The organism is Cyclobacteriaceae bacterium (genome assembly GCA_030584025.1).
Taxonomy (GTDB): Bacteria; Bacteroidota; Bacteroidia; order Cytophagales; family Cyclobacteriaceae; genus UBA2336.
This window is the reverse complement of record CP129487.1, coordinates 2,995,001-3,052,671: the sequence shown is the minus strand read 5'-3', so window position 1 is coordinate 3,052,671 and position 57,671 is coordinate 2,995,001. Positions and strand designations below refer to the sequence as shown.

At 42.2% G+C, this 57,671-nt stretch carries 46 protein-coding genes and 2 tRNA genes (2 of these 48 running past the window's edge); 31 read left to right on the top strand and 17 right to left on the bottom strand.

Going from position 1 to position 57,671, the window contains the following annotated elements; genetic code table 11:
• The 6 genes in view from QY309_13780 to QY309_13755 are tightly spaced (at most 12 nt apart) and all read right to left on the bottom strand, a layout consistent with a single transcriptional unit that may run on beyond the window.
• Positions 1 to 536: the 5' portion of an NAD-dependent epimerase/dehydratase family protein gene (locus tag QY309_13780; protein ID WKZ58931.1), read on the bottom strand. Its footprint begins 448 nt before the window's first position; the window shows 536 of its 984 coding nt (coding positions 1-536); its start codon is at positions 534 to 536; its stop codon lies beyond the left edge, outside the window.
• Entirely contained in the window at positions 537 to 1,265 is a 729-nt protein-coding gene (locus QY309_13775; protein WKZ58930.1) for a capsular biosynthesis protein, read from the bottom strand. It abuts the gene before it with no gap.
• Entirely contained in the window at positions 1,258 to 3,588 is a 2,331-nt protein-coding gene (locus tag QY309_13770; GenBank protein ID WKZ58929.1) for a polysaccharide biosynthesis tyrosine autokinase, read from the bottom strand. Before QY309_13770 ends, QY309_13775 begins: the two co-directional genes overlap by 8 nt.
• Before the next feature lie 9 nt (positions 3,589 to 3,597).
• On the bottom strand, positions 3,598 to 4,356 hold the full coding sequence (locus tag QY309_13765; protein ID WKZ58928.1) for a polysaccharide biosynthesis/export family protein: 759 nt from the start codon (positions 4,354 to 4,356) through the stop codon (positions 3,598 to 3,600).
• A gap of 12 nt (positions 4,357 to 4,368) precedes the next feature.
• Positions 4,369 to 4,923: a dTDP-4-dehydrorhamnose 3,5-epimerase gene (rfbC, locus tag QY309_13760; protein ID WKZ58927.1), complete on the bottom strand. Its 555-nt coding sequence runs from the start codon at positions 4,921 to 4,923 to the stop codon at positions 4,369 to 4,371.
• Between the two features lie 6 nt (positions 4,924 to 4,929).
• On the bottom strand, positions 4,930 to 6,033 hold the full coding sequence (locus QY309_13755) for a glycosyltransferase family 4 protein (GenBank protein WKZ58926.1): 1,104 nt from the start codon (positions 6,031 to 6,033) through the stop codon (positions 4,930 to 4,932).
• Between the two features lie 135 nt (positions 6,034 to 6,168).
• Here QY309_13755 and hflX point away from each other — a divergent pair, with 135 nt between their 5' ends.
• Together hflX and QY309_13745 are read left to right on the top strand one after the other, a co-directional pair.
• Positions 6,169 to 7,368, top strand: coding sequence for a GTPase HflX (hflX, locus tag QY309_13750; GenBank protein WKZ58925.1), 1,200 nt, complete (start codon positions 6,169 to 6,171; stop codon positions 7,366 to 7,368).
• Between the two features lie 83 nt (positions 7,369 to 7,451).
• Entirely contained in the window at positions 7,452 to 7,808 is a 357-nt protein-coding gene (locus tag QY309_13745; protein ID WKZ58924.1) for a hypothetical protein, read from the top strand.
• A gap of 19 nt (positions 7,809 to 7,827) precedes the next feature.
• On the opposite strand, the gene QY309_13740 is transcribed toward QY309_13745, so the two are convergent.
• Positions 7,828 to 7,899: transfer RNA gene (locus tag QY309_13740), tRNA-Arg, on the bottom strand.
• Between the two features lie 51 nt (positions 7,900 to 7,950).
• Positions 7,951 to 8,712 carry a S1/P1 nuclease gene (locus QY309_13735; protein ID WKZ58923.1) on the bottom strand — a complete coding sequence of 254 codons (762 nt, stop codon included), beginning with the start codon at positions 8,710 to 8,712 and terminating at the stop codon, positions 7,951 to 7,953.
• A gap of 93 nt (positions 8,713 to 8,805) precedes the next feature.
• Between QY309_13735 and QY309_13730 the strand changes: the two genes are divergently transcribed.
• The 4 genes from QY309_13730 to QY309_13715 are packed head-to-tail and all read left to right on the top strand — an operon-like array spanning position 8,806 to position 12,916.
• The gene (locus tag QY309_13730; protein WKZ58922.1) at positions 8,806 to 9,531 is read left to right on the top strand and encodes a C39 family peptidase; all 726 of its coding nucleotides are present in this window, start codon (positions 8,806 to 8,808) and stop codon (positions 9,529 to 9,531) included.
• A 5-nt stretch (positions 9,532 to 9,536) separates the two neighbouring features.
• Positions 9,537 to 10,982, top strand: a complete 1,446-nt coding sequence (locus QY309_13725; protein WKZ58921.1) for a RimK family protein — start codon at positions 9,537 to 9,539, stop codon at positions 10,980 to 10,982.
• Positions 10,983 to 12,224, top strand: coding sequence for a glutamate-cysteine ligase family protein (locus tag QY309_13720; protein WKZ58920.1), 1,242 nt, complete (start codon positions 10,983 to 10,985; stop codon positions 12,222 to 12,224). It begins immediately after the preceding gene.
• A 2-nt stretch (positions 12,225 to 12,226) separates the two neighbouring features.
• A complete protein-coding gene (locus QY309_13715) occupies positions 12,227 to 12,916 on the top strand; it encodes an N-formylglutamate amidohydrolase (GenBank protein WKZ58919.1) in 690 nt (229 codons plus the stop codon).
• On the opposite strand, the gene QY309_13710 is transcribed toward QY309_13715, so the two are convergent.
• The 4 genes from QY309_13710 to QY309_13695 form a co-directional block, all read right to left on the bottom strand.
• Complete coding sequence (locus tag QY309_13710; GenBank protein ID WKZ58918.1) at positions 12,903 to 13,319, bottom strand: hypothetical protein; 417 nt, start codon at positions 13,317 to 13,319, stop codon at positions 12,903 to 12,905. The genes QY309_13715 and QY309_13710 overlap by 14 nt on opposite strands.
• 156 nt (positions 13,320 to 13,475) lie before the next feature.
• Positions 13,476 to 14,369, bottom strand: coding sequence for a LytTR family DNA-binding domain-containing protein (locus tag QY309_13705; protein ID WKZ58917.1), 894 nt, complete (start codon positions 14,367 to 14,369; stop codon positions 13,476 to 13,478).
• Between the two features lie 150 nt (positions 14,370 to 14,519).
• Positions 14,520 to 15,131, bottom strand: coding sequence for a hypothetical protein (locus tag QY309_13700; protein ID WKZ58916.1), 612 nt, complete (start codon positions 15,129 to 15,131; stop codon positions 14,520 to 14,522).
• A gap of 2 nt (positions 15,132 to 15,133) precedes the next feature.
• The gene (locus QY309_13695; GenBank protein WKZ58915.1) at positions 15,134 to 15,625 is read right to left on the bottom strand and encodes a sigma-70 family RNA polymerase sigma factor; all 492 of its coding nucleotides are present in this window, start codon (positions 15,623 to 15,625) and stop codon (positions 15,134 to 15,136) included.
• Positions 15,626 to 15,735: 110 nt separating this feature from the next.
• On the opposite strand from QY309_13695, the gene QY309_13690 reads away from it, so the two are divergent.
• Both QY309_13690 and QY309_13685 read left to right on the top strand, forming a co-directional pair.
• A complete protein-coding gene (locus QY309_13690) occupies positions 15,736 to 16,638 on the top strand; it encodes a helix-hairpin-helix domain-containing protein (GenBank protein ID WKZ58914.1) in 903 nt (300 codons plus the stop codon).
• A 28-nt stretch (positions 16,639 to 16,666) separates the two neighbouring features.
• Positions 16,667 to 20,662 carry an AAA domain-containing protein gene (locus QY309_13685; protein ID WKZ58913.1) on the top strand — a complete coding sequence of 1,332 codons (3,996 nt, stop codon included), beginning with the start codon at positions 16,667 to 16,669 and terminating at the stop codon, positions 20,660 to 20,662.
• Between the two features lie 9 nt (positions 20,663 to 20,671).
• On the opposite strand, the gene QY309_13680 is transcribed toward QY309_13685, so the two are convergent.
• Positions 20,672 to 21,988 carry an ammonium transporter gene (locus QY309_13680; protein ID WKZ58912.1) on the bottom strand — a complete coding sequence of 439 codons (1,317 nt, stop codon included), beginning with the start codon at positions 21,986 to 21,988 and terminating at the stop codon, positions 20,672 to 20,674.
• Between the two features lie 231 nt (positions 21,989 to 22,219).
• Between QY309_13680 and QY309_13675 the strand changes: the two genes are divergently transcribed.
• From QY309_13675 to lpxB, 20 genes are all read left to right on the top strand, one after another.
• Positions 22,220 to 23,797 (top strand): amidohydrolase family protein, encoded by a 1,578-nt coding sequence (locus QY309_13675; protein WKZ58911.1) that lies wholly within the window; start codon positions 22,220 to 22,222, stop codon positions 23,795 to 23,797.
• Between the two features lie 123 nt (positions 23,798 to 23,920).
• Positions 23,921 to 24,403 carry a DUF2384 domain-containing protein gene (locus QY309_13670; protein ID WKZ58910.1) on the top strand — a complete coding sequence of 161 codons (483 nt, stop codon included), beginning with the start codon at positions 23,921 to 23,923 and terminating at the stop codon, positions 24,401 to 24,403.
• Positions 24,400 to 24,855 carry an RES family NAD+ phosphorylase gene (locus tag QY309_13665; GenBank protein WKZ58909.1) on the top strand — a complete coding sequence of 152 codons (456 nt, stop codon included), beginning with the start codon at positions 24,400 to 24,402 and terminating at the stop codon, positions 24,853 to 24,855. Before QY309_13670 ends, QY309_13665 begins: the two co-directional genes overlap by 4 nt.
• Positions 24,856 to 24,931: 76 nt before the next feature.
• Positions 24,932 to 26,716 (top strand): translation elongation factor 4, encoded by a 1,785-nt coding sequence (lepA, locus tag QY309_13660; protein ID WKZ58908.1) that lies wholly within the window; start codon positions 24,932 to 24,934, stop codon positions 26,714 to 26,716.
• An 18-nt stretch (positions 26,717 to 26,734) separates the two neighbouring features.
• Positions 26,735 to 27,622 carry a bifunctional 5,10-methylenetetrahydrofolate dehydrogenase/5,10-methenyltetrahydrofolate cyclohydrolase gene (locus QY309_13655; protein ID WKZ58907.1) on the top strand — a complete coding sequence of 296 codons (888 nt, stop codon included), beginning with the start codon at positions 26,735 to 26,737 and terminating at the stop codon, positions 27,620 to 27,622.
• Between the two features lie 61 nt (positions 27,623 to 27,683).
• Positions 27,684 to 28,265 carry a 7-carboxy-7-deazaguanine synthase QueE gene (locus tag QY309_13650; GenBank protein ID WKZ61705.1) on the top strand — a complete coding sequence of 194 codons (582 nt, stop codon included), beginning with the start codon at positions 27,684 to 27,686 and terminating at the stop codon, positions 28,263 to 28,265.
• An 8-nt stretch (positions 28,266 to 28,273) separates the two neighbouring features.
• Entirely contained in the window at positions 28,274 to 29,242 is a 969-nt protein-coding gene (locus QY309_13645; GenBank protein ID WKZ58906.1) for an aminodeoxychorismate synthase component I, read from the top strand.
• Positions 29,226 to 29,825, top strand: coding sequence for an aminotransferase class IV (locus tag QY309_13640; GenBank protein ID WKZ58905.1), 600 nt, complete (start codon positions 29,226 to 29,228; stop codon positions 29,823 to 29,825). Before QY309_13645 ends, QY309_13640 begins: the two co-directional genes overlap by 17 nt.
• Before the next feature lie 9 nt (positions 29,826 to 29,834).
• Positions 29,835 to 31,772, top strand: coding sequence for an OmpA family protein (locus QY309_13635; protein WKZ58904.1), 1,938 nt, complete (start codon positions 29,835 to 29,837; stop codon positions 31,770 to 31,772).
• A 152-nt stretch (positions 31,773 to 31,924) separates the two neighbouring features.
• On the top strand, positions 31,925 to 35,110 hold the full coding sequence (locus tag QY309_13630) for a SusC/RagA family TonB-linked outer membrane protein (protein ID WKZ58903.1): 3,186 nt from the start codon (positions 31,925 to 31,927) through the stop codon (positions 35,108 to 35,110).
• 13 nt (positions 35,111 to 35,123) lie between these two features.
• Positions 35,124 to 36,623: a RagB/SusD family nutrient uptake outer membrane protein gene (locus tag QY309_13625; protein WKZ58902.1), complete on the top strand. Its 1,500-nt coding sequence runs from the start codon at positions 35,124 to 35,126 to the stop codon at positions 36,621 to 36,623.
• Between the two features lie 35 nt (positions 36,624 to 36,658).
• Positions 36,659 to 37,258 carry an InlB B-repeat-containing protein gene (locus QY309_13620; GenBank protein ID WKZ58901.1) on the top strand — a complete coding sequence of 200 codons (600 nt, stop codon included), beginning with the start codon at positions 36,659 to 36,661 and terminating at the stop codon, positions 37,256 to 37,258.
• A gap of 371 nt (positions 37,259 to 37,629) precedes the next feature.
• On the top strand, positions 37,630 to 40,701 hold the full coding sequence (locus QY309_13615; GenBank protein WKZ58900.1) for a SusC/RagA family TonB-linked outer membrane protein: 3,072 nt from the start codon (positions 37,630 to 37,632) through the stop codon (positions 40,699 to 40,701).
• A 19-nt stretch (positions 40,702 to 40,720) separates the two neighbouring features.
• Positions 40,721 to 42,211: a hypothetical protein gene (locus tag QY309_13610; protein WKZ58899.1), complete on the top strand. Its 1,491-nt coding sequence runs from the start codon at positions 40,721 to 40,723 to the stop codon at positions 42,209 to 42,211.
• 191 nt (positions 42,212 to 42,402) lie between these two features.
• On the top strand, positions 42,403 to 43,101 hold the full coding sequence (locus tag QY309_13605) for a hypothetical protein (protein ID WKZ58898.1): 699 nt from the start codon (positions 42,403 to 42,405) through the stop codon (positions 43,099 to 43,101).
• A gap of 61 nt (positions 43,102 to 43,162) precedes the next feature.
• A complete protein-coding gene (locus tag QY309_13600; GenBank protein ID WKZ58897.1) occupies positions 43,163 to 45,874 on the top strand; it encodes a TonB-dependent receptor in 2,712 nt (903 codons plus the stop codon).
• A 3-nt stretch (positions 45,875 to 45,877) separates the two neighbouring features.
• Positions 45,878 to 47,032 carry a DUF4249 domain-containing protein gene (locus tag QY309_13595; protein WKZ58896.1) on the top strand — a complete coding sequence of 385 codons (1,155 nt, stop codon included), beginning with the start codon at positions 45,878 to 45,880 and terminating at the stop codon, positions 47,030 to 47,032.
• A gap of 11 nt (positions 47,033 to 47,043) precedes the next feature.
• A complete protein-coding gene (locus tag QY309_13590; protein WKZ58895.1) occupies positions 47,044 to 49,419 on the top strand; it encodes a hypothetical protein in 2,376 nt (791 codons plus the stop codon).
• 128 nt (positions 49,420 to 49,547) lie between these two features.
• Positions 49,548 to 49,967, top strand: coding sequence for a 6-carboxytetrahydropterin synthase (locus QY309_13585; protein ID WKZ58894.1), 420 nt, complete (start codon positions 49,548 to 49,550; stop codon positions 49,965 to 49,967).
• A 30-nt stretch (positions 49,968 to 49,997) separates the two neighbouring features.
• A complete protein-coding gene (lpxB, locus tag QY309_13580) occupies positions 49,998 to 51,128 on the top strand; it encodes a lipid-A-disaccharide synthase (GenBank protein WKZ58893.1) in 1,131 nt (376 codons plus the stop codon).
• Here the strand turns inward: lpxB and clpX are convergent.
• From clpX to QY309_13560, 4 genes are all read right to left on the bottom strand, one after another.
• Entirely contained in the window at positions 51,125 to 52,357 is a 1,233-nt protein-coding gene (gene clpX, locus QY309_13575; protein WKZ58892.1) for an ATP-dependent Clp protease ATP-binding subunit ClpX, read from the bottom strand. The two genes, lpxB and clpX, sit on opposite strands and share 4 nt — an antisense overlap.
• A 106-nt stretch (positions 52,358 to 52,463) precedes the next feature.
• A complete protein-coding gene (locus QY309_13570) occupies positions 52,464 to 53,135 on the bottom strand; it encodes an ATP-dependent Clp protease proteolytic subunit (protein WKZ58891.1) in 672 nt (223 codons plus the stop codon).
• Positions 53,136 to 53,291: 156 nt separating this feature from the next.
• Complete coding sequence (locus tag QY309_13565; GenBank protein WKZ58890.1) at positions 53,292 to 54,638, bottom strand: trigger factor; 1,347 nt, start codon at positions 54,636 to 54,638, stop codon at positions 53,292 to 53,294.
• A 74-nt stretch (positions 54,639 to 54,712) separates the two neighbouring features.
• A tRNA-Leu gene (locus QY309_13560) sits at positions 54,713 to 54,794 on the bottom strand.
• 116 nt (positions 54,795 to 54,910) lie between these two features.
• Between QY309_13560 and QY309_13555 the strand changes: the two genes are divergently transcribed.
• The 3 genes in view from QY309_13555 to QY309_13545 are tightly spaced (at most 47 nt apart) and all read left to right on the top strand, a layout consistent with a single transcriptional unit that may run on beyond the window.
• Entirely contained in the window at positions 54,911 to 57,133 is a 2,223-nt protein-coding gene (locus tag QY309_13555) for a bifunctional (p)ppGpp synthetase/guanosine-3',5'-bis(diphosphate) 3'-pyrophosphohydrolase (GenBank protein ID WKZ58889.1), read from the top strand.
• Positions 57,134 to 57,180: 47 nt separating this feature from the next.
• Positions 57,181 to 57,666, top strand: coding sequence for a transcriptional repressor (locus QY309_13550; protein WKZ58888.1), 486 nt, complete (start codon positions 57,181 to 57,183; stop codon positions 57,664 to 57,666).
• A 1-nt stretch (position 57,667) separates the two neighbouring features.
• Positions 57,668 to 57,671, top strand: the start of a protein-coding gene (locus QY309_13545) for an STAS domain-containing protein (GenBank protein ID WKZ58887.1). The gene runs 326 nt beyond the window's last position; 4 of the gene's 330 nt are visible here — the first part of the coding sequence; its start codon is at positions 57,668 to 57,670; the stop codon falls past the right edge of the window.

The following is a 57,671-nucleotide window of genomic DNA, read 5'->3' as shown; positions in this document are numbered from 1 at the left end:
CTACGATCCCAATTTCCATGTGCAAGAATTACAGAAGGATTAATGATAATGGTTTTGAGCCCTTCTTCCTGTCCGCGAAATACTTCCAACTCAGCTTTATATTTTGATAATCCGTACGTGGTGTTGTAGGGAGAATCAATCCATGTATTCGTTTCTGAAATCACGGTTTGATTTTTCTGTCGCCCTAATGCAGCAACTGAACTTACGTGCAGCAAGCGATCAATTCCGGAAACAAGACACGCATCAACTACATTTTTTGTTCCTTCAACGTTTACCTGCATGAGTTTCTTTTCATCGCGCGGATTGAATGAAACCATAGCTGCACAATGGATAACACCGGTGGCGCCTTGAAAGGCTTCTTGTAACGCTATCGGATCCAGAATATCAGCCGTGCGCCAGTTGAGCGAATTCAGATCTGCGAGCATGGACGTGTCACTGTTCGATCGCTTAATGGCAATAACCTGAATGTTGGCTTCGTGAAGTTTTCTTATCACAAAGCTGCCCAATAAACCATTTGCGCCAGTAACTGCAATCATCTAAAGGCTGTTATTCAACAAAGGCAAAGTTAATGCTTTTTGGTAGTACCGGCTTGTCTGGGCTTCTTCTAACAGTTGAATATGTTGAAGTGAATGGCAATCGCTACCTACAAAGTGTACCCATCCCTTGTCGATTAATTTATAGGCAGTTCGTTGAGCCTCCCGTGAATAATACCCGGTTAATGACGATGTGTTAATCTGAAAATAAACGCCACGGTTAATGAGGTCTTCGGCTTTTGCCAGATCGTTCTGCAGGAATATATAACGCTCAGGGTGTGCCAACACCAGTTGATATCCTTTTGTGGTGGCCATAAAAATGAACTCCTTCAATTGAAGCGGCTCGGTCATGAAATTTGTTTCAAACAGCAGCAAGCGTTTACCAAATGTGAGCAGCTCCTGATCGGTTTCAACATGTTTAATAAACACCTCGTCTAAATAGTATTCGGCAGCAGCTTCAATTTCTATCCCAATATTTTTTGATTTTAAGTATTCTTTAAGTTCAGCAAGTCGGGCACGAATTCCTTCCGGAGTATTTCGGTAGGCATCACTCATGATGTGCGGAGTGGTGATCAATTTTTTGTAACCGGCCTTTATAAAGCGCAAAATAATTTCCTCGGCATCTTCGAACGACTGAACCCCATCATCTAAACCCGGAAGTAAATGCGAGTGAATGTCTGTCCGGATGGGGTTTTCACTTACAACGTTCTTTTTCCTGAACCAGTTAAGCACTTCGGTTTATAATTGAGCCTATTAAACTTTTTTTCTTGTCTTCGTAATATCCGTAACCGTATGCAGTTTCGGAAGTTGAAGGAAGTGCATTCAGAATGGTGGTGATGTTATCAAACTTATTGATGCGAATAATGCGATTCAGGGTGTCAATGAAACTACGTTTAGAGTAATTCGCTCTGAAAATATACAATGAAATATCCGCATGTTTCATGGCCATTATGCCATCGGTAACAATACCTACAGGTGGTGTATCCAGTATGATGTAGTCGTAATGCTTTTTCAGATCATTGAGCAGTTCTGAAAACTCGCCATTCAGTAGCAATTCTGACGGGTTAGGCGGGTGCGGGCCAGACGGCAGAAAGTCAAATCCTTCGAGTGATGAATTAACGATGCATTCTTCCCAGGTATTTTTTCTAATCAATACAGTGCTCACGCCTTTCCCGGAGTTTCCACTATTGAAGTATGGAATACTTTTGGGTTTACGCATATCCAGATCAACAAGCAATACTTTCTTTTTCGACAATACCATTACACCGCCCAAATTCAGGGCTACAAATGATTTGCCTTCCCCCGATACGGTTGAAGAGATGGCAATGATTTTCTTTGTTGAATTAATATTGAAGAAATCCAGGTTAGTGCGGAGGGTGCGCATGGCTTCACTTACCATCGATTTGGGTTGATCCAATACGTAGAGTCCGTTTTCGGTAATGTTGCGCAGTGAGGGAATGGCGCCCAATAAAGGAACTGCAAGTTTCTCGACCTCATACAGGCTGTTGATTTTATTGTTTGCGAGGTACAGAATACCAATGAAAAATATACTCAACACCAATCCGGCAACTACACCAATGCCGAAGATCATGGGTTTGTTTGGCGAGATGGGCTTGTCAGGAAAATTTGCTGTAGAAAGTATTTTGAAATCTGGTGTGCTTCCAGCTTGTGCGATTTCAAATTCCGATTTGCTTTGGATCAGGGTCAGGTAAAACTCTTCGTAAAGTTTATAGAAGCGTTGTTTTTTTGTGAACTGGGTGTTTTTATCGGGCATGCTGGCAAACTCATTTTCCAGTCGGGCTTTGGCTTGATTTAATTCCTGCTGTCTTTTTAACCAGCTGGATTTAAGTTCAGTTAGCTGCTCATAGGTCTTGCCGCGCAAGGTTTCAATTTCATTCTGCTTTTGCTTGAACGCAAAAGTGTTTTCGTTGTAGGATAATTTCATATTATCCATCTCCAGATACAGTTCCTGCAGCTTTTCTAAATTATTATTCAGGTATTCCGGAAAAAGCGGTCGTTGCGTTACCGTTATAAAAAGTTCGGTACTATTCAGCTTGTCCATTATCTGATTCAATTCAATCAGGCGTTTACTTACTTCAAATCGTTGCGAGTCAATTTTGTTGATTTGTTCAATGGTTCGCTTTAAATCGTTATCGAGGTTGCTGGTTTTATTGACCAGTGTAAAATTTTCGAAGTATGTTTCATACTCCTCCATTTGTTTTTCAATGTTTCGTAATTCGTTTGATAGCCAATCGATTTTTTGTTTATTCGCCAGGTTTTTCTGTTCATGACTAAAACCAAGGTAGAGTGAGTCAATGCCATTCACCAGATCGCGCGCTTTACCCGGGTTACTATCTTTGAATGAAACACGAATGGTGTTGGCTTCAAACTTGATCGGTTCAACTAAAAGATTATTTGAAATGTAATTGAGTAAGGCATCTTTGCTGTTGATCACAAAGGAGTAAGTGTTCTCGGCAAAGAAGCTATTGCCAGGTTGTTTATGAATGGTTAACGTTAGTCCTTCCAGCTTCAATGGTTCACCAAAGGTCCCGGTAACTTCTTTTGCGGGTCCGTTAAATCGTAGTTCATACTGATTATTAGGTAAAGGCTCAATTGCAATTGGCTGATTGTAGAATGCACTATTTTCGATTACATAGTTAACCTTGAAGGGCGATGACGTGTATAACTCGGTATTTAGAAATTTACCAATACTGAAATAGCTTACATGCAGGTTTAGCGAATCGATGACCTTGCTCAAAAAAAGTTTCGATTGAATGGTTTCAATTTCACCCGCAATTACATTGACTTGCTGACGTTCCGGCAAAAATTCACGAAAGCCAAGCTCAGTGGCGTCTTGCTTAATGTCCAGTTTTATTTCTGATTCTGATTGATAGAGATCTTTGGTATAACGGACAACCAGGTAGGCACCAAGGTTGGTGAGTAATAGTATTAGAATTACCCACCCCCAATGTTGGGTAAACGTAACCCGAAGTTTGTTGAAGTCTATGCCTTCAATGCCTTCAGAAGATCGGGAGATATGTTGTGGGTCTGCCAAGTTGAATGCTTATCTGTTGGTTAAAACGACAACCAGTGTGGTGAGGCTCGTGATAATGCTTACCAGCGGTCCATAGTCACGCAAGGCTTCACTGGCTGGCCTGCGAATAGGTTCAACGTAAACAATATCCCCTGGCTGCATGATCATATTCGATTTTTTATATCCTTCAAACGTACTTAGGTCAGCAAGAATCACCTGATCACCACGTATCACACGAATATTATGGGCTTTGGAGTCGTTGTTCAGTCCGGTTGCCAATGCCAGAACTTCTACGAGCGGTGTGTTTTCATTTAGCAGGGGAATAACCTGGCCGCCCGTGGCCCCCAATACAATAACGCGTTTGTTCGCGTATTGCAAAATAACAAAGGGGTTGGTGTAGTATTTAGCATACTCTTTCTGAAGAATAGCCTCTGCCTGCCGGATGGTCAGTCCTTCTAATTTTAATTCGCCCACCATGGGTAGTTTTGCCACGCCATTGATGTCCACCAGGTAATCGGGATCAGGGCGTGTGTTGGCGACCTGAGGGGGTATTTCTTTCAGAAGCTTCAGATCCGGGTCAATAATGAGCTCACCGTTGCTGGTATATACGCGAAGTTTTAAAAAATCATTTTTTTGAATGACATAGTTTCGCTCAGCTTCCTGAGAAAGTTGTGAGGCTTGTTCCGGATCGGCAACCTTAAACATAATGTTTTGCTTGTACGATCCGCAGGACGACAGCAAAAGCACCACCAGTACGAGTGGATTACCAATACGGAGAAAATACTTCAATGTTTTACGAGTTTAATCCCGTGAAATTAATGATTTTCTTAACAACTCTTCGAGTGTTGGGAGGTTCCTGTCTTTTTCGGAAAGAATCGGATCAGGGAAAGGCCATTGAATATTCAGTTGCGGATCGTTCCAAACAATACCGCCCTCAGCGTCACGGTTATAGGCGTTGGAAGCTTTGTATAGAAATATGGAATCCTCCAATGCTGCAAAGCCATGTGCGAAGCCCTCAGGAACCATTAACAGGTTGTGCTTTTCACTGTCGAGCAGGCAGCTATGTGTTTGGCCAAATGTTTTTGAGCCTTTTCGAAGATCAATCACAACATCCAGCACTCTTCCTTTAAGCACAGAAACCAGTTTTGCTTGTTCATGCGGAGGATATTGAAAATGCATTCCACGAATAACACCTTTTCTAGAAAAGGATAGGTTTTCCTGAGTAAACCGATCGGTAATTCCTTGTGGATGAAAGGACTCTTCTTTATAGAATTCCAAAAACCATCCGCGGTTATCTTCATAAACCTGTGGAACGATTTCTACCAAACCTTGAATACCTGTTTGAATTACCTGCATGAAATTTTACTTCACCGCGTGTATGGCTTGCAGGTATTTGTTGATCACGATGCTTTCATCAAATTCAGCCTCCATTTTTTTCCGGCCATTTGAGCCAAAAGTCTGAAGGGTCTTATCGTCCATGCCTGCCAGCGTACGCATTTGACGGGCAAGATCATCAGCATCTTTTAATTTACAAAGCAATCCGTTTACCTCGTGCTCTACAACCTGGTTACAGCCAGGCACATCTGTAGCGATAATCGGCTTTGAAGAGCTGGCAGCCTCAAGCAGCGTACGAGGTGTTCCTTCGCGATAAGATGGCAACACCACGCAATCAGCTTGTTGAATGAAGTGACGCACATCATCCGTGGTGCCGAGATATTCAATGGTACCGGAATCTATCCAGGATTGAATCAACGCTTTGCTAATTCCCCGCTTATGCTCGGGATCCATCGCGCCAAGCACTTGAAACCTTGCCGCTATGCCTTCAGCTTTTAGCTTTTTCACGGCATCAACATATTCAAGAATCCCTTTATCGGTAATCAATCGCGAGATTAGGAGAAATGTGAACTTCGGGTTGCGTTGATAGTTCACCGGAGTAAAATGTTTCAGGTCAATTCCTGACCCGGGAATCAGATCCACAGCCTGCTTTTTAACGAGGTTCTTATCCAGAAAGAGTTTTAAGTCGTCCGGATTTTGGAAGAACACTTTTCGTGCAAAGCGAAAGCTCATGCGGTAAAGAAATTTAGCCACCACTGCGAGTGGGCCCTTTTTAAGGAACACCGTACCCAGTCCGCAAACATTGTTCACCACTGGTATTCGCAGTAAGGCTGCGGCCAATGTTCCGTAAACGTTTGGCTTAATGGTGTAGTGTAGAATAACATCCGGTTTTATTTTCCGGTAGATGGAATACAACTCAAATATAAGGGCTGCGTCTTTTAGCGGATTTGCGCCACGACTGTCCATTTTTAAGTGATGGTGTTTGCAGCCGTGTGCTTCCAAAAGTGGAGTATACCCATCTGTCGGGGCGATGGTAAAGATTTCGTGTCCCTGTTCCTGAAGTGAGTGGATCAGGTTAAGCCTGAAATTGTAAATATTCCAGGACGTATTTAGGACAATTGCAACTTTCATGAATCTGATTAAAGCCTACCGTTAATTGAGGGTTAATTGTCATTTCCCTCGTTTAAACCGGATTTTTAATCGACAAAAGTATGCAAAAGTAACCGAGCGCGAAAATGATATTAATCATACTAACTTTGCACGTTCATGGGTAATAAACAAACAGCGGTTTTAGTGGCCATTGGCGATGCCCGCCAACCCGAGCTCACCACGGAGCATCTTGATGAACTGGCTTTTTTGGCAGAAACAGCCGGAATCATAGCTGAGAAAAGAATGGTGCAAAATTTAAAAGCGCCTGATTCACGCACGTTTATTGGCAAAGGCAAAGTTGAGGAGCTGAAATTGCATGTATTTGAAAATAATATTACAACCGTAGTTTTTGATGATGACCTTTCCCCCTCTCAACTCCGGAATCTGGAGAAAGAACTCAATCCCAAAGACCGCGAACAGGGCGTTAAAATCTACGACCGAAGTTTGTTGATTCTGGATATCTTTTTGAAACGGGCTCAAACCGCCCAGGCCCGCACACAGGTTGAGCTTGCCCGTAACCAATACCTGTTACCCCGCCTAACCCGATTGTGGACGCACCTTGAACGCCAGCGGGGTGGAACGGGGACACGGGGTGGTGCCGGTGAACGGGAAATTGAAACCGACAGAAGAAACATCCGGTATAGGATCACCTTGCTCAAGGATGAACTTGAAAAAATTGACCGCCAGCGTCAAACCCAGCGTAAATCCAGAAGCAATATAGTTCGTGTAGCGTTGGTTGGATACACCAATGCAGGTAAGTCTACGTTGATGAATGTGCTTTCCGGCTCGGGTGTTTTGGCCGAGAATAAATTATTCGCCACCGTTGATGCCACCGTTCGAAAAATCACATTTGGCAACATTCCCTTTTTGCTTTCCGATACGGTAGGATTTATCCGCAAACTTCCTCATCACCTGATTGAATCGTTCAAGTCTACGTTGGACGAGGTTCGTGAAGCCAATATTTTGTTGCACGTGGTTGATGTTTCGCATCCGTATCATGACAACCACATTGAAGTGGTAAGCAATACGTTGGCCGATATCGGGGCATCGCATATACCGGTTGTGCTGGTTTTGAATAAAGTTGATTTGCTGAAAGCGAAACAAACCGATGAGCCGCTTGATCTCGACTCAATGAAACGCTACTACAACGAACACGGCTTTGCGCAGGTAATTTTTGTTTCGGCTGAGATGGGTGAGAATATGCTGGAGTTGAAAAAGCTGTTGTTTGAAGAAGTGAAAAAAGAACACCTGAAAATTTTCCCTAATTTTTTGAAAGATGGGTATGAGTTTGCGCCCTTTAGAACCGAGCAGGTGTAGGGGCTTTATGTACTGACTTCAAATGACTTAGGAAGTATAATCAGCAGAGCGATTCAGGCGTCTTTTGATCAACTCACTTAAAAGTGCAGAATTCTCCAAAAAATATTATCACTGATTTCTTGATCCTTTCTCCTATTGCTGTGATGTTGGCAATGCCTTTGGCCTATTTTATAAGAATTGCGATTGGGCTTTCAGGTAACGATATTCTGAGATTTTGGCCAATTAGCCTTTCAATAGGTTTGTTTACCGTTATATTTTACATAGTATATGATCTTTTCCTTGAAAAAGATGAAAGGTTTAAGGGTAAGCTCTTGGATATTTGGCCAAAACTTTTGCAAGCTTTTTTGGTTTTAGCGGCCACAATAGTAGTGGTTCCTGAGCTTTATATTTTGTTTTTTATACTTGGCACGATTACCAATATCATTATACTGAAAAAATAGCCGAGTAAAGCAGCATATGTAGTCCCACCAGGAGTCGAACCTGGATCAAAAGTTTAGGAAACTTCTATTCTATCCATTGAACTATGGGACCAAATTGTTTTTCAGCCGCAGGTAACTGAAAAGTTGCTGGCAAAGTTAAAGATTATCCGTATATCTCATTCAACACTCCTGCCAACCGAATGCCTGCTTGCAGTAATCGTTCCTTGGCTGTACCTAGGTACTTGTATGAATATTGATAACCCAATCGGGCGTTGCCGTAATCGTAAACCTGCTTGCGGTAACTCATGCTTTCGTAAGCCCAATCGCGAACGGTAGCCTGTTGCCAGCTTTGAACCTGTTGTTGAGAAGGATTACCAAGAGATTCCGCCAATTCCGTATAACTAAGTTTTGTATCGTCAATCATATCACTATCCCATACACGGTGCAGGTTGCTATCTGCACGGAACCACATGATTTTAATGTTATTGCCTCCGCGATCATCGCCACGGCCAACATGAAGGGGCTGGTGAATATCTCCGATCAAATGAATTAGCCATTTCAGCCGTTCTGCTTCTTGCTGGGGACTCAGTTTTTTTGATTTCAGTTCAGCTACAATCCGTTCGATGCTTTCAATGATGTCACCTTTTGGATTTTTCTCAGCCTGTTCGTAGGTCATGCCATCCGGAATGGTTACCCAATGCCAATCTGCGGTGTAATCATAGGTTGAGTCCGACCGGATTTCATCCATCCATGTACTGGCCATCGCCAGCGACTGCCCGTTTAAAATACGCTCAATGGCTTTTCTGGCTTTCTTGTTCAGGTACTTATTGGCAATATACCCGGTTGCCCGGTGACCGGTAGCGCCCCATCCCCACGATAAAATTGAAACAGTACAGAATAAAGCAGTAAAAATCAGTCGGCTCATGGCTAAAAATTTTGAAGGGCAAATATCTTTAAAAACAACCAAAGCTGATTTATGATCGCTTTATTTTAAATTTATGTTTGTGAGTAATATCCTATGCGTAAAGACCTTATTCTGGGTTTTGACATAAAAGCCCAGCCCGATGAAGTAACCTGCGGCCCTACCTGCCTGCAGGCATTGTACAATTATTACGGTGATGATATCTCACTGAAAGAGGTTGTTCGCGAAGTAAAGCAGTTGAAAAATGGGGGCACGTTGGCTGTTATGCTGGCGAATCACGCGTTGAAGCGTGGCTACAAAGCGTGCATTTATTCCTATAACCTGAATGTTTTTGATCCATCCTGGTTTAAGCATCCATCCAAAAGGATTGTTAAATTTCTTCAGGAGCAGATGGAGTTTAAACACAAACGGAGGAAGCTTCAGATTGCTTCAAAAGCGTATATAAAGTTTCTTGAGTCGGGTGGAGAAATAAAATACCACGAGTTGGATGATAAGCTTATAAAAAGTTATTTGAAGCGATCGATACCCGTGCTTACCGGATTGAGTGCTACCTATTTATACGGAAGCCCACGAGAAGTGCCTCAATTCAATATTTACGATCCGATAAAAGGCGAACCGGCCGGACATTTTGTAGTAATAAGCGGCTATGATGAGGAAAAAAATATTGCATACCTGGCTGATCCCATGACACCCAATCCATTAAGCAAGGGCCAACAGGTTTACCATGTGAGTTTCTCCCGATTGATCAACAGTATTTTACTGGGCATCGTAACGTACGATGCAAACCTGCTGATTATAGAACCACCAAAAAAGAACCGATAACTTTTATGCCGAAGTTAATTGTTGTTGAAAATCCTGAGAGTTGGCAATTCCGGCTGGATGATGTGGAGGTGATTACTCCAGGAAATTACATTGCAGGCGAGCACTATCAACAAACAAAAGGTTTGAAGGTGCTTAACCTGTGTAAGTCGTATCAATATCAGAGTTACGGATATTATGTTTCGCTTCTGGCCGAAGCGCGTCATCACAAGGTGTTGCCCGGTGTTACCACCATTCAGGATTTCCGGTTTCCTTCTATTTTGCGTGAAGACTCGCAGGATTTTGATAACCTGATTCAGCAATCTTTTAAAAATGAAACGGGTGATCGGGTTGAGTTTAACATTTACTTTGGTATTACGCAGGTTGAGTCGCTGAATAAACTGGCGAAGCAACTCTTTCAATACATTCAGGCGCCAAGTCTTCGGGCTGTTTTTGGTAAGCGCAACAAGTGGATACTGCAAAGCATTAAGCCGCTAAGTATTGGTGAAGTTCCGGAAGCCGATAGAGTTTTGCTTCAACGCGGGTTGGAGCAATACCTTCAGCGAAAGCGGGAATACCGACCGGATAAGAAGAAATACGATCTGGCCATTCTGGTCAATCCAAAAGAACCGAATCCACCATCCGATGAAAAGGCGATTCAACGTTTTATTAAAGCTGCCGACCAGGTTGGGTTGTATGCCGAATTGATTACCAAAAACGATTTAGACAAACTCGTTCAGTTTGATGCACTGTTTATACGCGAAACGACTTTTGTTAACCACCACACGTTCCGGTTTGCAAAAAAAGCGCAGTCGTTGGGGTTGACGGTAATTGATGATCCTGAATCGATTTTGAAGTGCACCAACAAAGTCTACTTGTTCGAGTTACTCAATGCTAATAAAATACTCACACCCAAATCATTTGTGCTGAGCAAGGAAAACGTTAAGAAACTTCCTGAAAAGCTTTCTTATCCTTTTATCCTCAAGCAACCCGATGGCGCATTCAGTAAAGGGGTCCATAAAATCAGTTCGGCTACCGAGTACAAGGAAGTAACCAGTATGATGTTCAAGGATTCGGATCTGATTATTGCGCAAGAATATTTGCCAACACCTTTTGATTGGCGGGTAGGCGTGTTGGATGGCAAGCCTTTATATGTATGCAAATATTTTATGGCTACCGAGCACTGGCAGATTGTAAACTGGAATGCGCAGGAGAGCTCGCGTGAAGGTTCAGTGGAATCAATCTCGGTCGATCAGGCTCCTGCCGGATTGATTCGAACTGCGCTTAAAGCCACCAGCTTAATTGGTGATAGTTTGTATGGCGTGGATATGAAAGAAGTGGATGGAAAGTTTTATGTAATCGAAATCAACGACAACCCAAACATTGATGCCAGCATAGAAGACAAAATCCTGAAGGATAAATTGTATTCTACCATAATGGAAGTATTTTTAAATAAGATCAAAGTCGACCGTTAAATGACGCAACCGCCACGCATACATCTTTTCCAGGGTTTTGGTGTAGAACTGGAATACATGATTGTAGATAAGGATACCTTAGCTATTAAACCCATAGCCGATGAGTTGTTGAAACACGAGTTGGGCGTATATGGTAGCGATTTTGAGAACGGTATTGTTACGTGGTCGAATGAGCTGGTCGTGCATGTGCTTGAATTGAAATCCACCAACCCGGAGAGCAACCTTACGGTGTTGGAGCATGCATTTGCCGATAACATCAAACGCATCAATGCGATTCTTACCGGTTGGAACGCCAGGCTTATGCCAACGGGCATGCATCCGTTTATGGATCCGTTGAAAGAAACAAAGCTGTGGCCGCACGAAAGCAATGAGGTGTACGAGGTGTACAACAAAATTTTCGATTGCCGCGGCCATGGCTGGTCTAATGTGCAGAGCACACACCTAAATCTGCCATTTTACGATGATGAAGAGTTTGCCCGCTTACACGCAGCCGTGCGGTTGGTTTTACCGATCCTTCCTGCGCTGTGCGCCACTTCGCCTATCGTGGAGGGAAAGCAAACCGGATCATTGAACACGCGCCTGAAGTATTATAAAAATAACCAGGCTAAGATTCCATCCATTACCGGGCGCGTAATTCCAGAGGCTATTTTCTCTAAGCGCAATTACCTCAACACCATCTACGAAAAAATAAAAGCAGACATTGCGCCATACGATTCTGGAAATGTATTAAATCCAATTTGGGTGAATTCGCGGGGTGCAATACCTCGGTTTGATCGTGGGTCTATTGAAATCAGGTTAATGGATGTGCAGGAGTGCCCGGCTGCAGACATTGCCATTCTTGAACTGGTGATTGAAACGTTGCGCGCATTCGTGTATGAAAAATTCATTGACCATGAATCGCAAATGAAATGTAAGACGGATGTACTGGTGCAGATTTTTGAGTTGGGTATTGAACGGGCAGAACACGCGGTTATTAAAGACCTGGACTATTTGAAAATCTTCGGAGTGCAGGAGTCTATTTCTGCAGGTGCCCTATGGAAACATATTTTTGATTCGTTGATTCATCGGGGAAATACTGTGCTCGATAAATGGAAACCGGAACTTAGCATAGTGCTGAATGAAGGCTCGCTCTCATCTCGAATTGTTAAAGCACTGGATAAGAACATGACACCAGAAAATATACGTGAGGTGTATCGTAAACTTTCGGATTGCCTGGAGCAGAACAAACTTTTTCTCCCTTAAACTTGAAGTACGTTTTATTGATCAGTTGTGAGCATGCCGGAAATGAAGTTCCAGATGCATACGCATCATTGTTTTCTGATGCTAAAGATGTGCTGGTTTCACATCGCGGTTGGGATCCGGGTGCTTTGGATGTTGCTCAATTTCTGGCGGATCGATTGCAGACCTCCATTTTTTCTATGCTGGTAACCCGTTTGCTTATTGAGATGAACCGATCATTGGATAATCCACAATTGTTTTCCGAGTTCAGTAATCGGCTTTCGGAGGTTGAGCAAACAAACCTGATTGATAACTATTATTTCCCGTACCGGAAATCAATTGAGGAGGCTATCCTGAAAACCAATGATGCAGTTATTCATCTTTCAATCCATTCCTTTACTCCTGTTTTAAACAACGAAGAGCGTAACGTTGATATTGGATTGCTGTTTGATCCCGCTCGGGAATCAGAACAACAAATCTGTTCTATTCTTAGAAGTAAGCTTGAAGAGGAACTGCCTAACCAGCGAATTGAATTCAATGAGCCTTATAGAGGTACTGATGATGGACTTACAACCACCTTAAGAAAAAAATTCCCAGATCATAAATACCTGGGAATTGAAATTGAGATCAATCAGAAGTTTGTGGGAACAGCGCTCTTTTCTTCCATCAAGCAGTCTTTGTTAGATGGAATCAAGCAAACGGTTAATTCACTTTAACCACTTCGTTCGAGGCTGAATCCTGCACCGTAACTTTCAGAATAGTTCCCTTTACCTTATTGTTTAATGTACCATTTAAAATTAGCTGGTATTGGCCCGGTTTAACTATTGGGGCAGCGGTAAGCGTAACCGTGCTAGAGGTAATCTTGCCTTCAGCAGGATCAAAGGTTACGGTCATCCCATCAGGTAGTTGTGAAGAGAAGCCAAGTTTGGCGTTCATGCTGGTATAAGCCTTCGAACGCAGAATTTCTACGGAAAATTCTGTAGAAGTTCCGGGCTTTAATTCCAGGTTACTTTTGCTGGGCTTTACAACAAACTCAGTTCGGGGGGCAACTTGTTGAGCGGATGATGTTGAAACAGCAGTCGCCAACAGTAATGCGGTAAACAGGTATGCGATTTTCATAAGCGTAAGTGTTTTGGTTGTCTGTAACTAAACGCTAAAGGAAGGTAAATAGGCCAGCAAGGTTTGGTAGATGGGGTTAAAGGCAATCGCTTTGTAGCGAACGGCTATTTGTTGGGGTAGATGAAAAGCGATTGGGGTAAATGGAGAAAACTTTTGCTATGATAGTTCCATTACATTTCGCCACTGACTGATCTTTTCCATTACTTCTTTACTCTTCTGGCGTGAAACCGGAATAAGAATATCCGTATCCAGAATTTTCAACTTGTAACCATTGGCATTTCCGGAAACCAGGCTGATGGCATTGATATTGACCAGGTAGGAGCGATGGCAACGCATGGTAAACACATTATCCATCTGGCTTTCAATGCTTTTTAAGTTGGCGCGCAACAGTTTTTTCTGGATTCCATCCCCATTTTGCCACACTACTGTAGAGTAATTGTCATCAGCCTGCACATACAATAAATCGGGCAGGTTAAGAGAAAGCGTTTCGCTTGTATCGGAATAGAGGGTTACGGTATTGTTGTTTTTTATGGCAGGTTCCCGCTTGAGCGATTGAATTTTTTGAAGTTCCTTGTTGGCCTGCAATGCGCTCCTCAGGTTTTGCTGAAGCATGGTATTGCGTAAAAACAAAGTCGTTAAGGCTATCGGAATAATTCCCTTCACCACCACCCGGCTGTTGGCTTCAATGATATTTTCAATCACAGTCTTTTCCGGGCAGATGTAGAAAATATCTAATAATGAACTGCCAATGCCAATCAGCACCAGGTGCCAGATGTTCAACAAAATGTATTTCTTCAGGTTCCAGTTTTCCGTGTCATAAAGGTTAGGAAAAATCCGTGGCAACCACACGATATTGATAATCAGACAAACAAACGTTATCCCGCCAAAAAGAAAATGTTGTCCAAGTGTTAACGAGAGATCATTCGGCAGTTTGAAAAAATACATGAAAGCGATTACAAACGCGGTAATAACTGTAATCAAGACCACATTCTTGCGGTCGTCATTCAGGTAAAAGGGAAAGGGCGCATTTAGTTTTTCAGACCAGTTCATGAACAGTATTCAAAACGAGATTTCTTCATCAAAGTTCGAAGCCACACGGTGAATACGAAGCAGAATCAGGCAATTATTCTTAAAATAAATCTGAAATATGGGATTTGGGGTAAACTGTTGCGGGTTGTGGCGAATGGAATTAACTGATTGTCAATCCTTCAGGTCATCCAGTATCGATCTCAGCTTTTCAATGTGATTGCCGTACAATTTTTTCAGGTACCAGTTGGTAATGGTGTACACGCCTACCATGAAAATGATTGATAGAATTATAAACGATGCTGTGTAAAGCGGATTCTCAAATTTATGTATGAACCGATCGAAACCTGATTCAAGTGCGCCAAACAAAAGACCCAATACAAAAAATACCGGGTAAAGTATCGTATAACTCCGTTTGTAGAATTTCATGTAAGCATCCAGGCGCTCCAACAAGTGCCTGAGGTTGGCTTTCAGGTTATCGGAAGATGAATCATATTGATTGAGCAACATGATTTTCTTTACATAATAAAGCGTGTAGGAAATGAGTAGAACCAGCAGCGAGAGGATAGTCCACATTAACGCACCATGTGGAATGGTAGTGGTATACATGCCGAGCACAAGAATACACGCTACGGTGAAGATGAGTTCGAACCACACACTTCGTTTGAGTTTGCTGATGATTGTGTTGCTGCTCTTCCCCAACATCTGCAACAGTTCACCCTCGTTCTTGACTTCAAAGCCTGCCTGCTGTTTCCAAATCGATTTTAAATCATCCAGTTCTTCCATGCTTATGGGTTCATAAGTTTCCGAAGTTTTTCCCGGATGCGGTTCATGCGCACCCGTACATTGTTTTGCGTAATGCCAATTGTTTCGGCAATTTCATCATAGGGTACTTCGTCTAACGCCATCATGATAATTGCCCGCTCTATTTCTGATAACTGGCGAATACTCCATTGCAACTTCTGCAGATTCTCTTCGTGATCATCTGTTGAAGTTTCGGAGAGGTTAAAATGTCTTTCGTTAAGGTCCTCAGTTTGTAAGCCACGTTTTTGCTTGCGCAATCCGGATATGGCGGTGTTCAACGCAATCCGGTACATCCAGGTGGTAATTTTGGCATCGCCTCTAAAGGTGTGGAACGACTTCCAAAGCTGAAGTACGATTTCCTGAAAAAGGTCATTGCGTGCATCCCTGTCCGATTCATACAGGTTACAAACCTTGTGGATCAGCCCCTGATGTTCGTTTACCAGGTTTACAAAATACCGTTCTTGTTCGCCAGCCAACGTTCGTGTTTTGAGTAAGTCGAACCCTAAAGTTGATAATTACAGAAAACAATGCCAAAAAGCTGATATAAGCTTTTTGTAATTAGGTCGTTAAATGCATAGTTTGTAAAATGGACCTTACCCGCTGGATCAGGAATTTTTTTGGGTTTTCGCGTGCGCAAACAAATGGGTTCATCATTTTACTCCCGTTGTTAACCCTGTTTATTTTCTCCGCACCCGTTTACCGATGGTGGCAAAGTCGCAAGCCACACGATTTTTCGCAGGATCGAGTTTTATTAGACAGCCTGGCCAGGCAATGGCAAACTAAAGAAGTTAACCAACGGCCTGAAGAGGAGGAGGTGCCTGTAAGGTTGTTCACATTTGATCCGAACACCGTGTCCAAAGATGAACTTTTGGCGATGGGGTTTTCATCGGGATTGGCTAATCGCCTTGTAAATTACAGAAGTAAAGGTGGACGGTTCAGGTTAAAGCATGATTTGCTTAAGCTTTATGGAATGGATTCATCTTTTTACGAGATGTTGGTGCCATACATCAGCCTTCCAGAGGAATATGCCAAAGCAGAAGCGAATCCAGCAGATGAGGAAAAACGTACAACCACGAATCGCAATGCTGTTCGGTTTGATCTGAATCGTGCAGACACCACTTTGTTAAAATCGGTTTACGGAATTGGCTCAAAACTTTCAGCACGTATAGTAAATTTTCGGGAATCGATGGGTGGTTTTATCAGTAAACAGCAATTGCATGAAATCTATGGGCTTGACTCAGCAGTTGTTTTGCGGTTAGATAGTGCTTCATTTATTCAGCCCGATTTTCAGGTTCGTTCACTGAATATGAATACAGCAACAGAAGTTCAATTGGCAGCTCATCCGTATATATCGAAGCGAATGGCTACAGCCATTGTCACTTATCGATTTCAACATGGTCGCTATACCTCTATTGATGATCTTCGGAAAATTCTGTTGATCGATGAAAAGCAACTTGAACGATTAAAACCTTATCTCACTTTTGACTAACACGGTGCAATCCATACTTAAGGCCTACATGCGAAGGCTGACCAACCTGAGCGGCAACAGCCGGTCGTTGTTATTGCTTCGCCTGCACAGTGAGCAGTTGATGGACTTGCAACAACTCAGTCAATTGAAAGGCGAATCGGCCTTCTCCATTATTAATGCTCTGATTGCCGGAAAAGAAAAAAAGATTTGCCCGTTATTGGATAGTCGCCTGGAGGCAGCCAATGTGGCAAGCGAGAAATTAAAGCGCCTTCACCGCATTGATAATTTTATTTTTGAAGAGCGTGGCTCGCATGATTTACATGTGGGCTGGCCAATAGCCCGTGGTAAGTTTGCCGATGGAACTCCGGTTCGGGCACCCTTGCTTTATTTTCCAGTTTCTTTATTTCGTGATAAAACGGATTGGGTTTTAAAAATCAGGAAGGATGCCGGCATTACTTTCAACAAGACTTTTTTGCTGGCTTTTGCACACTTCAATGAAATCAAGCCTGATGATACGCTGCTGGAAACGGACTTTGAAGATTTCGATACCGATAGCACGGTTTTCAGAACGCAACTCTATCAACTGCTTCGCGACAGGATTGAAATAAATTTTAATCCGGATACTTTTTCAGATCAGCTTCTTTCTTTTCAGGAATTTAAAAAGGATGAGTTTGATGAAGCACATAAAGCCGGTGAGATCAAACTTTTTCCCGAAGCGGTGCTGGGTATTTTTCCGCAAGCCGGGTCACAACTTGTGCCTGATTACCTCCGGTTAATTGAAACAAATCAGTACAGCTCCTTCGATAAAATATTTTTATCACGAAACCCAACACAGGTTGGTCCGCTTTTCGACAACCCGGTTTCGGTGAACCTGGCCGTTCGGGAAGAGAAAATTCACACGGCTTTCCCGATGGATGCCTGGCAGGAACATGCAATCAAATCCATCAAGCTCGGACGTTCCTTGGTTGTTCAAGGCCCACCGGGTACAGGTAAATCACAATTGATTTGTAACCTGATCACGGATTGCATCGCTTCTGGTAAGCGCGTGTTGCTGGTATGTCAAAAGCGTGTGGCGTTGGATGTGGTGTACAACCGGTTGTCGCAGGTTGGTCTGGCCGACTTCCTTGCATTGATTCATGATTTCCGTGACGACCGAAAGGATATTTATCAGAAGGTGGCGCGGCAAATTGATCGGGTTGATGAATACAAAATGTTGAACCGAAGTATTGATGCCATTCAAACCGAACGAAAATTTTTTCAGGTGTGTAGGCGCATTGATCAGCTTACGGAAGAACTGGAGGAATTCAGAAAAGCCTTGTTTGATGACAGTGAATGCGGACTAAGTGTTAAAGAATTATACCTGACTTCAAACCCAAATCTTGATGGGATAAACATTACGCAATCCTATCAGCAATTTCATTTTGATACGGTAAATGATTTTGTTAACAGACTGAAGCAATATGTTCGCTATGCTTCTATGTTTGAAGCGGATGACTATTTCTGGCGAAACAGAACTTCATTTGCGTCTTTCACGCTTTCGGATTTAAAGGAGATCGTGGCCTGTGTGCAGGATGTAGTAACTTTTCAATCTTCAATCAGTAAACAGCTTGAATCGGTTACCGGTATTTTATTAAATCTTGAGAACTGTGAGGTTTTAAGCAAGCGAAGACCTGATGTGGATGAAATGATTACGCTTTTGGCGGATGAGTCCTCGTATCAGTTCTTTAAAACCATGGTTAATGAAACCGATGATGAAACCAGTTTACTCTGGCTGCAGAACATGGAACGGCTGGTGATGAATTGTTTTATGGGTGATGGTGTGGAGGTTTCGTTGCGCAGCGATCAGATTGGTGTTTGTCAGGGGGCTTTGCAACAACGCATGGTCGCCAGGAGAAGCTTGATCCGCATGATTCGCTGGGAGTTATTTTCAGAGCATAAATTTTTCCTTAAACGTGTGCTGATCAGCAACGGATTGGAGTACAATAAAAAAGGACTTAAGTCGCTCGAAGCACGGATTGATAACCGGCTTAACCTCGAACATCACCTTACGGCACTTAAAGCCAAAACCTGGCTGGTTGACATGCCCGAGGATTATCAGCAAAAGAGTTTTAAAAAGTGGTTTGAAAAGCAGAAAGCTGCGGTTCGTGCCAAGCTTATCCTTAATGAGCTTCGCGAAATCCGGGACGGTATACATCCGGCAAATTACAACCGCGATGAGTTTATCCGGAAGATCTGGCAGATTATGGATATACTGGCTCCGATAGCTGAGCATCGCGAGCGGTGGCAAAAACATTTAACACCATACCAGATTACCCAACTTATCCATCAGCCTGATCAAAAAGATGAGTGGAGCAATGTGGTGAAACGTGATTTCGATAACCTGAGTGAATTTGATCGGATTAAAGAAGGTTTGCTTTCGCATGAGAAAGAAACAATCGATAGGTTGTTTGATAAGATGCAACGGTGGGATGCGGATGCATTCGTTTCAGTTTTTCAAAATAGTGTGCGTGTTGCCTGGATAGAACACATGGAGATGAAGTATCCGGTGCTTCGTTCGGCTTCCACGTTAAAGATGGACGATGTGCAATCAGAACTGCAACGCCTGTCGGACGAAAAGATGGCGTTAAGCAAAGAGATTTTGTTGTTGCGTGCCCGCGAAGGAATCTGCGAAAGCATAGAATATAACCGGTTGAATAACCGGGTTACGTATCGCGACCTGCACCATCAGGTAACCAAGAAGAAAAAAATCTGGCCTGTGCGAAAATTAATTTCAGAATACTATACTGAGTTATTCAAAATCGTTCCCTGCTGGATGGCATCACCTGAATCGGTGTCGGCTATTTTTCCGATGGAGCAACTTTTTGATGTAGTCATTTTTGATGAAGCATCGCAATGTTTTGCCGAGCGTGGTATTCCGGCATTGTGCCGGGGTAACCAGGTATTGGTGGCGGGTGATGATAAACAACTTCGTCCGTTTGAATTATATCAATCGCGCTTGGAGGAAGAGACGGAAGCTCCTGAATTGGAGATAGACTCATTGCTTGAACTTTCATCCAGGTATTTGGAAACAACTTACCTGAGAGGGCATTACCGAAGCAAGGCACTTGAGTTGATTGATTTTTCAAATCATCATTTTTATGATAACAAACTTCAATTGCTACCCGATAAACAGGTTCTTGATTTGAATGAACCGGCTATTGAATACAGGAAAGTTGATGGTGTGTGGGAAAACCAAACCAATCCGATGGAGGCGCAACAGGTTGTGGATGTAGTCTTGAAGTATGTCGGGGAATATCCCAGTAAGGAAATCGGGGTGGTTACGTTCAACCTTCCGCAGCAAATGTTGATCATGGATCTGCTGGACGAAGCATTCCTGTCATCTGGTCAATCATTTCCTGAGTCGCTGTTTGTGAAGAATATTGAAAACGTTCAAGGCGATGAAAAGGACGTCATCATCTTTTCGATTGGTTATGCTCCGGATAAAAACAAAAAGCTGAGCATGCAATTCGGCAGCCTGAATGTTGCAGGTGGCGAAAACCGGTTGAATGTGGCGGTGACGCGCGCCCGGGAAAAGGTGATCGTTGTTTCCAGTATCTGGCCGGAAGAGTTGCGTGTACAAGGTATTCAGAACGATGGCCCGAAACTGTTAAAGCAATACCTTGAATATGCACGTCAAGTCTCTGATCAAAAATTCAGACCATCAACAATTGAACAAAATCAGCATAACCCCGATTGGTATTTGCGGTCAGCCATTGTTCGTTGGTCAGCGGCAGAGAAAACATCTCTTGCTTTCGAAAGCGGAAGACTACCATCGGCAGATATTACATTAACCAAAGGCAACAAACCTGAAGGGATTATCCTTACGGATGATGTGTTGTACGAGCAAATGTATTCCATCAAAGATGCCCATGTGTATACCCCGCAGTTGCTTGAGCAAAAGCACTGGACGCATCACCGTGTGTTTAGCCGAAACTGGTGGATGGAACGGGAACGGGTGCAACATGAGCTAACCCGCTACATCTATCAGCTTAATGAGTCTTCTTAATCAAGAACCTTAGTTTTGGCTGGGCACCACACCTAATGTTTCTGCATGCTGACTAATATCCAATCCAATGCTTTCTTCATCCTTGCTTACGCGGAGTTTGGTTATCCATGAAGTGATTTTGAAAATCAACAATGATCCAAAGAATGTGAATACACCTACAATGACCATTGCCAGGAGGTGATATAGAAATGTAGTGGAGGTTCCATAAATCAATCCAACATCGGCTGCAAATACACCCGTAAGCAACATGCCTACAATGCCGCCCACGCCATGGCAAGGGAAAACATCCAGCGTATCATCGAGTGAAGTGCGTTGCTTATAGTAAACGGCCAGGTTGCTGACAATGGCCGCAACAAACCCGATGAAAACACTTTGCCCCATCGTAACGAAACCGGCAGCTGGTGTAATGGCTACCAAGCCCACCACAGCACCAATGCAAGCGCCCATCGCAGAAATTCTTCTTCCGACCAGCGCATCAAACATAACCCAGGTAATCATGGCGGAGGCTGAAGCCATGTTGGTTGTGCCAAAAGCCTGCACGGCTAATACATTTGCACCCAATGCTGAACCTGCATTGAAACCAAACCAACCGAACCAGAGCATACCTGTGCCGAGAATAATAAAGGGAATATTGGCAGGTTGATGATTTTTTGTCTCGCGTTTGCCAAGTACGTATGCGCCAGCCAGTGCAGCAAATCCTGCCGACATGTGTACTACCGTTCCGCCAGCAAAATCAAGAACGCCCCATTGCCGCAAGAAACCTTCGGGGTGCCATGTCCAGTGGGCTAAAGGGGTATAGATAAATAATGAGAACAGGCACATGAAAATGAGGTATGAAGTAAACTTTACCCGTTCGGCAAAACTACCGGTGATCAGGGCTGGTGTGATGATGGCAAACTTGAGTTGGAAGAGTGCGAAAATCAGGAAGGGAATGGTAGGAGAGAAATCCGGATGCGTGGATAACCCAACCCCTTTAAAACTAAAGAAGGTTGTTGGGTTCCCAATCAGCCCATGATAACTCTCCCCAAACGCCAGACTAAAACCAACCAAATACCAAAGCAGACTAATCACGCCCAACGCAATAAAGCTTTGCAGCATGGTAGAGATCACATTCTTAAAACTGACCATTCCTCCATAAAAAAAGGAGAGGCCGGGTGTCATGAATAACACAAATGCAGTGGCCACAATCATCCAGGCAGTATCCGCTTGATTGAGGTTTGAGTTTTCGGTGGGGGCAGACTCGTGCGTAGAACTCAAAAGCGAGAGAATCTGCAATAAAATGATGAGTCCGAAAATTATAATGTAACGCGTTTTTGGTTTACTCATGACCCTGTAGTGGTTATATTTTGGGTTAATTTCATATTTTAAGGTTCAAAAATGAACCACTTTTAGTAAAAAATTACCGAAATCGGTTGAATGATGGTTAAAACGATGCCTTATTTTCCATTAGTATGAAATTTTAAGATGACCCAGACATGTTTTCTGTCCCAACCGCCTGTCAAGCCTTTATTTTGATTTCGTTTGAACTTGCTTAGCTTGACAACTTTAAACCTTACCATGAAAAAGCTTTTTTACCTCGTAGGATTAATCTCTACGCTGACTTTAGGCCAAGGCCGGATTTCTGATGCACCTACTGTGAAAGAAGGTGATGGCCCGCATACCCAACTGATCATCCGTGGTGTAACCTTAATTGATGGAACAGGCGCGCCTCCAATTGGCCCGGTTGATATTGTTGTCCGACAAAACCGCATTGAACGTATTGCGATTGTCGGTTATCCGGGTGTGCCGATTACGGAAGAGCGAAGACCCAAGCTTGAAACTGGAGGAAAGGAACTAAATGCAGAAGGCATGTACCTGATGCCCGGATTTGTGGATATGCATGGACATATTGGAGGTGGTCAAGCACCAAATGCAGAATATGTATTTAAATTATGGATGGGCCACGGCATTACCACCGTGCGCGATCCTTCGGCAGGCAATGGTTTGAACTGGGTACTGGATCATAAAAAGAAAAGTGCTGCAAACTCAATTACCGCCCCGCGTATTCATGCTTATACTTCGTTTGGTCAGGGTAGTGATAAGCCCATCAGCACGCCTGAAATGGCGCGCGAATGGGTAAGGGCGAACAAAGCAAAAGGTGCAGATGGTATTAAGTTTTTTGGCGCTGCGCCTGATATCATGCAAGCTGCTTTGGAGGAAAATAAAAAACTGGGCTTGCGTTCAGCCTGTCACCATGCACAGATGGATGTGGCGCGTTGGAATGTGCTTAAATCGGCAAGAGCAGGGTTAACCTCAATGGAACATTGGTATGGTTTACCGGAGGCATTGTTTGTTGATCGCACCATTCAGGATTATCCGCTTGATTATAATTATCAGAATGAGCAACACCGGTTTGAAAATGCAGGCAATTTGTGGAAGCAAGCTGCAGCTCCGTATTCTGAACATTGGAACAATGTAATGAATGAATTATTGAAGCTCGACTTTACACTTGATCCAACCTTTAACATATATGAAGCCAGTCGCGATTTGCACCGCGCACGCAGGGCGGAGTGGCATGAAGAATATACCTTACCGCAACTTTGGAGTTTCTTTCAACCGAACAGACGGGCGCACGGTTCCTACTGGTTTGCCTGGGGAACGGAACAAGAGGTTAACTGGCGCGAGAATTATGCGTTATGGATGAAGTTTGTGAATGAATATAAAAACCGTGGCGGTCGTGTTACAACAGGATCTGATTCAGGTTTTATTTTTCAGTTATATGGATTTGCTTACATCCGTGAGTTGGAACTGTTGCGCGAAGCAGGCTTTCATCCGCTGGAAGTAATTCGTTCGGCCACGTTGTATGGCGCGCAGGCGCTTGGTGTTGAAAAAGATCTGGGCTCAGTTGAAGTAGGCAAACTTGCCGATTTTGTAATTGTTGATCAGAATCCTCTGGAAAACCTTCAGGTGTTGTATGGAACGGGTGCTATTAAACTATCGGATGACAATAAAGCTATTCGGGTTGGAGGCGTGAAATACACCATTAAAGATGGTATTGTCTACGATGCCAAAAAGCTATTGGCTGATGTTCGTAAAATTGTTGCCGATGAAAAGGCCAAAACCGGATTTGTGTTGAAGCAGCCGGGAATGGATTAATCAGAAATTCAAAATTTCTTACTTTTTATTAGGGGCCGTTTTTACGGCCCTTTTTTATTTTCTTAGGAAGGAAACGTATATAGGACAAAATACGTTATATTAGTGGACAAATTTCCCGAGGCCATGAAAGCGAGAAAATATACCCGAAAAGGCACAACCACTTCCCTGCATGAACCGGCAGTGGCTTACGAAAAGGCGCAACAATCGGCTGTTCACCAGCTTTTAGATATCGAATCCATCAAGGTGAATGAGCCATTAAACCGGGTTGATACGTTCCGTAAAGGGTTGCGTAAAAAATCTTTTGATCGCCTAAAGGAAGTAACAGGCCTTGATAACGAAACCCTGGCTTCGGCTTTATCGGTTTCTTCTAAAACTATTCAACGCACAGCCGTTTTTGATGTGGTACAATCGGAAAAAATGTATGCCCTGGCTGAGCTTTATGCCATGGGTATTGAGTACTTCGGTGAAGAGGGCTTTCGCAGATGGATGGATCGCCCGCTGTTTAGTATTGGCAACATTAAGCCCATTAATTTAATTGATGTCACCGAAGGGGTCACGCTTCTAAAAACCGAAATCATGCGGATGCAACACGGTATTGCCGTATGATCATTTACCGGTTGGCCCGAACGGAGTTTTGTGATACTAGTGGTGAGGGAGCAAAACGGTATGGCGGCAGGTGGAACTTACCCGGCCACCCGGCTTTATATGGCAGCAATTCGGTTTCGGCAGCCATGCTGGAACGTTTGACGATTGACCCAGAGCTGTTTGCAGCGGAGCGTTATGTGTTGTATTCCGTAATGGAGTTTAATTGTCCGGATGAGTTCGTGGTTAAACCTGATTTAAAAGAGTTGCCGGAAGGCTGGAATGCCATACCCGCATCAAGGATTTCTATGGAATATGGTACTGAACTTTTAAAACAGGGTACCCTTTGCTTTGAGGTACCCTCAGTGGTTGATCCGTCTTCTTCTACCTTGGTTTTAAATCCGATCTCAAAGGAATTCAGAAAGGTAAAGTGGAAGGTTTATCCCCTCAGGCTCGACCAGCGGATAGTTCGTTAGCCGTTATTGATTTTTCGAATTAATCAGCCCCGAATTGCTACTTTTGCAGTTCTAAAATTTTGAGGAACAGACGGGTATGGAAAACATCCGCAATTTTTGCATAATAGCCCATATTGACCACGGTAAAAGCACGTTAGCCGACCGCTTATTGGAGTTTACCGGTACGCTTACGCAACGCGAAATGCAGGCCCAGGTACTGGATAACATGGATTTGGAGCGTGAAAAGGGCATTACTATTAAGGCACATGCTATTCAGATGAATTATACACTGGATGGCAAGGAATACATCTTAAACCTGATTGATACCCCCGGCCACGTTGACTTTTCGTACGAGGTTTCCCGATCGATAGCGGCCTGTGAGGGCGCCTTATTAATTGTAGATGCCAGTCAGGGTATTGAGGCCCAGACCATCTCTAATTTATACCTCGCCCTTGAGCACGACCTGGAAATTATTCCGGTGATGAATAAGATTGATTTGCCTCACGCTATGCCGGAGGAGGTGACCGATGAGATTGTAGACCTGATCGGATGCAAACCAGAAGATGTGATTCGCGCCAGCGCTAAAGAAGGTATTGGTATTGAGGATATTTTGAAAGCTGTGGTACACCGCATCAAGCCTCCGAAAGGCGATCCGAAAGCGCCTCTCCAGGCTATGATTTTCGATTCGGTGTTTAATTCGTTTCGTGGAATCGAAGTGTATTTCCGTGTGTTCAATGGTTCAATCAAGAAAGGGGATAAAGTAAAATTTGTAAGCACGGGCAAAACCTACGAAGCTGATGAAATTGGCGTATTGAAAATAAACAAGCTTCCCAAAAATGAAATCGGTGCCGGAAATGTGGGCTATCTGATTTCAGGCATTAAAGAAGCCAAGGAAGTGAAAGTGGGGGATACCATCACGCACATTGATAAACCGGGTGTGGCAATCAAAGGCTTTGAAAACGTTAAGCCGATGGTTTTTGCGGGTATCTATCCGGTAGATACAACCGAGTTTGAAGAATTGCGTGCATCTATGGAAAAACTCCAGTTGAATGACGCTTCGCTTGTGTGGGAACCTGAAACTTCGGCTGCTTTGGGTTTTGGTTTCCGTTGCGGATTCCTCGGCATGTTGCACATGGAAATTATTCAGGAACGCCTGGAGCGTGAGTTCGACATGACGGTGATCACGACAGTACCTTCCGTGCAATTCCATGCCATTCGTACGGACGGATCCATGTATGAAATCAATGCCCCATCCGAAATGCCTGATCCGAACACGGTTGATCATATTGAAGAACCCTACATCAAAGCACAGATTATTACCAAATCGGAATTCATTGGCGGCATCATAAAATTATGCATGGATAAGCGCGGGGTGATCAAGAATCAATCCTACCTGACAACCGATCGTGTAGAGATGTCGTTTGAGATGCCGCTGGCAGAAATCGTATTTGACTTCTTTGATAAACTTAAGACCATCTCCAAGGGCTATGCTTCTCTGGATTACCACCTGATTGGTTTCCGTGAATCGGATATGGTGAAGTTGGATATTCAGTTGAATGGTGAAAAAGTAGATGCACTGTCTGCTATTGTACACCGCAGCAAGGCGTATGAGTGGGGTAAGAAGTTATGTGAGAAATTGCGTGAGTTGTTGCCACGCCAAATGTTTGAAATTGCTATTCAGGCTGCTATCGGACAAAAAATTGTTGCCCGCGAAACGGTGAAGGCCATGCGCAAAAACGTATTGGCAAAATGTTATGGCGGGGACATCTCGCGTAAGCGTAAATTGTTGGAGAAGCAGAAGAAGGGTAAAAAGCGTATGCGCCAGGTTGGTAATGTTGAAATTCCGCAGGAAGCGTTTATGGCTGTGTTGAAGATTGATTAATCAATTAATTACAACTTCATGGTTGACGAAAAAACATATACCTTAATTGACGGACGTAAAATTGCCTCACAGATCAAAGAAGAGATCACACAACGTGTGCACGAATTAAAAAGTGAAGGCAAGAAAATTCCGCACCTGGCCATTATTCTGGTAGGCGATGATGGTGCTAGTCAGACGTACGTAGATCACAAAGTGAAGGCGTGCAAGGAGGTAGGTTTTCATTATACCATGATGCGTTTTGCCGATACCATCAGTGAGGATAAATTATTGAAGCACATTGATCAGGTGAACAAAGATCCGGATGTGGATGGCTTTATCGTTCAACTTCCATTACCTGCGCACATCTCGGTAGAAAAAATAACGGAACACATTCGGCCTGAAAAAGATGTAGATGGGTTCACAAATAGAAACTTCGGAAGCATCGTATCTAAAAATCCATTACTCATGCCGGCAACACCCTTTGGTGTGATAGAGCTATTGAAGCGATACAAGGTGGAGACTGAAGGTAAAAATTGTGTAGTGGTTGGTGCCAGTCGGTTGGTGGGTGCACCACTTAGCATGATGTTGGTGGAACAAGGTCGTGCCACAGTAACTGTTTGCCATAAGTATACGAGGGAGTTAAAGAATTTTACGAAGCAGGCTGATATACTCGTAGTTGCCGTGGGCAAACCCGGATTGATTACAGCCGATATGGTTAAAGAAGGTGCAGTTGTGATAGATGTAGGCACCACGCGTGTAGAAGGCCCGCAATACAAAAACGGTTACGCCATAAAAGGTGATGTAGATTTTAAAAATGTAGCGCCTAAGTGTTCATTGATTACACCCGTTCCCGGTGGTGTTGGCCCGATGACGATTGCTTCCTTATTATTGAATACACTGCGCGCCACTGAGCTAAGAAATTCTTAGAAAATTCTAAATCTGAATTTTGAATTCGAAATCTGAAATTTTGAATGCATCGCTTCCGCTAATGGAAGATTTCTATACCATTCAAGGTGAGGGATTTTATCAGGGCCATGCGGCTTACTTTATCCGGTTAGGTGGGTGCGATGTAGGATGTGTGTGGTGTGATGTAAAAGAATCCTGGGATGCGGATCAGCATCCGAAAGTTTCCATTGAGGAAATGGTAAGCAAAGCGAAAAGCAGTGGAAGTGAAATCGCTGTGATCACGGGCGGTGAACCCGCCATGTACAATCTTAGCGAATTGACTGAATCATTAAAGGAGGCTGGGCTGCGAACGCATATCGAGACATCAGGTGCTTATCCATTAACCGGAATTTGGGATTGGGTTTGTTTTTCACCGAAAAAGTTTAAAGCTCCTGATGCATCCATTTATCAACAGGCAGATGAGTTGAAGGTGATTATCTATAATAAGAGTGATTTTGCATGGGCAGAAGAATTTGCAAGCAAGGTAAAGGCTGAATGCAAACTTTTTCTGCAACCTGAATGGTCAAAAGAGAAAGATATGTTACCGTTGATCATTGATTATGTTAAAGCCCATCCTGAATGGCGCATTTCACTCCAGGTGCATAAGTACATGAACATCCCGTAAGGCTGCGCATGACTATTGAATCTTTTGCTCAACAATTAAATGCGTGGGGCGCTGAGCGAACACCCTTTCTGTTTATCGTTGATTTTGAAATGAAAAAGCCTTTGGCTTTTCGGTTGGATGAAGTTGATCCTGCTTCTATTTTATTTAGATTCAATCACGTTAGCAATACAGATCAATCGAGCAGTAAAACCATGGTTAAATTGGTGAAGCATCCGGTTTCAGTTGCGGAGTATAACAGGCGTTTTGATAAAGTATATAGTCATCTTTTATATGGCGATACTTTTCTCACAAACCTGACTGTTAAAACGCCAATCGAATTGAATGCTTCGCTGCGAGAAATCTTTTTTGCAAGTGAAGCGCGTTACAAGCTTTTGTTCAAGAATGAGTTTCTGGTATTCTCACCCGAAACATTTATTCGCATAACGGATGGTAAGATTTTTTCCTTTCCGATGAAAGGGACAATCGATGCACGAATGCCAAACGCGGCTTCCATAATTTTATCGGATAAAAAAGAAGAAGCAGAGCATATTACCATTGTCGATTTAATCCGGAATGATTTGAGTCAGGTGGCAACCAATGTTACTGTTTCACGATTTCGGTATATTGAGGAATTAAAAACCAATCAGAAAAACTTACTGCAGGTTAGCTCGGAAATTTGTGGCCAACTTTCAGATGATTATCATTCACGATTAGGCGAAATACTGGTTGCGCTGCTTCCAGCTGGTTCGGTGAGTGGTGCCCCCAAACCAAAAACGCTTGAAGTAATTCGGGAGGCGGAAGGCGAAGACCGCGGATACTACACGGGTGTGTTTGGCTATTACGATGGTGAAAAACTGGATAGTGCCGTTATGATCCGGTATATTGAAAAATCGAACGATCAGTTTTTTTATCGAAGTGGTGGAGGAATTACCACCCAAAGTAATGCCATGCAGGAGTACAAGGAAGCCATAGACAAGATTTATGTTCCGGTTAATTGAATCGATACGATTGGAAGATGGTGAATGCTTTAATCTCCACTACCATCAACAGCGTATGGACCAGTCGGTGTTATCGCTTTCGGGTACGGTGAATAAAATTCAGTTGGCATCTGTTCTTCAGGAACACAATTTACCGGCTACCGGAAAATTCAAGTGCCGGATTGTTTATTCAGAAACGGGTGTGGCTGAAATGACAATAACACCTTATGAACTCAGAACAATCACCTCACTTAAAATTATTTGTGATAACACAATAGATTATTCACTGAAATTCGAGGACCGCTCTTCTTTGAATAATCTTTTTGCTCAGCGAAACGATTGCGATGATATTCTGATTGTGAAAAATGGATTTGTTACGGATGCATCGTACAGCAATGTTGTGTTTTATGATGGATTGAGGTGGATTACGCCTGCGCAACCCTTATTGAAAGGCATCATGCGCCAATTTTTGCTGGACTCAGGTGTAATTCATGAAGATGCAATTCTGGTTGATCAAATTCCGTTGTTTAAGAAAGTGAAGTTGGTCAATGCCTTATTAGGTTTTGAGGGGCCGGAGCTTTCTGTATCACAGATTGTTTTTTAGTTTTAACGCATGATGGTACGTGTAGAAAATCTGGTCAAGGGACTTGCGGTGATTGTTTTGCTGGGTGTTGGTTCAAATGTATCGGCTCAGGCGCAACTAAGTACAAAATCTAAAAAAGCAATTGAGTTGTATAACGAGGCCGACAATTACCGGGTTCGTCTTCAACATGCCCAGGCAATAGATTTGCTTGAACAAGCCATTGCCAAGGATAAAAATTTTGCTGAAGCCTATTACAGATTAGGCTTGGTTTACATGACCATAAAAAATTATCCTACTGCAATTTCAAATTTTGAAAAGGGATTGTCGCTGACTACTGATCCGCGGAAGCAAAAAGTGTATTGGTTTGATCTGGGGGAAGCAAATCTGATTACCGGTAAGTATGACCGCGCCATTCAATACCTGACCGATTTCATTAACGCAGAGAAACAAAATCTTCAAAAAGCAGAGCGAGCCAATCAATTACTGAACAATGCCAATTTTGCCAAAGCGAATGCTGAAGTCCGCTCGGCTTATAAGCTGAAACCATTGAGCGACACCGTGAACAGCTTTGCCATGCAGTATTTTCCGGTGCTTACAGCCGATCAGCAAGAATTGATTTTTACCAGAAGATTGGGAACGGGTGGTGAACACGATGAGGATATTGTGATTTCAAAGAAGGATGGAAAGGGTAATTGGATGACGCCTGAATCCATTTCAAAGAATATTAACTCTTCTTTAAATGAAGGAACCTGCACCATCTCGGCTGATGGCAGAAAATTGATTTTTACTTCTTGCGTGGGACGGCAAAGCCTGGGAAGCTGCGATTTATATGAAAGCGTAAAAATTGGAAAGGAATGGACGGTGCCTGTAAACCTGGGCCCCATGGTAAATTCAACCGAGTGGGAATCGCAACCCGCATTATCAGCCGATGGAAGGACACTCTACTATGTATCCGATAGGAGAGGCGGTTACGGCAGGCGCGACATATGGGTATCAACCTTGGATGAGCAAGGTCAGTGGACAAAAGCCAGAAATCTGGGTGCGCCCATCAATTCCGTGCATGATGAGATTTCTCCTTTTATCCATGCCAATAATAAGGTATTGTATTTCGCTTCAAAGGGGCATACCGGTTTTGGCGGGTATGATATTTTCTATTCAGAAAGAGCGGGTGATTTATGGTCGGTTCCGGTTAACATGGGAAAGCCGGTAAACGACTATGAAGATCAGTTTTCCTTTTTTATTACGGCAGATGGAGCCAAAGGGTATTACTCTCATGAAGAGTTGGTTGAATCAGGAACAAAAAGTAAGCTCTACGAAATTGCTATTCCTCCCGATCAGCAGGTGAAATCAAAAAGTAACTACGTGCGAGGCACGGTTAAGGATAAGGTGAAACAATCTCCGTTAAAAGCACGGATAGAGTTGTTTAACATAGAAACGAATCAGCGGGAAGCCTTGGTGGAGTCGGATTCGTTGACGGGAGAGTACCTGATGGTATTGACGCAAGGAGCAGAGTATGCTCTTTATGTTAACAAACAGGGTTATCTGTTCACCAGCTCAAATTTCAACTATGCAGAGACCACCGATTTCGAGCCTATTGTTATGGATTTCGAGCTGGAGAAAGCGGCAAAGGGCTCGTCTGTAGTGCTGAAAAACATCTTTTTCGATACCGATAAGTATGATCTGAAAGATAAATCAATAACCGAACTTCAAAAGATTATTCGGTTCCTGAATGAGAACCCCCAGATTCGCATTGAAATAGGCGGCCACACCGACAACACTGGCAGCCCTTCCTATAACCACCAACTCTCCGAAAAAAGGGCACTTTCTGTTTATAATTATCTGGTAAACAATGGAGTAATTAAGGATAAGCTATCCTGGAAAGGGTATGGCCAATCAAACCCTAAAGCTTCTAATGAGACCGAAAGCGGGCGGCAGGAGAACAGGCGAATTGAATTCCAAATAAAATAGGGTACTATTAGGGCAGAGCCATCTCTGCAAACGTTTGTTTGGGGTTTTATCAGAACAAAAATCTTTGTTCTGAACTATTCATCATTCAAAAATTTTGTAATATGTTTGATGACTTAAAACTTAATTAATTATTAACCTAAAAACTTACAAGAATGAAGAGACTTTTACTCTTGAGTTCGATGGTGCTGTTCATTGCTGCAGGCAATGTATTCGCACAAAATCGTACAGTCTCCGGTAGGGTGACCTCCACAGAGGATGGATCCACACTACCGGGTGTAAACGTTGTGCTTAAAGGCACATCAATTGGTACAGCAACTGATGCTGATGGAAGGTATTCGATTTCTGTTCCGGCATCAGGTGGTATACTTGTTTTCTCCTTTGTTGGGCTACAAACTCAGGAAATTGTAATCGGTGACAGGAGTATTGTAGATGCTTCTCTTGTTCTTGATGCAACACAACTTAGCGAGGTGGTTGTTACAACCTTTGGAGAGGCAAAAAGATCTTCTTTCACAGGATCGTATTCTCAAATAACTGCTGAGAATATCGCTACTCGTCCTCTTAGTAATGTTATTACTGCTATCGCGGGTTCAACGGCTGGTGTAACAACCACGTCCGCTACAGGTCAGCCTGGAGCTGCCCCTGATATTCGGATTCGTGGTTTCAGTTCAATTGGCGCAGGCAATTCCCCTTTATATGTTGTGGATGGTGTTCCCTATACCGCAAGTATTGCCAACCTGAGTGCCGATGACATTGAGACCTTAACTGTATTAAAAGATGCAGCCTCTACGGCTCTGTATGGTTCGCGAGCAGCAAACGGTGTGGTGATGATAACAACCAAGAAAGGAAAGAGTAAGGAAGGAGGAACAATTAATTTACGTTACACCAAGGGCTTTAGTACCCGTGGTTTACAGGAGTATGATCGTGTTGGCCCTGATGAATATTACCCACTTATGTGGGAAATGTTACGAAACAATTTAGCATTTACAACAACTGGCACTGGAACTGGCCAAGCTTTGGCAACAGCAGGTGCCAACGCCTCGGCAACATTAGGTACAAATGTTAGGTATAATGTTTACGATGTTCCGTTTGACCAGTTGGTGGATGCCAATGGCGTAATGAACCCTAATGCGAGACTTCTATACAGTCTGAGTGATTTGGACTGGGAAGCTCCGATTATGAGACGTGGCAACCGGGATGAAATTAATTTGAATTTCTCCGGTGGTTCTGAAAAGTCTGATTTTTATATATCACTATCTTATCTTAAGGATTTGGGTTACCAAATCAAATCGGATTATGAGCGATACACTGCCCGTATCAATTACAATACTCAAATCAATAGCTGGCTTAAAACCGGTGGAAATTTATCCACTACAATTACCGAGTCAAGACAGTCAGCTGCTGACGGGGGTACTTCATTTGTTAATCCTTTCTTTTTCTCCAGAGGCATGGGCCCCATTTTTCCTGTTTACGCCTTTGACCCGGCAAACCCAGGATCTTTCTTGTTGCGAGACGGTGAAAGATTCTATGATTATGGTAACATGTCTGCATTGGGATTGCCTAACCGTCCGCAGTATGGCGGTCGGCATGCCATTGCCGAAACTAAGTTGAATGAGGATTTCTTTAGAAGGAATGTGTTGGGTGTTCGCGGGTATACTGAAATCTCTTTTTTGAAGGATTTCAAATTTACCTTTAATGCAGGAGCAGATTTAACCAATCAAAATGATGTAACCTACGGAAATCCTGAAATCGGGGATGGTGCTCCAGCTGGTCGTACAACCCATGGTTTCAGCAACATCTCTAACTTCAACTTCAACGAACTGTTGACTTACAACAAATCATTTGGTTCTCATAATATTTCGGTACTTCTTGGCCATGAGAACTGGAACAGACGTGAAAATTTTGTCTCCGTCTCTAGGTCAACTCAGTCGCTTGAAGGAAATATCGAGCTCTCCAACTTTGCCGTGTTAACGGCTGGTACTGGCAGTTTGGACAGGTATAGAGTGGAGGGTTATCTCTCCCGTATAAACTATGATTTCAATGAGAAGTATTTCGCATCAGTTTCTTTAAGGAGAGACGGATCTAGTAAATTTAATAAAGATGTACGCTGGGGTAATTTCTTAGCCATAAGTGGTGCCTGGAGATTGGATCAGGAAGATTTTATTCGAAATATTTCTGTTATCAGTCAGCTAAAACTTAGGGCATCTTATGGTCAAACCGGAAACGACTCTGGGATTAGCTTCTATGCATGGCAACCACTTTATAACTTAGGCTGGAATAACGCGGGTGAGCCTGGAATTTTGCAAGGCAGTTTAGGTAATCCCAATTTAACCTGGGAATCAAGCGATGCTTCAGATATCGCTCTCGAATTTGGTGTACTGAATAACCGGATAACAGGAACAGTTGAATACTTTAACAGGGCTTCTTCTGACCTGATTTTCGCTGTTCCCATGCCCCTTTCATCTGGTGTAACCACAGTTACTAAAAATATTGGTCAGATGGTGAATCGAGGTATTGAATTAACCATAGGCGCTGAAGTATTGAAATTGGGTGATTTCTCGTGGCAATTGGATGTAAACGCAACAAGACTTAAGAATGAGATAACCAAAATGCCTGAAGAAACACCAGAAATAATCGATGGCACTAAAAAGTTGAAAGAGGGCCGTTCACTTTATGATTTTTGGTTAAGAGAATACATGGGAGTAAGACCGGACAATGGAGATGCGCTCTATCGTGCTGAAACCTATAACCCTGCAAATTCATTTATTACGGAGCAGGGAGACACCTTGACATCGTCTATTTCCAATGCCCGTTTTCGTTATGCCGGGACTTCAATCCCTAAGTTATCCGGAGGATTTACGAATACATTCCGGTATAAGAGTATCTCCCTGTCGGTTGTAGCGGTTTACCAGCTTGGTGGAAAAATTTATGATGGGGCTTATGCCAGTCTGATGGGTTCCGGTGGATTTGGCAGCGCCAAGCATGTGGATATTATGAACAGATGGCTTCCAGGTGAACCAACTAATGTGTGGACCTTAAATAATTCGCATGTGCCACGTATGGATGATGGCCGCACAGCTGATTATAATGGAGCTTCGGACAGGTGGCTGATTGATGCCAGCTTTTTGAACCTTCGTTCAGTTACTCTTTCTTATGAAATTCCAAAAAATTGGGCTAGTAAGGCGTTCTTAAACAGAGCACAAGTATATATAAGTGGAGAGAACCTGATGTTCCTTTCGAAAAGGGATGGTATGAATGTGCAGCAGAACTATGGCGGTACGACAAGTAACGTGTATAGCCCTGCCAGGAGTGTTGTTTTTGGAGCTTCTTTAACACTTTAAAAGTATGATGGTTATGAAAAGTAAAATTTCAGTTTTTCTTCTTGTGGCGTTTTCTTTCCTCACATTATCGTGTGGTGAAGATTATCTGGACACAGCCCCCACGGCAAGTGTTGATGCCAGTGCAGCGTTCTTAACGACTAAAAATGCAGAGGCTGCCGTAAATGGCATTATCCGCACATTTTATGCACAGTATGGCACATATGGTTCGCAGGGATATGGTAATCATACCGCTTTGTTGCATGTATGGGATACTATGGGCGATGATTTGGTACTGCCCAACACTACCAATACATGGCATTTAAATGACGCAAGATGGATTGGTCATAGAACGGATGTGAATGTATCGACAGCAATGCCCTACCGTTACTATTACAGGATAATCGGAAACACCAACACGGCTATTGCCAATATTGATAATGCTGCAGGTTTGCAGGCTGACAGAGACCGGTTAAAGGGCGAGGTTCATTTCTTACGGGCTTACGCTTATTTTCTCTTGGTTCAGATGTATGGTAAGCGGTACGAGGCCGGTGTTAATAATAGTCAACTGGCTGTTCCGCTTGTACTAACACCTACTACCGAAGGGCAACCCAGAGCAACGGTTGAAGAAGTTTATGCGCAAATTAATGCCGATCTTGATGTGGCCATTAACTTGCTGCCTTCAACACCAGTGAATAAATCTCATGCCGATAAAGAAGTGGCTAAAGGTCTTAAGGCAAGAGTTGCCCTTGTTCAGCAAAATTGGGCATTGGCAGAAACCCTGGCCAATGAGGCCCGCCAGGGTGTTACATTAATGACTCCCGCGGAATATCAATCAGGTTTCTCGAACATTACCATGGGAGAATGGATGTGGGGAATTGATCATCTTGAAGATCAAACAGCGTTTTTCTGGGGTTTTCACTCTTATATGTCCTGTAACTTTAATTCAACGGCTATCAGACTTAATCCTAGATGTATAAGTAGTGCATTATATAATCAAATTCCGGCTACTGATGTAAGGAAAACAATGTGGGCAGCAACGGCAAATGACCCTAATACAATTGCTCCTCCAGGCGGCATTAAACCAGCCTATATGACACAAAAATTTAGGCTTGATGTAGCGGCCCCTGCCACCAGCTATATGGGTGACGTTCCTTTTATGAGAGCGGCTGAAATGTATTTGATTGAAGCTGAGGCACAGGCAAGGCAGGGTGGGGCTAAGGAAACTGCTGCACAAAATACGCTGTTTGCTTTAGTGAGTACACGTGATCCTAATTATGTAACCTCTACCAATACAGGAACAGCCTTGATTGATGAAATTTTGTTCCATAGAAGGATAGAATTGTGGGGAGAAGGTTTCCGGTTCTTCGATTTGAAGCGCATGAATCTTCCGCTTAACCGAAACGGATCCAATCACGTATCAGCTGTAATCGGGGGTTTGTTTGATGTACCTGCAGGAGATGTACGTTGGGAGTATCTTATTCCGCGTGCCGAATTGGATGCTAATAAAGCTTTAGCTGGTCAGCAGAACCCTTAATAATTATATTAATGACTTTAATTAACGCATTGAATATGAAGAAAATGATAAAGCAGTTTTTGATTGTGGCTATGGGCTTACTGCTGCTTGTTGTATCGGGATGTTCCGATGATGATGTTACAAGAGAATTTAACGTCATCGTCAAAGCAACTTATGTTATCCCTACAGCTGAGCAAGCGACAACCACGGGTACTGTTCCGGTTGATGAAACCAACTATAAACTGGGCGATCAAGTTACCCTCCTTGGAAATACTGGTAACCTGCAAAGGACTAACGGGCTTTTATTTGCCGGATGGTCAGTACCAGGTTCGACTGCCGTGCATCAACCCGGCAGCAGTTTTACTATTCCAATGACCTTGCCATCTTCTACCTATACAGTTACTGCCAGATGGGGTTACACGGTAACTTATAACGGAAATGGTAGCGATGGAGGAACTGCACCTGTTGATGGTAATGTATATGTACAAGCGGCTACTGTTACGGTTGCTGGTGTAGGCACTTTGACGAGAACCGGTTTTATTTTTAACGGTTGGAATACCGCTGCAAATGGTTCAGGAACTGCACGCGCTGCGGGTTCTACTTTTGCCATGGGTACAGCTCATGTTACCCTATATGCTCAATGGGTGCCGGAATAAGTTTTGGCCGGTAACTAAATCCTTATTAGGAGATTAGCAGATTAAATAATGCTAGAAATACAAGAGGCTGTCATTATAAAAAATGGCAGCCTCTTGTTGTTTAAGGTTTTCGGAAAGAGAAGACTTGTAAAGATGCGGATGGTTTGAGCTATTTGCTTTAAAAAACCAGCCAAATTTTATTTCGACAGTAAAGGTCAAGATAAACGGGTATCGCTGAATTTGTTCGATAATAGCTCAATTACAAGAAAAACACAGATTCCTTGGTAATTATAGAGCAGGCAAAATCAAATTTTAGTAGTTCTGCTATTTTACCAATGTAAATTTTGTTTTATGTTTGGTAAAACAAATAACCTAAACTTAAACCTATTGTTATGAGAAAACTTCTACTTGCTACGGCATGTGTTTTCTTGTTGAGCCATGCACTTTTGGCTCAAGAACGCACAGTGTCTGGTCGGGTTACGTCAACTGAGGATGGCTCTCCGCTTCCTGGAGTGAACGTAATCGTAAAAGGAACCTCTATTGGAACATCAACAGATGCCGATGGAAGGTACTCCCTTTCAGTTTCATCCCCGGGTGGGGCATTAGTATTTTCGTTTATCGGTCTTCAAACTCAAGAGATTCAAATAGGAGATCGATCAGTCGTAGACATTTCATTGGCCTTGGATGTTACCCAGTTAAATGAAATCATTGTTTCTGGTGTTGCAGGGGCTACTGATAAGCGAAAAATGACTGTTTCTGTTACAAAAGTTAGTGAAGCGCAAATTAATGCAGTACCAGCCCTTTCAATTGCTTCAGCATTGACAGGTAAGGTAGCGGGTTTGCGAACATCTTCAGTAGGCGGAGCTCCTGGACAGCAGGTGGATTTACTGTTGAGAGGGGACAACGTATTAAATGTTAGTGCAGCCCCTCTTATCTTACTGGATGGAATCATTATGAATGGTAGCTTAGCTGACCTCAACGTTGATGATGTTGAGTCAATGGAAGTTATTAAAGGCGCTGCTGCATCTGCATTGTACGGATCTCGTGCTGGTAATGGTGTTATAGCAATTACCACTAAAAGAGGAAAGAGTGGGTCCATGGGACGCCCCCAGATCACTATCAGAAATGAAGTTGGTTTCCAAAGCTTACAGAATTATCTGGAGACAGCAAAATCTCATATGTATAGATTGGCACCTGATTGGGAACAGTTTAAAGGTCAGTTTACAAAATACGATGGTGTGACTTTTCCTGCCGGTTATACTGGAGGATACAATCCTGCTATTTCAGGTTCCAGATCTATAGATGATGATGGCTATATGGATAATCCTTATGGTGTTTACCGATTTGATCCGGCTAAGGTATTTCAAACCGGAGGATCACTCACCAATTATATCGGTATTGGTAACAGGTCTGAAAAAAATAACATCTTCTTGTCTTTTGAGAACAACGTGCAGGAAGGTGTAGTGCAATATCGTGATGGATATAGAAGACAGAATTTTCGTTTCAATATTGATCAAGAATTAACACCTTGGTTAAGAATAAGTGCCTCCAACCTGTTTATTAACAGACAGGTAGAGCAACCCGCAGGAATATTTTACAATGTGGCTCGGATGGAGCATGATGTGGATTTATTCGCTCCAAATCCTGATGGCCAACCCTATAACTTAAGAGTTAATCACTTTAATGGCGAAGTTGTTAACCCGTTGTATGGCTTATATAAACAGAAGGATAACAGACATTCGCGTAGGTGGATGGGTAATTATACAGCCAATGTCGAATTTGCAAGTTGGGCAAACCTTGATGTTACCCAGACATTTGAAATTGAAAATTATAGAAGAGAGCTAATCAATCCTAAGGACACATGGACAACCCAAGGAGTTTATAGTGGTGGCGGTATGACCCACGAGAGCAGTGAAACGAGCACTCAAAACACGCAAGTCACCCTTAATCTGAATAGACAGTTTGGCGACCTGATCGTTAGATCCAAGTTGTCTTACTTGTATGAGGATCGTCACTTTGAATCAACTTCTGTGAGCGCTTCTGTTTTCAGAGTAACCGGTATAGAAGCATTCAATAACTTTGCTTCTATCAACAATGCTGGATCAAGTAAAACAAACGAAATAGCTCAAAATTATTTCGCCATTCTGGGGTTAGATTATAAAGACAAGTACCTGTTTGACGGGATGTTCCGTTATGATGGATCTTCACTTTTCGGTCCTGATGCCCGTTGGAACCCTTATTACAGATTGTCAGCAGGTTATAGAATCTCTCAAGATTTCAGCATTCCAGGTATTGATGAATTGAAAATCAGAGCAGCTTACGGTACTGCTGGTATTCGCCCTGACTTCTCATGGCAGTATCAGATATTCAACCTGTCGCAGGGTAATGCAACCAAAGCTCAAGATGGAAATAGGTTGCTGAAACCTTCCCAAACGGCAGAAACTGAATTGGGCTTGAATGTCGATTTCTTGCAGAAATTTAATTTCGAAGCAGTTTATGCGCAATCTGTTACTACGGATCAATTCCTAAATGTTTCTCTTATTCCATTTTTGAATGGAGGTTACAGCAATAGATGGCAAAATGCCGGTTCAATCGAATCCAAAACGTTGGAGATGACATTGGGTGCCAATTGGATGAGGACTAATAACTTTTCATGGAGTTCCAATGTTGTATTCTCGAGAGTTCGTCAGAAGATCACTGAGTTGCCAATTCCTGCATATTGGTTAAATCCGGTTAGTGGTGATGTTACGGCCTTCCGTGTTGCTGCTGGGGAAACTTATGGTGCGATTTATGGCCACAGAATGGTAAGAACGCTGGCGGAAATGGCTAATCAGCTTCCTGAAGGAGATGTAATTGGCGACTATGTAGTGAATAGTGAGGGATATGTGATAGCTGCCGGTACGGAAGGTACGGTTAATGAAAGGCCAATCCTTTATCAGGAAAACGGAGAGGTTTGGTTAGGCAAAATCGGTGATGGAAATGCAAAATTTATTATGGGTATTGCTAACACGCTTACTTATAAGGGACTCTCGTTCTATATGTTGCTGGATTGGAAGAATGGTGGTGACGTTTATAACAGTAACGATCAACGTTTGGCATTTAACAACATTAGTAAGAGACAGGATATGACAAATGTTCCGGACGACCAAAAGAAAGCTGCATCTTACTGGAGTGTAGGTATGTATGATGCAAATTTTGCTAACGCTTATTGGGTAGAAGATGCAAGCTACCTGAAATTAAGAGAAGTGGCGATTGGCTATACTATACCAGCCAAAGTGCTTAGCGGATTTTTGAATGGCACAATAAAGGGTGTTACAATAAAGGCGGTTGGTAGAAATCTGTACACATTTACAGGATATTCTGGTTATGATCCAGAAGTGGGCACAGTGAGACAGCCAATAGACGGTATTGGTGCAAATCCGATATATCGAACTATTGCGTTCTCTCTTGGATTTAATTTGTAGAACGAAAAACAAAAAGAACATGAAAAAGTTTAATAAATCCTTATTCGTTGCATTGGCAACCGTAGGTTTGTTATTTGGATGCGAAGATTTGGATGTTCCTAATGAGAATACTCCGGATTTTTCGAAGGTGTTGTCTTCGCCTGAAGATGTAGAAACGGTAGCTGGTAGTATTTATAATACCGTATTCAGCGGCCAGCACAGATTGAATGGTATAGAGCCGATGTTGGCAACAGCAGCTGATCATGTAACCTGTTCATGGGGTAACTTTGGTATGCGTGATATGTCGTGGGAGCCTCGTGATTTTGCATGGAACAATACTCCTACTTATGCCAATCAAGCTCAAACTAAGTCTTCTTACGATCGTTGGTATTCAGCAATCGGTTCGGCAACTGATGTGTTGACTGCCATAGATATTCAAGGTATGCAAATTGTGATTGGAGGTGTAAATCAAACTACCCGTGCTAAAGCTTTTGCTAAGTTTGGATTAGGCTTGGCCTATGGTAACCTGGCGTTGGTATTTGATAAGGCCCATGTTGTTGACGAGACCAAGAGTGCAGAGGGTACACTGAATGCAGCACTTCCTTATCAGGATGTTGCGAATGCAGCAATAGCCTATCTTGAAGAGGCCTTAGCCCTATCAGATGCTGCTTTCACAATTCCTGCATCGTGGATGGGAGGCCCTTCTGACATAAGCAGTGCCGATTTTAAAAAGATAATAAATACATCTATTGCACGCATTCTAGCATATCTCCCTAGAAACTCTGCGGAACTTGCAACTGTTAACTGGGCTAAAGTAAGAACCCATGCAGATAATGGTATTACTTCTGATTGGCTTATTCAAATGGATGGTACAACAAGATGGTACATGGAATCTGCTGATTATTTGACTTATCCAGGCTGGGGAAGAACAGATATGTATGTTGCTCATTTGATGGAACCGTCTTTACCGCAACACTGGGATGATAGCCCTACGTTTCCACATCCTGCTGAGCCAGCAGATCCAATGGATAATCGCTTGGAGACAGATTTTCAATATTTGGCTTCAAATGATTTTCTTGCTGCAAGAGGATATTATCACTACAGTTGCTATAGATTTAAGCGATATGATGCCATTTATGTTGCTGCTATTGGTCCAAAGCCAACAGTAATGTTGGAAGAGAATAATTTGCTCAGAGCTGAAGCCAGAGCTTATACAGGAGATTTAGCGGGAGCAGCAGCAATTATAAATGCTGGAACTCGGGTTACTCGTGGTGGTTTGGATCCGGTAGCCGCCAATCTTAATGCAATTATTGATGCTATTCATCATGAGCGTCACGTTGAGCTGTACACCACAGGTGCAGGTATTCAATTCTTCGAAATGAGAAAGCGGGATTTGTTACAGGAGGGAACTCCGTTGCACCTGCCGATACCTGGCCAAACTCTTCAATTGTTTGGACTGAACCAGTTCTACACATTTGGAACAACTGCTAACGCGGATGGAGTTGGTACCTCTAATGGAGGCTGGAGGTAGTCGGTTTTTTTTAAATAGTGATACAAAGAAGAGGTCACAAGGTTTTGTGACCTCTTCTTTTTATTTAAACTTTTTAAAATTCATGACACTATTCAAATAATTCTTAAATCAACTTAATATAAGTATATTAAGGCTGATCGTTTAGAGTCTAAGGAATGAGGTTAAGTTTCTTTTTTATTATTCTGCTGTTTGTGGCAGGATGTCATCTTTCGTTTGCTCAAGCTGTAAATCCGGAGGGGAGTACTATTTCCGAAAGTGCCATTAATAAGGCAAAGCAGGTATACATTGATTTCTTTATTGATCAGATGCAATTGTACAATGGCGTAAAGTACAATGAGGTACTAAGAAATACTGACATTGATCGTGGTCATCCTTTCTTTTTAAAGGAAGAGCTGATTAAGGGTTTAATCCGGTATAATAATGTAACATACAATGATGTTTTATTGCAGTATGATATTGTAACTGATCAAGTCATTACTGTTTTACCAAACACGAATTACAAGATTTCTTTGATAAAAAATCATATTCAGGAGTTTAATTTGCTAGGTCACCGGTTCGTGCAGATAAGTAGTGATGGGATTGTCTCTGGATTTTATGAGGTATTATTAGATGGCCAGTTTAAAGTATTTGTGAAACGAAGGAAATCAATTTCAGAATCATATTATAACAATAATCTTTTTATTAAGAGAAATTATTCTGAGAGAAATGATTTGTATGTTTTGAGTAACAATACTTTCTATTTGATAAAGGGAAAAAAATCATTACGCCCGATTTTTAGTCAAAACATGAAAGCATTTAATTCGGCTTCCCAGAATGTTAGTGTTTCATTTAAAAGGGAGAAGGAAAGATATGTAGTTCGGCTCATAGAGTATTATATTAATCTGAATTGATTCAGGTATGCGATTGAACCGGCATTTATATTTTATAGGCGTAGTGGTGTGTATAGTATATATGGCAGCTGTTCCTATAAGCGCTCAACAGGCTAATTCATTTAGCGGAAATTTTATACAGACTACATATGTAGAGCTTTTTAAAGCAATTGAGCACAGCACTGACTACCGTTTTTATTTTGACCCTTCCCAGTTTGATAGTATAAAGTTCGATTTTCAGACTGATGAGAAGTCAATTCCGCAGGTGCTTGACTTGTTGTTTGTAAATACTGATTACTATTATGCTATTGACTATTTTAATAATATTTATATTGTTAGGGGAATATATCTTCAAAGCCAGTTACCTGACGACTACTTTAATCTCACGGCTGATCGTGATTCGGTTCATGTAAAGATGCAAGGTGCTATTAGAAATGAACTGCAAGTTGCTATTCAGAGTAAGCTTAATATTATCGGAAGAGTTACAAATGATTTTACCCCTGGAGAAGCTACAATTACTGGTGTAATCGTGGATACGGAAAATCGAAATCCAGTAGTTGGAGCTACTGTATTTTGCGTTGAACTTGGGATTGGAGCAGTCAGTGATCCATCCGGAAGGTACAAAATAACCCTTCCCAAAGGGGTTCGGACCATACAAGTTAGTTCAGTTGGCTTTAAGAATTCCGAGTATAAGATTGCTGTGTATGGTGATGGTAATTTCGACATAATTTTAAGTGAGGATATTAGTCTGCTAAACGAAGTCATTGTTGAGTCGGAGAGGGGGATGAACGTGAAGGGGATGCAAATGGGTTTTGAGAAACTCGACATGAAGGTGATGAAAAAATTCTCTGCTGTTATGGGGGAGGTTGATATTTTGAAGGTGATCCAAGCACTTCCAGGAGTCCAAACTGTTGGAGAAGCTTCAAATGGACTTAATGTACGAGGTGGCTCTGCTGATCAAAATCTAATTCTTTACAATAATGCTGTTGTGTACAATCCTACGCATCTCTTCGGTTTTTTTACGGCATTTAATCCGGACGAGATAAAGAGTGCTGAATTGATGAAGAGTGGAATCCCAGCTGATTTAGGGGGGAGGTTGTCTTCAGTTATTGAGATTAATTCACGAAGTGGTAATGATGAGAAGTTTGTTGGTACGGGGGGAATAGGTCCATTAACCGGGAAATTAACCTTGGAAGGTCCATTGATAAAAAATAAGACGTCATTACTTATGGGAGTACGTTCGTCTTATTCAGATTGGCTTTTGAGTAAAGTTCCAAATGATGCGATCAGTAATAGTAGTGCTTCTTTTTACGATGTAAATCTTAATGTTGATCATAAGCACAATAGGGACAATAGTATTTTTTATTCAGCTTATTGGAGTAATGATAAGTTCAAATTTAATGAGGACTCGCTTTATCGATACAATAATCTTTTAACGTCATTAAGTTGGAAGCATTCATTTAATGACAGACTAAATGGTTTGTTTGTGCTGTCACATAGCGGATACAATTACTCTGTGGAGAGTGAAGCAAATGTGCTGAGTGCTTTTAGGTTGTCTTATGGTATAAGGCAAACAGATATAAAGGGTGAGTTTAGTTTGGTCTCCACAGGAGGTCATGGCTTATTGTTTGGTTTTAACTCTACATTGTATGCAATTCAGCCAGGAATGAATGAGCCATTAGGTGATTCGTCTCTGATTTCTACAGATAGACTTCAGAGCGAGCGGGCGATTGAGAATGTTGTTTTTATTGGAGATAGTTTTGATCTTAATCCAAGACTCTCAGTTTATGGAGGGTTGAGATACTCAATTTTTACAGCGTTAGGACCTAAGAATGTATATCAGTATGCGGGTAATCTTCCTAAAAAGGAAGACACTATTGTAGACACTCTTGCCATCCGGTCGGGGGCTGTGGCAACTCATCACGGCCCAGAGTATAGGGCGTCTTTGAAGTACCAGGTAAGAGAAGATTTCTCTATTAAAGCGAGCTATAATTTAATGAGACAATACATACATATGTTGTCAAACGCTACCTCGATTTCGCCTACTGATATTTGGAAGATTAGCGATACCCATATTCAACCTCAGCGTGGTTCTCAGTGGTCGATTGGTGTTTACAAAAATTTTCGATCAGGAAGTATTGCAACTTCTTTGGAGGGCTACTATAAGCAGTCTAGGAACATTTTGGATTATAAGGATGGGGCTGATCTCATTTTAAATCATAACATTGAAACTGATGTAGTGAATGCAAGTGGTATAGCGTTTGGGGCTGAATTAATGATTAAAAAATTGACAGGAAGGCTTAATGGTTGGATTAGTTATACCTACTCCCGTTCATACCTGCGAACATCCAGCGAGTTCGCAACCGAAACAGTTAACAATGGGAATTACTATCCAAGTAATTATGATAAGCCTCATTCTGCAAATTTTGTTGGTAATTTTAAATTCAGCCATCGCCTTAGCCTCTCGATGAATACCACTTACTCTACAGGGAGACCCATAACATTGCCACTTGCCAAATATCAGTTGGATGATGCTATTCGCCTTTTTTACTCAGAAAGAAATCAACACAGAGTCCCTGACTATTTTAGAATTGATCTATCTGTTAATTTAGAGGGTAATCATAAAATAAGAAAACTAGCGCATAGCTCCTGGACTTTCGGGATTTATAATTTGACTGGTAGAAATAATGTGTATTCAGTTTATTTCAGATCAGAGGGCAATTCGATAAGTGGCTATAAAATGTCCATATTCGGATCGCCCATTCCATCGATAACATATAATTTTCGATTTTAAGTAATGAGATTTTTATTTTTCATATTAATAATTCTGGGACTTTTTTTGAAGTCCAGCTGTATTGAACCCTACAATCCCCCTGGTATTATTAATGAAGATCATTTTTTGGTAGTTGAAGGTTACCTTGATGCGGCTACTGGGTCGAGTACTATAAAACTTAGTCAAACTATACCGCTTTCAGGTGGGGATAGTGCTGATCCGGTTATAAATGCTTTAGTTGTTATTGAGGATGATATGAATCATCGTTATTTATTTACTGAGCGTACTCAAGGTATTTATATTATTGATGATATCCCTGTCGATCCTTCAAAGCGATATCGATTAAAGGTAAAAACTGAAAGCGATGAATACGTATCTAGCTATGTCGAAGTCACTGATACACCTAATATTGATTCGGTTTCTTGGCGCTTGGATGGTGATAAAATTAAGATATACGTTAATACACATAATAGTGCAAGTGGCACCAGGTACTATTTTTGGAAGTATAATGAGACTTGGGAGTATAGTTCCGCGTTTCGATCCTATTATAAGTTTAAGAATGGGCTGTTCGAATTCAGAGATTCTCCTGATGAGATTTATTATTGCTGGAAGACAGATCCTTCAACCATGATTAATATTGCTACTACAGCGGGCTTAGAACAAGATGTTGTAAGGAATTTCTTATTGCGTGAGTATAATTTAAGTGCCAGACAATTTCAAAGAAAATATAGTATTCATGTAATGCAATATTCATTAACAAAAGAGGCGTTTGATTTCTGGAGTCAGGTGAGGGATAATACTCAAAGTATGGGTACATTGTTTGATGTGCAGCCTTCCCGAGTAACCGGAAATATTGCAAATGAAAGCGGAAGGCCTGCAATAGGATATTTTGCCGTTAGTAATGTTCGTGAGGCTAGGATATTCATTCAGGATAGCGAGTTGCCATTTAGGAAAATTGAAACAGGGTATGAATATTGCCGTACAGATTCGTTGTTAGTTGCTGATATTCCCTCGTTTAATGGATCTGAATTAGTCGTTGATCGATTGGTGGAGTACGTAGAACAAGGGCCTAGAGTGCCACCACTAGAAATTTTTTTAGGCTACACTATAGCGAGATCATTTTGCGTGGATTGTCGTGTTGCCGGAGGTACAAATGAGCGTCCTGATTTCTGGAATTAGACCGAAGCGAAATGAAGCGGATAATATTGATGCAGATGATGATTTTGCTACATATTGTTGGGTTCACCCAGCAAGCAGACTTCACTGATGTTATTGAAAGTTTTCAATTCTATAAGAATAGTAATCTTGTTGAGAAAATTTACGCCCATATTGACCGGCCTGTGTACGTGGTCGGAGAGACCATGTGGTTTAAGTTGTACTGTACTGAGGGATCTTCAAATGTACCATTGGCTGTAAGTAAGGTTGGGTATGTCGAAATTATTGGTGACGAGAATGAGCCAATTCTTCAGACAATTGTTTCGCTGGATGATAATGGGATGGGTTACGGAAGTCTCGTGTTACCAGCGGCACTGAGATCGGGACGATATATTTTCCGGGCTTATACGAACTGGATGAAGAATTTTGATCCTGAATTTTATTTTCATGAAGTGGTTTCGATAGTTAATCCATTTGTAGCCATAAGTTCAACAGTTGAGGGAAGAACAAAGGAATATGACGTTCAATTTTTTCCTGAAGGTGGAAATATGGTTTATGGAATTACTTCTAAGATAGCTTTTAGAGTCGTCAATCAATCAGGTAAGGGAGTCGAGTTTTCAGGTGTTATTTTGGACTCGACCAACGACACCATATCTTTATTTAATCCCCTTAAGTTCGGACTGGGAAATTTTACTTTTACCCCACTAAAAGGTAGTACTTACAGGGCTGTAATTCGATTCAAGGGAGGGGAGATAAGGACCTACGAATTACCTAGTCCCTTGGAGGCTGGGTACACGCTTCAGGTTAAAGACACCAGCCAGAATATGGTTTCGGTCAAGGTTTTTGCAAAAAATGTACCTGAGAACGATGTGTATCTTTTAGCCCATGCTAATCATTTGATTAAGACTCTAAAGACAGGTTATATTAAGGATGGTCTAAGTGTTTTTTTGTTAGACAAGAATCAACTCGGTGACGGAATTATTCATTTAACTGTTTTTAATAAATTTTTTTCTCCGATTTGTGAGCGATTGTATTTCAATGGTATTGGAAATAGACTCAACATCAATGTTCAAACAGATAAATTGGAATACAAGGCTCGAGAGAATGTGGCGTTAAGAATCAGAGTTAATGACTTGCATGGTGAGCAATTAACCGCGAACCTGTCTGTTTCCGTATATAGGATTGATTCTTTAGTTGAAACTGAACATCAGGATATCACCACTTATTTGAAAATCACTTCTGATTTGGTGGGTAATATTGAAGAGCCTGACTTTTATTTTAGCGGTGAAAACTCAAATAAGCATCGACTTGAAATTGATAACCTGATGCTCACTCATGGGTGGAGGCGTTTTCATTGGAAAGGTATTCTTGAAAACGAGTATAAACTTGAAAAGTTTAAGCATATAATTGAGTTGAGAGGGCACTTACTAAAAGGTGTTTTATCAAGCACTGAATCGGGAGAACCAATTTCAGGAGTTCATGTGTATTTTTCTGTTCCTCATATGCAACAGTCAGCTATTTCGAAAACCAATGACCATGGCGAGTTTCTCTTTGACACAAGGTATTATGGAAAAAAAATGGTGACACTTCAAACAGATCATTCATATCGCATAGAGTTGTTAACACCCTTTTCAAAGCAATTTGGTAGCAATTATACATTCTCTGAGCTTAGTTTGATGAGTGATCTAAAGAATAGATTAAATGCTCGTAGTATTTATTCCCAAGTTCATAATGCCTTTACTAAAGGAACAGAGCAAATTCAAACACCTGATCACGTTCTTTTGCCAATTTTTGGCCAGCCTGAAAGAGAATATCGTTTGGATGACTACACAAGATTTACAACATTAGAGGAAGTGCTTAGAGAATATGTGCCTGAAATAGCTGTTCGAAGGAACAAAGGTATCTATAGGCAAGTTGTTATTAACCCAAGCACTAACTTAGGGTTTAGTAATGAGCCTCTTATTTTGCTTGATGGTACTCGAGTACTGGATGTTAATAGATTTATGAGTATTGACCCACTACAGATCAGAACGCTTCAGATTGTTAATAAGCAGTACTTTTTTGCGGGCCTCTCTTTTGATGGCTTGATTAGTTACACCACATATAACTCTGATCTTGGCGGGTATGAAATCGACAAGGGGATAATAACGGAGTATAAAATATTTGATGCAGAAAGAGAGTTTTTTTCTCCTGTGTATAGTATTGAATCGACACAAACTAGTCGGATTCCGGATACACGAACTCTTCTATATTGGAATCCAAATGTTGATGTTGATCTTGATGGAACTAAAAATCTTGATTTTTTTGCCTCAGATCTTAGTGGCCAATTCAAAATTGTTATCCAAGGGATTTCTGAAAATGGTCTTGCTGGAAGCTCGTTCACCACCTTTATTGTTGCTCGGATTAAGTGAGTTATTACAGTTTAGTGCTAAGTCTTACCTTCATCATTATATTTATGTTTTGTGTGACATATCCACAGATAGGCTCACTGGGTTTTGTTTAGATTGTTACTAGCTTTGTAATACAATTGGAATGAGATATGCTCTACATCTCCCGTAAAGAACACTTCAACGCAGCTCATAAGCTGTATAATCCAGCCTGGACGAAGGAAAAGAATATTGAAGTATTTGGCCCCTGCGCCAATGATAATTGGCATGGCCATAACTTCGATTTGATTGTTACCGTGAAGGGCACACCAGATCCAGAAACTGGGTTTGTTGTTGACCTGAAAAGATTAAGCACGCTTATTCGTACAGAGGTAGTTGACAAGCTAGATCATAAGAATATCAACCTCGATGTCGATTTTATGCAAGGCAAACTGGCCAGCTGCGAAAACCTGATCGTTGAGATATGGAAAATTCTTGATCAGAAGCTTCCCTCTATCACAAAATACGGTAAACTGCATAGCCTGCGGCTGTACGAAACACCCCGCAATTATGTTGAGTACTTTGGTGAATAGTGCTACCTTCCAACGGTGAAACCAGAAGGATTGAAGGTATATTTCGTTGCCGGTGAGCGATCGGGAGATTTGCATGGCGGCAACCTGATTGCTGCACTTTCAAGACAGTCTCCTGATCTCAATTGTATGGGTTTTGGGGGCGATCAAATGGAGCGATCAGGGATGCGTGTTACATCACATTACCGTGAACTCGCGTTTATGGGTTTTGCTGAAGTTTTGGCTAACCTCAGCACGATTTCAAAAAAAATAAGACAATGCAAGCAGGAAATACTGGAGTTTAAACCGGATGTAGTCGTGTTAATCGACTATGCCGGATTTAATCTTCGTATTGCAAAATTTGCAAAGGAAAATGGATATAGGGTGTTCTGGTACATCTCACCCAAAGTGTGGGCATGGAATCAGAATCGGGCAAAAAAGTTGAAAGCAAACATTGATAGAATGTTTGTTATTCTTCCGTTCGAGACGGAATTTTTCCTGAAATTCGATTGGAAAGTGGATTATGTAGGAAACCCGGTATTGGATGCCGTCAAGGCCCATCGGGTAGATGAAGGTTTTCTTGCTAAGAATAAACTGAGTTCTGATAAGCCATTGATTGCCTTGTTACCGGGAAGCCGAAAGCAAGAACTTAAAGCGATTGTTCCATTAATGGCCCGGGTGGCACAGGCCATGCCTGCAACACAGTTTGCTGTAGCTACAGTTGATAACCTTGATCAGCAGCTTTATCAACCGTTGAAAGAGCTAAATAATGTTTCTTTTTTTCAAGGCGAAACATATGATCTCTTGAGCTATGCAAGTGCAGCAATTGTAACCTCCGGTACTGCAACCCTGGAGACTGCTCTTTTTATGGTGCCACAAATCGTTGTGTACAAAACAAGCTTTGTTAGTTACACAATTGCTAAAAACCTCATCAGGGTTCCGTTTATATCGCTGGTTAACCTGATAGCAGGAAGGGAAGTGGTTAAAGAAATGATCCAGCAAAAGGCGAATGCCGCTGAGGTGTTGGCAGAACTGAACTTGATCTTAACAAATAAGCAATACCAGGAAAAGATATCGGAAGGATATAAGGAGATCCGAAGAGCATTGGACACCGGTTCGGCTTCTGAGAATACTGCAACCTTGATGCTACACTATCTTCAATCTTCAAATTCTCAAATTGACTAAGCAACCTTCAACTTACTGTATTGCGATCTGCTGAATTTCTCTTCAGCATAGGCGCGGGTAATCACAAGCTTATCGGCTGTTTTTTCGGAAGGCAATTCAAACATGGCATCATTAATAATGGCCTCGCAGATGCTGCGTAAGCCACGGGCGCCAAGTTTAAACTCCATCGCCTTATCAACTATAAAATCAATAGCCCCTTCCTTGAATTCCAGATCAATGCCTTCCATTTCAAACAGTTTCTTGTACTGCTTGGTAAGGGCATTCTTTGGCTCGGTTAATATTTTTCGAAGGGCGGTGTGATCAAGCGGATTGAGGAATGAAACCACCGGCAATCGGCCTATTAATTCTGGTATCAGCCCGAAGCTTTTTAAATCCTGTGCGGAGACAAATTGAATCAGGTTGTCTTTATCAATATCGGAGGGATGAAGCCCGGATGATGAGGCAAAGCCCAGTGGTCTTGTATTTAATCGATTTGCAATGAATCTTGAAATGCCTTCGAAAGCACCACCACATATAAACAAAATGTTTTCGGTGTTTACGCTGATCATTTTCTGATCAGGGTGCTTGCGGCCACCTTGCGGAGGCACGTTTACCGAAGTGCCTTCCAATAATTTCAATAAAGCCTGCTGTACACCCTCACCACTTACATCGCGTGTAATGGATGGATTATCGGATTTGCGGGCGATTTTATCAATCTCATCTATATAGACAATACCGCGTTCGGCCGCTTCTACATTATAATCGGCAGCCTGTAACAGGCGCGTTAAAATACTCTCTACATCTTCTCCTACATAACCGGCTTCTGTCAATACAGTAGCATCGGCAATACAAAAAGGTACCTGAAGTAACTTGGCCAATGTACGTGCAAGGTACGTTTTACCCGTGCCCGTTTCACCAACCATAATGATGTTCGATTTTTCAATGGTTATATCGGTATCAACTTTGCGTTGCATCAACCGCTTGTAATGATTGTATACCGCAACGGACATCACCTTTTTGGCATCATCCTGACCGATCACATACTCATCCAGGAATTTCTTGATCTCCTTGGGCTTAACCAGCTTAAAGTTGGGAGCCAGCCCTGCCTCGGTTTTGCTTTTCTTTTCTTCCTGCAAAATCTGGCTGGCTTGGGTAACGCACTTATCACAAATATGGGCATGTATACCCGATATCATCAGGTCAACATCTTTCTTGTTTCTGCCGCAAAAGGAACAGGTTACTTCAGCCATATAATAGGTGACTAGTGGAAAATAAGCCAAAAGGCCAATTCAATGGGCAAAGTTACCAATTTCAGCCCACTAAATTGACCCTCAACCCTTTGGAATAATGAGGAAATTACTTCTTACGCTCCAAAACCTCGTCAATAAGGCCGTATTCCTTAGCTTCGGCAGCCCGCATCCAGTAATCCCGGTCCGAATCTTTTTCAATTTTATCGTATGATTGACCGCTATGCTTGGAAATAATGGTGTAAAGGTCCTTTTTTACTTCCAGGGTCTGCCGCAGGGTAATTTCCATATCGGCCACCTGGCCCTGCATGCCGCTCATGGGCTGGTGGATCATGATGCGAGAATGGGGTAGGCCAGAGCGCTTTTTAGCTGCACCTGAGCACAACAATACAGCCGCCATAGACGCTGCCAGACCTGTACAAATAGTTGATACATCCGGATTAACGTACTGCATGGTATCGTAAATGCCAAGCCCGGCATACACTGAACCACCCGGACTATTGATGTACATAATGATATCTTTCTTGGGATCAGCAGATTCCAAAAACAACAATTGGGCAGTAATGAGGTTGGCGATCTGGTCATCAACTCCCATTCCCAAAAAGATAATCCGGTCTGAAATTAATCGGGTAAATACATCAATGGCGCGGAAGTTACCGGGACGCTCTTCGATGACATATTGCGTCATGTTGTCAATCTTGTGTGCATAATCATCAATGGTGTGGCCACTCATTCCCAGGTGATGCACCGCGTATTTTCTGAATTCGTTATTTTTATCCATACTGGTTGATTAAATTTTCTTGATATGAGTCCAAATTATAGTTTTTACTGAATCGGAACACCGAAATTGAAATAAATATCCCCGTGCTGGCCAAAATTCAAAAAAAAAATGGTTTTGGGACCCCAAAACCATTGTCGAAATATGCCGATTTTTAGTCTAGTGCTTGTGTTCTTCAACAATCTTTTTGAACTCATCCAGGCTAACGGGCTTCTCCTGCACGGTAATGTTTTCCTTAATCACCTTCATAATGCGTTCAAGGCGCAGTTGGTTGTACAGGCGCATAAAGTTTTGTCCGTTTTCATTCGACAGGTAGTTGTCCGTAATGGCATCCAATCGATCCTGCAACTGGCTGGCAATAGCCGGGCCACCAAACTGGGCGATAATCATTTCACGAGCCTTAGCCTTAACCTCATCGGCATCAACCTTAATGTTATGGTCATCGGCAATCTTATTTTTGATCAAGTCCCATTTTACAGAACGAATGTAACTTTCAAATTCCTTGGCGATCACCTCATCTGTTACCTGACCTTCACTGGTTGCCTTTAACCAGTTCTTTAAAAAATCTTCAGGCAAGGAAATTTTCGTGTTACTGATAAAATGATCTTCAATGTAATGATCAAGAAAGTGTTCAGTTTCGCGTTGATAATTACCCTGAATGGTTTCTTTAATCTTTTGAATAAATTCTTCTTCGTTCTTTACGGCATCCTTACCAAACACACGGTCAAATAACTCTTGTCCCATTTCAGCTGGCTCAGTGCGGCTTATGTTGGTAAGGGTAAGGGTGTGCTTTCCTTTAATCGACTTCGCTTCTTCCAATGATACATCCAGTAGTTGGGCAAGTTCAGAGGCTTCATCAAAAAGTTTTTCGATTTCGAATGTTACTGTATCATCCTTTTTCAGACCAATAAACTTTTTTTGCTCCTTTTTGGCCACCTTATCAGTAGCAAAAAATACCGACTCCTTCTGAAAGTCACTGCCTTCTGCTTTCAGCGATCCAAAGAGGTTGTCCCCAACTTCACTGGTGTCAGGGTAATTCACTTTTCCGAAGCGCTTCTTAAGATCCTGAACAGTTTCATCAATTACCTTTACATCTACTGTAATGGGGTGTGATTTAATCTTTACTTTTTGTGAAAGGTCGTACGTGAAATCTTCAACAAGACCAATCTGGTAGTCAAATTCAAAATCCTTTTGGGTTTCCCAGTCAATTTGGTTTGACTGATCGGCAACCGGCAGGGGTTCTCCGATTATTCGCAGCTTATTGTCCTTTATATAGTCATTGAGCTTACGCGAAAGCACATTATTGATTTCCTCAACCAAGATCGATTTTCCAAACATGCGCTTGATAACGCCATTTGGAACCTTTCCCGGGCGAAATCCTTTCAGACTGGCCTTACGGGCGTAATCCCTTATTTTATCATCTACCTGGTTCTGGTAGTCGCTTTGCCCGAGTTTAATCTTAATTAACCCTTCTGTTTTGTTCTTTTTGTCCAGTGTAATCTCCAAAGCTGTAAATTTTAGTGTATCTCTGTTAAATCAAGAACCCTCAATGCCGTTTGGCATCAAGGGTTCGGGTTTTGTGCGGATGGAGGGACTCGAACCCCCACGCCTCGCGGCACCAGATCCTAAGTCTGGCGCGGCTACCAATTACGCCACATCCGCGTTTGGTTGAATTTTACTGACTTTTAATTTAAAAGGAGCGCAAATTTATAGAATATTCGGAAATTCAGAAGTCCGATTTTGTGTTAAATTAAAGGGTTAATAGGGTAACTGAAAAAATGGTAATTGATGTAGAGCAGGAGAAACGGGAAATAATTAACCGATACCGGAGGTTGTTGCGTAAGGCAAAACCCGTTTTAAAGGAAGATGATGCAAAACGAATAAAAAAGGCGTTTACCATGTCTGTAGAGGCGCATAAGGATATGCGCAGAAAATCTGGCGAACCCTATATCTTTCACCCGTTGGCTGTAGCCGAGATTTGCGTTGAAGAAATCGGGCTAGGTACAACGTCCATCATAGCCGCTCTTTTACATGATGTTGTGGAAGACACAGACATCGAGTTGTCAGATATCGAACGGATGTTTGGCGGTAAAGTAGCCAGGATTATTGATGGCCTCACCAAAGTTTCCGGGGTATTTGAATACGGCACCTCACAGCAAGCCGAGAATTTCCGTAAGATGCTATTCACCCTGGCGGATGACGTGCGGGTGATTCTGATTAAACTCGCTGACCGCTTGCATAACATGCGCACACTTGACAGTATGCCGCGCAACAAACAATTGAAAATTGCCTCTGAAACAATTTATCTCTACGCGCCACTTGCCCACCGCCTGGGTTTGAATGCCATTAAAAGTGAGTTGGAAGATTTATACCTGCGGTTCACAGATCGCCAAAATTTTGAATCCATTTCACAAAATATTGATGACACCCGGGCATCTCGTAACAAGTTTATAAAAGCATTTACCCAGCCCATTCGTGAAGAGCTTGATAAACATAAGGTTAAGTACGAAATAAAGGGTCGACCTAAATCCATTTACTCAATATGGAGTAAAATGAAGAAACAGAATATTCCGTTTGAAGAGGTGTATGATCTGTTTGCGATCAGGATTATTGTAGACACACCTTTCGAAAGTGAAAAGGCTGCTTGCTGGCAGGTTTATTCTATTGTAACCGACTTTTACACACCAAATCCTGATCGGCTACGCGATTGGATAAGCACACCAAAAGCCAATGGATATGAGTCGCTGCATACAACGGTAATGGCTAAAAATGGCCAATGGGTTGAGGTACAGATTCGTACCAAGCGTATGGACGAAATTGCAGAGAAGGGCTATGCCGCTCACTGGAAGTATAAAGAGACAGCATCTGCCCATGAATCGAACCTGGAGAAGTGGTTGATGAAAGTTCGCGATACACTCGAGCAGAACGACCACTCGGCACTGGATTTTGTAAACGACTTCCGGGGGAACCTGTTCAGCGAAGAAGTCTTTGTATTCACTCCGCGCGGAGAGCTGAAAACGTTGCCCTACGGAGCTACAGCTCTTGATTTTGCTTTTGAAATTCACTCGCAGGTAGGTTCAAAATGCATTGGCGCAAAAGTGAATAACAAACTGGTGCCCATAAATTATGTGCTGAAGAATGGCGATCAGATTGAAATTCTGACATCACAAAAACAAAAGCCGCATGAGGATTGGCTTCGTTTCGCGGTAACATCAAAGGCCAAAAGTCGGATAAAGGATGTATTAAAAGAGGATAAAAAGAAAATTGCAGAGGATGGTAAGGAGATCGTGCTCAGAAAGCTCAAGCAAATGAAAATCGATCCGACCCAGGCAGTACTGGAACATCTGCGTGAGTTCTTTAACATGCCATCGCATTTTGATTTGTATTATCGGGTAGGCAAGGGCATTATCACGTCAGCCGATATCAAGCGCTTTAAGGATTTTAAGCCAAAATCGCCCCTCAAAACAAAACCCAATGTTCGCGTTTCCGATGCCAAGGTTGTAGAGCAGGAACTCACCCGTGCCAAGGGAAGATATGACGACATCTTGCTCATTGGCGAGGATATGGATGTGGTCGACTATAAATTAGCCAAGTGCTGCACGCCTATTCCTGGCGATGACGTTTTTGGATTTGTTACGGTAAATGAGGGGATAAAAATTCATAGAACAACCTGTCCAAACGCTGCCGAGCTATTGGCAAATCATGGAAACCGGGTTGTGAAAGCAAAATGGACATCCCAACACGAAGTTGCCTTTCTTACCGGCCTGAAAATCAGGGGAACGGACCGGGTAGGATTGATTAATGATGTTTCCAAAATTATTTCTGAGGAACTGAAGGTGAACATGAGCTCCATGTCCTTTTATACGGATACAGGTATCTTCGAGGGTGAAATTATGCTTTACGTTCACGATACCCGCCACCTTGAGCAACTGGTTAACAAGCTGGAAAAAGTTGAAGGGGTGGTTAAAGTTAGCCGGTTCGACTCCAAAGGGGTTGAATAATCTGTTTGAAATGGAGCAGTCGGGTTCTATCTTTGCCGCTGATCGAAATGACAAGTAGCCAGACAACATTTGAAGAGGTAAAAAAAATTTTTTCGGCCTACCTGGAGAATAAAGCGCTACGCAAAACTCCGGAACGGTATGCCATCCTGGAAGAAATCTATTCGCGTAATGGGCATTTTGATGTGGAATCACTCTACATCAGCATGAAAAACAACAATTACCGGGTTAGCCGGGCCACTGTTTACAATACATTGGATTTGTTGGTTGAGTGCGATCTGGTGAGCAAACACCAATTCGGAAAGAACCTGGCGCAATACGAAAAATCCTACGGCTTTAAACAACATGATCACTTAATTTGTACCGATTGCCATAAAGTAATTGAATTCTGCGATCCGAGAATTCAGAATATCCAGAAAACAGTGGAAGAGATACTGCATTTCAATGTTATGCATCATTCACTGATTCTTTACGCATCTTGCACAAAGCCAAATTGCGAGAACAAAAAATTAACCACTCAGACTAACCCTAACTGAAATGA

What these genes read in the sequence shown, in the direction of transcription:
- rfbC (WKZ58927.1), bottom strand. Translation starts at nt 4,923, where the DNA reads ATGCAGGTAATTCAAACAGGTATTCAAGGTTTGGTAGAAATCGTTCCA.
- QY309_13755 (WKZ58926.1), bottom strand. Translation starts at nt 6,033, where the DNA reads ATGAAAGTTGCAATTGTCCTAAATACGTCCTGGAATATTTACAATTTC.
- hflX (WKZ58925.1), top strand. Translation starts at nt 6,169, where the DNA reads ATGGGTAATAAACAAACAGCGGTTTTAGTGGCCATTGGCGATGCCCGC.
- QY309_13735 (WKZ58923.1), bottom strand. Translation starts at nt 8,712, where the DNA reads ATGAGCCGACTGATTTTTACTGCTTTATTCTGTACTGTTTCAATTTTA.
- QY309_13730 (WKZ58922.1), top strand. Translation starts at nt 8,806, where the DNA reads ATGCGTAAAGACCTTATTCTGGGTTTTGACATAAAAGCCCAGCCCGAT.
- QY309_13725 (WKZ58921.1), top strand. Translation starts at nt 9,537, where the DNA reads ATGCCGAAGTTAATTGTTGTTGAAAATCCTGAGAGTTGGCAATTCCGG.
- QY309_13720 (WKZ58920.1), top strand. Translation starts at nt 10,983, where the DNA reads ATGACGCAACCGCCACGCATACATCTTTTCCAGGGTTTTGGTGTAGAA.
- QY309_13710 (WKZ58918.1), bottom strand. Translation starts at nt 13,319, where the DNA reads ATGAAAATCGCATACCTGTTTACCGCATTACTGTTGGCGACTGCTGTT.
- QY309_13705 (WKZ58917.1), bottom strand. Translation starts at nt 14,369, where the DNA reads ATGAACTGGTCTGAAAAACTAAATGCGCCCTTTCCCTTTTACCTGAAT.
- QY309_13700 (WKZ58916.1), bottom strand. Translation starts at nt 15,131, where the DNA reads ATGGAAGAACTGGATGATTTAAAATCGATTTGGAAACAGCAGGCAGGC.
- QY309_13690 (WKZ58914.1), top strand. Translation starts at nt 15,736, where the DNA reads ATGGACCTTACCCGCTGGATCAGGAATTTTTTTGGGTTTTCGCGTGCG.
- QY309_13685 (WKZ58913.1), top strand. Translation starts at nt 16,667, where the DNA reads ATGCGAAGGCTGACCAACCTGAGCGGCAACAGCCGGTCGTTGTTATTG.
- QY309_13680 (WKZ58912.1), bottom strand. Translation starts at nt 21,988, where the DNA reads ATGAGTAAACCAAAAACGCGTTACATTATAATTTTCGGACTCATCATT.
- QY309_13675 (WKZ58911.1), top strand. Translation starts at nt 22,220, where the DNA reads ATGAAAAAGCTTTTTTACCTCGTAGGATTAATCTCTACGCTGACTTTA.
- QY309_13670 (WKZ58910.1), top strand. Translation starts at nt 23,921, where the DNA reads ATGAAAGCGAGAAAATATACCCGAAAAGGCACAACCACTTCCCTGCAT.
- QY309_13665 (WKZ58909.1), top strand. Translation starts at nt 24,400, where the DNA reads ATGATCATTTACCGGTTGGCCCGAACGGAGTTTTGTGATACTAGTGGT.
- lepA (WKZ58908.1), top strand. Translation starts at nt 24,932, where the DNA reads ATGGAAAACATCCGCAATTTTTGCATAATAGCCCATATTGACCACGGT.
- QY309_13655 (WKZ58907.1), top strand. Translation starts at nt 26,735, where the DNA reads ATGGTTGACGAAAAAACATATACCTTAATTGACGGACGTAAAATTGCC.
- QY309_13650 (WKZ61705.1), top strand. Translation starts at nt 27,684, where the DNA reads ATGGAAGATTTCTATACCATTCAAGGTGAGGGATTTTATCAGGGCCAT.
- QY309_13645 (WKZ58906.1), top strand. Translation starts at nt 28,274, where the DNA reads ATGACTATTGAATCTTTTGCTCAACAATTAAATGCGTGGGGCGCTGAG.
- QY309_13640 (WKZ58905.1), top strand. Translation starts at nt 29,226, where the DNA reads ATGTTCCGGTTAATTGAATCGATACGATTGGAAGATGGTGAATGCTTT.
- QY309_13635 (WKZ58904.1), top strand. Translation starts at nt 29,835, where the DNA reads ATGATGGTACGTGTAGAAAATCTGGTCAAGGGACTTGCGGTGATTGTT.
- QY309_13630 (WKZ58903.1), top strand. Translation starts at nt 31,925, where the DNA reads ATGAAGAGACTTTTACTCTTGAGTTCGATGGTGCTGTTCATTGCTGCA.
- QY309_13625 (WKZ58902.1), top strand. Translation starts at nt 35,124, where the DNA reads ATGAAAAGTAAAATTTCAGTTTTTCTTCTTGTGGCGTTTTCTTTCCTC.
- QY309_13620 (WKZ58901.1), top strand. Translation starts at nt 36,659, where the DNA reads ATGAAGAAAATGATAAAGCAGTTTTTGATTGTGGCTATGGGCTTACTG.
- QY309_13615 (WKZ58900.1), top strand. Translation starts at nt 37,630, where the DNA reads ATGAGAAAACTTCTACTTGCTACGGCATGTGTTTTCTTGTTGAGCCAT.
- QY309_13610 (WKZ58899.1), top strand. Translation starts at nt 40,721, where the DNA reads ATGAAAAAGTTTAATAAATCCTTATTCGTTGCATTGGCAACCGTAGGT.
- QY309_13600 (WKZ58897.1), top strand. Translation starts at nt 43,163, where the DNA reads ATGGCAGCTGTTCCTATAAGCGCTCAACAGGCTAATTCATTTAGCGGA.
- QY309_13595 (WKZ58896.1), top strand. Translation starts at nt 45,878, where the DNA reads ATGAGATTTTTATTTTTCATATTAATAATTCTGGGACTTTTTTTGAAG.
- QY309_13590 (WKZ58895.1), top strand. Translation starts at nt 47,044, where the DNA reads ATGAAGCGGATAATATTGATGCAGATGATGATTTTGCTACATATTGTT.
- QY309_13585 (WKZ58894.1), top strand. Translation starts at nt 49,548, where the DNA reads ATGCTCTACATCTCCCGTAAAGAACACTTCAACGCAGCTCATAAGCTG.
- clpX (WKZ58892.1), bottom strand. Translation starts at nt 52,357, where the DNA reads ATGGCTGAAGTAACCTGTTCCTTTTGCGGCAGAAACAAGAAAGATGTT.
- QY309_13570 (WKZ58891.1), bottom strand. Translation starts at nt 53,135, where the DNA reads ATGGATAAAAATAACGAATTCAGAAAATACGCGGTGCATCACCTGGGA.
- QY309_13555 (WKZ58889.1), top strand. Translation starts at nt 54,911, where the DNA reads ATGGTAATTGATGTAGAGCAGGAGAAACGGGAAATAATTAACCGATAC.
- QY309_13550 (WKZ58888.1), top strand. Translation starts at nt 57,181, where the DNA reads ATGACAAGTAGCCAGACAACATTTGAAGAGGTAAAAAAAATTTTTTCG.